This window comes from Streptomyces bullii (genome assembly GCF_042657145.1).
Lineage (GTDB): Bacteria > Actinomycetota > Actinomycetes > Streptomycetales > Streptomycetaceae > Streptomyces > Streptomyces bullii.
Window position 1 is genome coordinate 1 of record NZ_JBHSNY010000002.1, and the last position, 56,969, is coordinate 56,969.

49 protein-coding genes and 1 pseudogene (1 of these 50 running past the window's edge) are annotated in these 56,969 nt (G+C 73.0%); 37 read left to right on the forward strand and 13 right to left on the reverse strand.

Annotated elements, in window-relative coordinates; genetic code table 11:
- The 5 genes and pseudogenes from ACFPZJ_RS04185 to ACFPZJ_RS04205 form a co-directional block, all read left to right on the forward strand.
- Positions 1–467: pseudogene (locus ACFPZJ_RS04185) on the forward strand (DUF3459 domain-containing protein); the annotation flags it as partial.
- Entirely contained in the window at positions 464–2,182 is a 1,719-nt protein-coding gene (gene treS / locus ACFPZJ_RS04190; protein WP_381017353.1) for a maltose alpha-D-glucosyltransferase, read from the forward strand. The pseudogene ACFPZJ_RS04185 and the gene treS, both read left to right, overlap by 4 nt.
- Positions 2,183–2,210: 28 nt before the next feature.
- Positions 2,211–3,572: a maltokinase N-terminal cap-like domain-containing protein gene (locus ACFPZJ_RS04195; RefSeq protein ID WP_381017356.1), complete on the forward strand. Its 1,362-nt coding sequence runs from the start codon at positions 2,211–2,213 to the stop codon at positions 3,570–3,572.
- A 2-nt stretch (positions 3,573–3,574) separates the two neighbouring features.
- Entirely contained in the window at positions 3,575–5,791 is a 2,217-nt protein-coding gene (gene glgB / locus ACFPZJ_RS04200) for a 1,4-alpha-glucan branching enzyme (RefSeq protein WP_381017359.1), read from the forward strand.
- Between the two features lie 112 nt (positions 5,792–5,903).
- Complete coding sequence (locus ACFPZJ_RS04205; RefSeq protein WP_381017361.1) at positions 5,904–6,992, forward strand: glutamate--cysteine ligase 2; 1,089 nt, start codon at positions 5,904–5,906, stop codon at positions 6,990–6,992.
- Between the two features lie 39 nt (positions 6,993–7,031).
- Here ACFPZJ_RS04205 and ACFPZJ_RS04210 read toward each other — a convergent pair whose 3' ends face one another.
- Entirely contained in the window at positions 7,032–7,268 is a 237-nt protein-coding gene (locus ACFPZJ_RS04210) for a DUF6480 family protein (RefSeq protein ID WP_381017363.1), read from the reverse strand.
- Between the two features lie 153 nt (positions 7,269–7,421).
- On the opposite strand from ACFPZJ_RS04210, the gene ACFPZJ_RS04215 reads away from it, so the two are divergent.
- Together ACFPZJ_RS04215 and ACFPZJ_RS04220 are read left to right on the forward strand one after the other, a co-directional pair.
- Entirely contained in the window at positions 7,422–9,320 is a 1,899-nt protein-coding gene (locus ACFPZJ_RS04215) for an AMP-dependent synthetase/ligase (protein WP_381017367.1), read from the forward strand.
- A gap of 116 nt (positions 9,321–9,436) precedes the next feature.
- Entirely contained in the window at positions 9,437–9,871 is a 435-nt protein-coding gene (locus ACFPZJ_RS04220) for an ATP-binding protein (protein WP_381017370.1), read from the forward strand.
- 134 nt (positions 9,872–10,005) lie between these two features.
- Here the strand turns inward: ACFPZJ_RS04220 and ACFPZJ_RS04225 are convergent, their stop codons facing one another.
- Positions 10,006–10,377 (reverse strand): PRC-barrel domain containing protein, encoded by a 372-nt coding sequence (locus ACFPZJ_RS04225; protein ID WP_381017373.1) that lies wholly within the window; start codon positions 10,375–10,377, stop codon positions 10,006–10,008.
- A gap of 350 nt (positions 10,378–10,727) precedes the next feature.
- On the opposite strand from ACFPZJ_RS04225, the gene ACFPZJ_RS04230 reads away from it, so the two are divergent.
- The 8 genes from ACFPZJ_RS04230 (at position 10,728) to ACFPZJ_RS04265 (ending at position 20,116) form a co-directional block, all read left to right on the forward strand.
- Positions 10,728–11,129 carry an STAS domain-containing protein gene (locus ACFPZJ_RS04230; protein WP_381017376.1) on the forward strand — a complete coding sequence of 134 codons (402 nt, stop codon included), beginning with the start codon at positions 10,728–10,730 and terminating at the stop codon, positions 11,127–11,129.
- Between the two features lie 220 nt (positions 11,130–11,349).
- Positions 11,350–12,246 (forward strand): STAS domain-containing protein, encoded by an 897-nt coding sequence (locus ACFPZJ_RS04235; RefSeq protein ID WP_381017379.1) that lies wholly within the window; start codon positions 11,350–11,352, stop codon positions 12,244–12,246.
- Positions 12,243–12,662, forward strand: coding sequence for an STAS domain-containing protein (locus ACFPZJ_RS04240; protein WP_381017381.1), 420 nt, complete (start codon positions 12,243–12,245; stop codon positions 12,660–12,662). The genes ACFPZJ_RS04235 and ACFPZJ_RS04240 overlap by 4 nt, the downstream gene beginning before the upstream one ends.
- On the forward strand, positions 12,662–13,102 hold the full coding sequence (locus ACFPZJ_RS04245; RefSeq protein WP_381018951.1) for an anti-sigma regulatory factor: 441 nt from the start codon (positions 12,662–12,664) through the stop codon (positions 13,100–13,102). The genes ACFPZJ_RS04240 and ACFPZJ_RS04245 overlap by 1 nt, the downstream gene beginning before the upstream one ends.
- A complete protein-coding gene (locus ACFPZJ_RS04250; RefSeq protein ID WP_381017384.1) occupies positions 13,102–14,469 on the forward strand; it encodes a SpoIIE family protein phosphatase in 1,368 nt (455 codons plus the stop codon). Before ACFPZJ_RS04245 ends, ACFPZJ_RS04250 begins: the two co-directional genes overlap by 1 nt.
- Positions 14,466–16,205, forward strand: a complete 1,740-nt coding sequence (locus tag ACFPZJ_RS04255) for a PP2C family protein-serine/threonine phosphatase (protein ID WP_381017387.1) — start codon at positions 14,466–14,468, stop codon at positions 16,203–16,205. The genes ACFPZJ_RS04250 and ACFPZJ_RS04255 overlap by 4 nt, the downstream gene beginning before the upstream one ends.
- Before the next feature lie 218 nt (positions 16,206–16,423).
- On the forward strand, positions 16,424–17,797 hold the full coding sequence (locus ACFPZJ_RS04260; RefSeq protein WP_381017390.1) for an NAD(P)/FAD-dependent oxidoreductase: 1,374 nt from the start codon (positions 16,424–16,426) through the stop codon (positions 17,795–17,797).
- Positions 17,798–17,878: 81 nt separating this feature from the next.
- Positions 17,879–20,116, forward strand: a complete 2,238-nt coding sequence (locus ACFPZJ_RS04265) for an FUSC family protein (RefSeq protein ID WP_381017393.1) — start codon at positions 17,879–17,881, stop codon at positions 20,114–20,116.
- A gap of 21 nt (positions 20,117–20,137) precedes the next feature.
- On the opposite strand, the gene ACFPZJ_RS04270 is transcribed toward ACFPZJ_RS04265, so the two are convergent.
- The 5 genes from ACFPZJ_RS04270 to ACFPZJ_RS04290 all read right to left on the reverse strand — a co-directional run bounded on the left by ACFPZJ_RS04270 (position 20,138) and on the right by ACFPZJ_RS04290 (position 23,560).
- Positions 20,138–20,569, reverse strand: a complete 432-nt coding sequence (locus ACFPZJ_RS04270) for a hypothetical protein (protein ID WP_381017396.1) — start codon at positions 20,567–20,569, stop codon at positions 20,138–20,140.
- 28 nt (positions 20,570–20,597) lie between these two features.
- Positions 20,598–21,431, reverse strand: a complete 834-nt coding sequence (locus tag ACFPZJ_RS04275) for a DUF1206 domain-containing protein (RefSeq protein ID WP_381017398.1) — start codon at positions 21,429–21,431, stop codon at positions 20,598–20,600.
- Positions 21,432–21,798: 367 nt separating this feature from the next.
- Complete coding sequence (locus ACFPZJ_RS04280; protein ID WP_381017400.1) at positions 21,799–22,020, reverse strand: DUF5133 domain-containing protein; 222 nt, start codon at positions 22,018–22,020, stop codon at positions 21,799–21,801.
- Positions 22,021–22,055: 35 nt separating this feature from the next.
- Positions 22,056–22,913, reverse strand: a complete 858-nt coding sequence (locus tag ACFPZJ_RS04285) for an RNA polymerase sigma factor SigF (protein ID WP_381017404.1) — start codon at positions 22,911–22,913, stop codon at positions 22,056–22,058.
- 197 nt (positions 22,914–23,110) lie between these two features.
- On the reverse strand, positions 23,111–23,560 hold the full coding sequence (locus tag ACFPZJ_RS04290) for an ATP-binding protein (protein ID WP_381017406.1): 450 nt from the start codon (positions 23,558–23,560) through the stop codon (positions 23,111–23,113).
- 432 nt (positions 23,561–23,992) lie between these two features.
- Between ACFPZJ_RS04290 and ACFPZJ_RS04295 the strand changes: the two genes are divergently transcribed.
- The 3 genes from ACFPZJ_RS04295 to ACFPZJ_RS04305 all read left to right on the forward strand — a co-directional run bounded on the left by ACFPZJ_RS04295 (position 23,993) and on the right by ACFPZJ_RS04305 (position 26,543).
- Positions 23,993–24,214, forward strand: coding sequence for a hypothetical protein (locus tag ACFPZJ_RS04295; protein ID WP_381017409.1), 222 nt, complete (start codon positions 23,993–23,995; stop codon positions 24,212–24,214).
- A gap of 52 nt (positions 24,215–24,266) precedes the next feature.
- Positions 24,267–25,754, forward strand: coding sequence for an aminotransferase class I/II-fold pyridoxal phosphate-dependent enzyme (locus tag ACFPZJ_RS04300; protein ID WP_381017411.1), 1,488 nt, complete (start codon positions 24,267–24,269; stop codon positions 25,752–25,754).
- Between the two features lie 333 nt (positions 25,755–26,087).
- On the forward strand, positions 26,088–26,543 hold the full coding sequence (locus ACFPZJ_RS04305) for a cyclic nucleotide-binding domain-containing protein (protein ID WP_381017413.1): 456 nt from the start codon (positions 26,088–26,090) through the stop codon (positions 26,541–26,543).
- Between the two features lie 96 nt (positions 26,544–26,639).
- Here the strand turns inward: ACFPZJ_RS04305 and ACFPZJ_RS04310 are convergent, their stop codons facing one another.
- The gene (locus tag ACFPZJ_RS04310) at positions 26,640–27,254 is read right to left on the reverse strand and encodes a LysE/ArgO family amino acid transporter (RefSeq protein ID WP_381017416.1); all 615 of its coding nucleotides are present in this window, start codon (positions 27,252–27,254) and stop codon (positions 26,640–26,642) included.
- A gap of 69 nt (positions 27,255–27,323) precedes the next feature.
- Between ACFPZJ_RS04310 and ACFPZJ_RS04315 the strand changes: the two genes are divergently transcribed.
- Both ACFPZJ_RS04315 and ACFPZJ_RS04320 read left to right on the forward strand, forming a co-directional pair.
- Entirely contained in the window at positions 27,324–28,220 is an 897-nt protein-coding gene (locus tag ACFPZJ_RS04315) for a LysR family transcriptional regulator ArgP (protein WP_381018953.1), read from the forward strand.
- 156 nt (positions 28,221–28,376) lie between these two features.
- Positions 28,377–28,628 carry a WhiB family transcriptional regulator gene (locus ACFPZJ_RS04320; RefSeq protein ID WP_381017418.1) on the forward strand — a complete coding sequence of 84 codons (252 nt, stop codon included), beginning with the start codon at positions 28,377–28,379 and terminating at the stop codon, positions 28,626–28,628.
- A gap of 69 nt (positions 28,629–28,697) precedes the next feature.
- On the opposite strand, the gene ACFPZJ_RS04325 is transcribed toward ACFPZJ_RS04320, so the two are convergent.
- On the reverse strand, positions 28,698–29,147 hold the full coding sequence (locus ACFPZJ_RS04325) for a DUF6098 family protein (RefSeq protein ID WP_381017421.1): 450 nt from the start codon (positions 29,145–29,147) through the stop codon (positions 28,698–28,700).
- A gap of 151 nt (positions 29,148–29,298) precedes the next feature.
- Between ACFPZJ_RS04325 and ACFPZJ_RS04330 the strand changes: the two genes are divergently transcribed.
- Positions 29,299–29,652: a DUF488 domain-containing protein gene (locus tag ACFPZJ_RS04330; protein ID WP_381017424.1), complete on the forward strand. Its 354-nt coding sequence runs from the start codon at positions 29,299–29,301 to the stop codon at positions 29,650–29,652.
- Positions 29,653–29,659: 7 nt separating this feature from the next.
- Here ACFPZJ_RS04330 and ACFPZJ_RS04335 read toward each other — a convergent pair whose 3' ends face one another.
- Together ACFPZJ_RS04335 and ACFPZJ_RS04340 are read right to left on the reverse strand one after the other, a co-directional pair.
- On the reverse strand, positions 29,660–31,333 hold the full coding sequence (locus ACFPZJ_RS04335) for an FAD-binding dehydrogenase (RefSeq protein WP_381017426.1): 1,674 nt from the start codon (positions 31,331–31,333) through the stop codon (positions 29,660–29,662).
- Positions 31,334–31,359: 26 nt separating this feature from the next.
- The gene (locus ACFPZJ_RS04340) at positions 31,360–31,971 is read right to left on the reverse strand and encodes a TetR/AcrR family transcriptional regulator (RefSeq protein WP_381017429.1); all 612 of its coding nucleotides are present in this window, start codon (positions 31,969–31,971) and stop codon (positions 31,360–31,362) included.
- Between the two features lie 176 nt (positions 31,972–32,147).
- Between ACFPZJ_RS04340 and ACFPZJ_RS04345 the strand changes: the two genes are divergently transcribed.
- The 3 genes from ACFPZJ_RS04345 to ACFPZJ_RS04355 all read left to right on the forward strand — a co-directional run bounded on the left by ACFPZJ_RS04345 (position 32,148) and on the right by ACFPZJ_RS04355 (position 34,959).
- Positions 32,148–32,780 carry an alpha-ketoglutarate-dependent dioxygenase AlkB gene (locus ACFPZJ_RS04345; RefSeq protein ID WP_381017432.1) on the forward strand — a complete coding sequence of 211 codons (633 nt, stop codon included), beginning with the start codon at positions 32,148–32,150 and terminating at the stop codon, positions 32,778–32,780.
- Positions 32,781–32,898: 118 nt separating this feature from the next.
- Positions 32,899–33,645, forward strand: coding sequence for an MBL fold metallo-hydrolase (locus ACFPZJ_RS04350; protein ID WP_381017435.1), 747 nt, complete (start codon positions 32,899–32,901; stop codon positions 33,643–33,645).
- 39 nt (positions 33,646–33,684) lie between these two features.
- Positions 33,685–34,959 (forward strand): DUF4032 domain-containing protein, encoded by a 1,275-nt coding sequence (locus ACFPZJ_RS04355; protein WP_381017437.1) that lies wholly within the window; start codon positions 33,685–33,687, stop codon positions 34,957–34,959.
- A 1-nt stretch (position 34,960) separates the two neighbouring features.
- On the opposite strand, the gene ACFPZJ_RS04360 is transcribed toward ACFPZJ_RS04355, so the two are convergent.
- Complete coding sequence (locus ACFPZJ_RS04360; RefSeq protein WP_381017440.1) at positions 34,961–35,842, reverse strand: universal stress protein; 882 nt, start codon at positions 35,840–35,842, stop codon at positions 34,961–34,963.
- A 300-nt stretch (positions 35,843–36,142) separates the two neighbouring features.
- Between ACFPZJ_RS04360 and ACFPZJ_RS04365 the strand changes: the two genes are divergently transcribed.
- The 5 genes from ACFPZJ_RS04365 (at position 36,143) to ACFPZJ_RS04385 (ending at position 45,054) form a co-directional block, all read left to right on the forward strand.
- Entirely contained in the window at positions 36,143–37,819 is a 1,677-nt protein-coding gene (locus tag ACFPZJ_RS04365) for an NAD(P)/FAD-dependent oxidoreductase (protein ID WP_381017443.1), read from the forward strand.
- Positions 37,816–39,273: an ATP-binding protein gene (locus ACFPZJ_RS04370; RefSeq protein ID WP_381017445.1), complete on the forward strand. Its 1,458-nt coding sequence runs from the start codon at positions 37,816–37,818 to the stop codon at positions 39,271–39,273. The genes ACFPZJ_RS04365 and ACFPZJ_RS04370 overlap by 4 nt, the downstream gene beginning before the upstream one ends.
- Positions 39,270–39,617 carry a UBP-type zinc finger domain-containing protein gene (locus tag ACFPZJ_RS04375; protein WP_381017448.1) on the forward strand — a complete coding sequence of 116 codons (348 nt, stop codon included), beginning with the start codon at positions 39,270–39,272 and terminating at the stop codon, positions 39,615–39,617. The genes ACFPZJ_RS04370 and ACFPZJ_RS04375 overlap by 4 nt, the downstream gene beginning before the upstream one ends.
- Before the next feature lie 90 nt (positions 39,618–39,707).
- On the forward strand, positions 39,708–42,677 hold the full coding sequence (locus ACFPZJ_RS04380; RefSeq protein WP_381017450.1) for a helix-turn-helix transcriptional regulator: 2,970 nt from the start codon (positions 39,708–39,710) through the stop codon (positions 42,675–42,677).
- 145 nt (positions 42,678–42,822) lie between these two features.
- Complete coding sequence (locus ACFPZJ_RS04385) at positions 42,823–45,054, forward strand: RICIN domain-containing protein (RefSeq protein WP_381017452.1); 2,232 nt, start codon at positions 42,823–42,825, stop codon at positions 45,052–45,054.
- Between the two features lie 53 nt (positions 45,055–45,107).
- Here ACFPZJ_RS04385 and ACFPZJ_RS04390 read toward each other — a convergent pair whose 3' ends face one another.
- Positions 45,108–46,895 carry a M4 family metallopeptidase gene (locus tag ACFPZJ_RS04390; protein WP_381017455.1) on the reverse strand — a complete coding sequence of 596 codons (1,788 nt, stop codon included), beginning with the start codon at positions 46,893–46,895 and terminating at the stop codon, positions 45,108–45,110.
- Between the two features lie 323 nt (positions 46,896–47,218).
- On the opposite strand from ACFPZJ_RS04390, the gene ACFPZJ_RS04395 reads away from it, so the two are divergent.
- From ACFPZJ_RS04395 to ACFPZJ_RS04430, 8 genes are all read left to right on the forward strand, one after another.
- Positions 47,219–48,490 carry a serine hydrolase domain-containing protein gene (locus tag ACFPZJ_RS04395; RefSeq protein WP_381017457.1) on the forward strand — a complete coding sequence of 424 codons (1,272 nt, stop codon included), beginning with the start codon at positions 47,219–47,221 and terminating at the stop codon, positions 48,488–48,490.
- A gap of 117 nt (positions 48,491–48,607) precedes the next feature.
- On the forward strand, positions 48,608–50,035 hold the full coding sequence (locus ACFPZJ_RS04400) for a CAP domain-containing protein (RefSeq protein WP_381017460.1): 1,428 nt from the start codon (positions 48,608–48,610) through the stop codon (positions 50,033–50,035).
- Positions 50,036–50,124: 89 nt separating this feature from the next.
- On the forward strand, positions 50,125–50,802 hold the full coding sequence (locus ACFPZJ_RS04405; protein WP_381017463.1) for an AIM24 family protein: 678 nt from the start codon (positions 50,125–50,127) through the stop codon (positions 50,800–50,802).
- A 171-nt stretch (positions 50,803–50,973) separates the two neighbouring features.
- A complete protein-coding gene (locus tag ACFPZJ_RS04410; protein ID WP_381018955.1) occupies positions 50,974–52,029 on the forward strand; it encodes a tetratricopeptide repeat protein in 1,056 nt (351 codons plus the stop codon).
- The gene (locus tag ACFPZJ_RS04415) at positions 52,026–53,045 is read left to right on the forward strand and encodes a polyprenyl synthetase family protein (RefSeq protein WP_381017465.1); all 1,020 of its coding nucleotides are present in this window, start codon (positions 52,026–52,028) and stop codon (positions 53,043–53,045) included. Before ACFPZJ_RS04410 ends, ACFPZJ_RS04415 begins: the two co-directional genes overlap by 4 nt.
- A gap of 170 nt (positions 53,046–53,215) precedes the next feature.
- Entirely contained in the window at positions 53,216–54,175 is a 960-nt protein-coding gene (locus ACFPZJ_RS04420; protein WP_381017468.1) for a threonine/serine dehydratase, read from the forward strand.
- A gap of 345 nt (positions 54,176–54,520) precedes the next feature.
- Positions 54,521–56,161 (forward strand): serine/threonine-protein kinase, encoded by a 1,641-nt coding sequence (locus ACFPZJ_RS04425; protein WP_381017470.1) that lies wholly within the window; start codon positions 54,521–54,523, stop codon positions 56,159–56,161.
- A gap of 147 nt (positions 56,162–56,308) precedes the next feature.
- Positions 56,309–56,969: the 5' portion of an LLM class F420-dependent oxidoreductase gene (locus tag ACFPZJ_RS04430; RefSeq protein WP_381017472.1), read on the forward strand. The gene runs 311 nt beyond the window's last position; only the first 661 of its 972 coding nucleotides appear in the window; it begins with the start codon at positions 56,309–56,311; the stop codon falls past the right edge of the window.

A 56,969-nucleotide genomic window follows, 5' to 3' on the forward strand; every position in this document is an offset into this window, starting at 1 on the left:
TGCGCGAGGGCAGCGAGGAGTACCTCGACTCCGAGAAGTACCAGCTCCGCCCCCGCGACTGGGAGACAGCCGAACGCGAAGGCCGCACCATCACCCCCCTGATCACCAGGCTCAACACCATCCGGCGGGCCCACCCGGCCCTGCGACGGCTCAGGAACCTCCGCTTCCACGACACCGACAACGACGCGCTCATCGCCTACAGCAAGCGCACCGGGGACGACGTCGTGCTGGTGGTCGCCAACCTCGACCCGCACCACCCGCAGGAGGCGACGGTCTGCCTCGACATGCCGCAACTCGGCCTTGACTGGGGCGAGTTCACACCGGTGCGCGACGAGCTGACGGGCGAGACGTATCTCTGGGGCAGGTCCAACTACGTGCGCCTGGAGCCGGGGCGGGCTCCCGCACACGTCCTGCACGTCCAGTTGCCGCCCGCCGCGTCGCCGAACGGAGGGGCAGGAACGTCATGACCGTCAACGAGCCCGTACCGGACACCTTCGAGGACACACCCGCGAAAGACCGGGACCCTGAGTGGTTCAAACGCGCCGTGTTCTACGAGGTCCTCGTCCGCTCCTTCCAGGACAGCAACGGCGACGGCGTCGGCGACCTGCGCGGCCTGACCGCCAAACTCGACTATCTCCAGTGGCTGGGCGTCGACTGCCTGTGGCTGCCGCCCTTCTTCAAGTCGCCGCTGAGGGACGGCGGCTACGACGTCTCCGACTACACCGCCGTGCTGCCGGACTTCGGTGACCTGGCCGACTTCGTGGAGTTCGTCGACGCCGCCCACCAGCGCGGCATGCGCGTGATCATCGACTTCGTCATGAACCACACCAGCGACCAGCACCCGTGGTTTCAGGAGTCGAGGAAGGACCCCGACGGGCCGTACGGCGACTTCTACATGTGGGCCGACGACGACAAGGGCTACCCGGACGCCCGCATCATCTTCGTCGACACCGAGGTCTCCAACTGGACGTACGACCCGGTGCGCAAGCAGTACTACTTCCACCGCTTCTTCTCGCACCAGCCGGACCTCAACTACGAGAACCCGCGCGTCCAGGAGGAGATCCTGGCCGCCCTGCGCTTCTGGCTGGACCTGGGCATCGACGGCTTCCGGCTGGACGCGGTGCCGTACCTGTACGCGGCCGAGGGCACCAACTGCGAGAACCTGCCGGCCACCCATGAGTTCCTCAAGCGGGTGCGCCGCGAGATCGACGCCCAGTACCCCGACACCGTGCTGCTGGCGGAGGCCAACCAGTGGCCGGAGGACGTCGTCGACTACTTCGGCGACTACGAGCGGGGCGGTGACGAGTGCCACATGGCCTTCCACTTCCCGGTCATGCCGCGCATCTTCATGGCCGTACGGCGGGAATCCCGCTACCCGGTCTCCGAGATCCTCGCCAAGACCCCGGCCATCCCCTCGGGCTGCCAGTGGGGCATCTTCCTGCGCAACCACGACGAGCTGACCCTGGAGATGGTCACCGACGAAGAGCGCGACTACATGTGGGCCGAGTACGCCAAGGACCCCCGCATGCGCGCCAACATCGGCATCCGGCGCCGACTCGCCCCGCTGCTCGACAACGACCGCCACTCGATCGAACTCTTCACGGCCCTGCTGCTCTCCCTGCCGGGCTCGCCGATCATCTACTACGGCGACGAGATCGGCATGGGCGACAACATCTGGCTCGGCGACCGCGACGCGGTCCGCACGCCGATGCAGTGGACCCCGGACAGGAACGCGGGCTTCTCCACCTGCGACCCGGGCCGGCTCACCCTGCCCGTGATCATGGACCCGGTCTTCGGCCACCAGGTCACCAACGTCGAGGCCTCGATGGCCTCGCCGTCCAGCCTGCTGCACTGGACCCGCCGCATGATCGAGATCCGCAAGCAGAACATCGCCTTCGGACTCGGCTCCTACACCGAGCTGTCCTCCTCCAACCCCGCGGTCCTCGCCTTCCTGCGGGAGTACGAGGACGACCTGGTGCTCTGTGTGAACAACTTCGCGCGCTTCGCGCAGCCCACCGAACTCGACCTGCGCGAGTTCGCCGGCCGCCATCCGGTGGAGCTGTTCGGCGGGGTGCGCTTCCCGGCCATCGGCGAACTGCCGTACCTGCTGACCCTCGGGGGCCACGGCTTCTACTGGTTCCGGCTCACTCGAGTCGCATCCCGCATCGGCCGACGCCTGTGAGCATGCGCCGACGAAAGGAGGCGTGACCATGCCGAAGACCGCATCCCTCCGCCCGGACCGCACGCTCCTCGCCGAGCCCCTCGAATCGCTCGGCGAGCTGCTGCGCGAGTGGCTGCCACGGCAGCGCTGGTTCGCCGGCAAGGACCGGCCCGTCACCGAGCTCGGCGTGCTGTCCGTGACCGAGCTCTACCCGGGGTGTCTGCACCTGCTGGTCCACGCCGGGCACGGCGGCGTGCCCGCCCCGGGCGGCGCCCACCCGGCCGGTGACTGCTACCAGCTCCTGCTCGGCGTACGGGAGCACCCCTCGCCCCGGCTCGGCCGGGCGCTGATCGGGCGGGTGCAGGACGGGCCGCTGGCCGGTCTGACGGTCTACGACGCGCTCCACGACCCGCGTTCGGCCCAGCTGCTCCTGGAACGGCTGCGGCAGCCCGGCTGGGCGGGCCCGCTGCGCTTCGAGTGCGACCCGTCCCTGCCGGTGACCACCGGACTCGCGCCGCGTCTGCTGGACGCCGAGCAGTCCAACTCCTCGCTGGTGTACGGCGACGAGTACATCCTGAAGGTGTTCCGGCGCATCCAGCCCGGCGTCAACCCCGACTTGGAGGTGCCGGGCGCGCTGGCCCGCCAGGGCTGCCACCGCGTCCCCGCACCGGTGGCCTGGTTCCAGACCCGGCATCCGTTCCGGGCGACGCTCGGCGTGCTCCAGCCGTATCTGCGCGACGCCTCCGACGGCTGGACGCTGGCCCTGCACGCGCTCGCCGCCGGGGACGACTTCACGGTCCAGGCCCGCGCGCTCGGCGGGGCCACCGCGGAGGTCCACCTCGCGCTGGCCTCGGCCTTCCCCGTGGGCGCGCCGGGGGAGAACGCCCGGACGGCGGCGGCGATGCACGAGCGGCTGACCGCCGCCGCACACTGCGTCCCGGCCCTCCAGCCGTTCGTCCCCGGCCTGCGGGCCGCCTTCGCCGCGCTCACCACCTGCGACCCCGGGCCGCCCGCCCAGCGCATCCACGGCGACCTGCACCTCGGTCAGGTGCTGCGGGCCGGGCGCGAGTGGTTCGTCATCGACTTCGAGGGCGAGCCGTCCCGGCCGCTCTCCGAACGGCGCAGCGCCCACTCCCCCGTGCGGGACATCGCCGGCATGCTGCGCTCCTTCGACTACGCCGCCCGGCAGCGCCGCCCCTGGCGCCCGGAGTGGGCGCGCCGCTGCCGGGAGGCCTACTGCGCGGGCTACGCCGCCAGCGCCGGGTGGGACCCGCGCAAGAAGCACGGCCTGCTGCGCGCCTACGAGACGGACCGGGCCGTGTACGAGGTGCTGTACGAGGCCCGGCACCGCCCCGACTGGCTGCCCGTACCCATGGCGGCGATCGAACGCCTCGCCGTGAGAGGAGACTGACCGTGGCCCTGCGTGACACCTCACTCCCCGAGCCGTCCGGACCCGTCCCGTGCGGGACCGCCCCGCCCCTGAGCCCGGAGGACCGTGGGCGCCTGCTGGCGGGCGCCCACCACGATCCGCACGCACTGCTCGGCGCCCACCCGGTCGCCGACGGGATCGTCTTCCGGGCGCTGCGCCCCTTCGCCCGCTCCGTGAGCGTGGTGATCGACAGGATCCGCACCCGCCTCACCTCCGAGGGCGACGGCCTGTTCTCCGGCGTGCTGCCGCTGGACGAGATCCCCGTCTACACGCTGCTGGTGGCGTACGGGGACGGGGAGGCCGACGAGCAGGAGGTGCACGACCCGTACCGCTTCCTGCCCTCGCTCGGCGAGCTCGACCTGCACCTGATCCGCGAGGGCCGCCACGAGGAGCTGTGGAAGGCGCTCGGCGCGCACCCGATGACCCACCAGGGCGTGACCGGCACCCGCTTCACGGTGTGGGCACCGAACGCGCAGGGCGTCCGGGTCGCCGCGGACTTCACCTACTGGGACGGCACCCAGTTCCCGATGCGGTCGATGGGCGCCTCCGGGGTGTGGGAGCTGTTCCTGCCCGGCGTCGGCGAGGGCACCCCGTACAAGTTCGAGATCACCTCCCGGTACGGCCACCGGTTCCTCAAGGCGGACCCGATGGCACGCCGCACCGAGGAGCCGCCGAACACGGCGTCGATCGTGACGGCCTCCCACTACACGTGGGGCGACCAGGAGTGGATGGCGCAACGCGCGGACACCCCGGTGCACGAGGCGCCCTTCTCGGTGTACGAGGTGCACCTGCCGTCCTGGCGGCCCGGGCTGACCTACCGGGAGCTGGCCGAGGAACTCCCCGCGTACGTCAAGGACCTCGGCTTCACCCACGTCGAGCTGATGCCGGTCGCCGAGCACCCCTTCCACGGCTCCTGGGGCTACCAGGTCACCGGCTTCTACGCCCCCACGGCCCGCCTCGGCACCCCGGACGACTTCCGGTACTTCGTCGACGCCTGCCACCGGTCCGGCATCGGCGTGATCATGGACTGGGTGCCGGCGCACTTCCCGAAGGACGACTGGGCGCTGGCCCGGTTCGACGGGGACCCGCTGTACGAACCCGGGGACGCCCGGCGCGCGGAGCACCCGGACTGGGGCACGTACGAGTTCGACTTCGGGCGCACCGAGGTCCGCAACTTCCTGGTGGCCAACGCCGTGTACTGGTGCGAGGAGTTCCACATCGACGGGCTGCGCGTGGACGCGGTCGCCTCGATGCTGTACCTCGACTACTCCCGCGAGGACGGCCAGTGGGAGCCCAACGTCCACGGCGGCCGGGAGGACCTGGCGGCCATGGCGTTCCTGCAGGAGATGAACGCGACCGTGTACCGGCGGGCACCCGGCGTGGTCACCATCGCCGAGGAGTCCACCGCGTGGGGCGGGGTGACCCGGCCGACCGACACCGGCGGGCTCGGCTTCGGGCTGAAGTGGAACATGGGCTGGATGCACGACTCGCTGGAGTACATCTCCAAGGAGCCGGTGCACCGCAAGTACCACCACAACGAGATGACGTTCTCGATGGTGTACGCCTACAGCGAGAACTTCGTGCTGCCCATCTCCCACGACGAGGTCGTGCACGGCAAGCAGGCGCTGGTGTCGAAGATGCCCGGCGACTGGTGGCAGCGGCGCGCCAACGTCCGCGCCTACCTCGGCTACATGTGGGCCCACCCCGGCAAGCAGTTGCTGTTCATGGGGCAGGAGTTCGCCCAGGGAGCGGAGTGGTCGGTGGAGCGGGGGCCGGAGTGGTGGCTGCTCGACGAGGGCTACCACTCGGCGGGCGACCACCGGGGCGTGCGCGACCTGGTGCGGGACCTGAACACGGTCTACCGGGCGACGCCCGCCCTGTGGCAGTGCGACACCCGCCCGGAGGGCTTCCGGTGGGTGGCGGTGGACGCGGCCGACGACAACGTCTTCGCCTTCCTGCGGTTCGACGCCGAGGGCAACCCGCTGCTCGCGGTGTCGAACTTCTCCCCCGTCGTGCGGCACGACTACCGGCTCGGCGTGCCCGACGGCACCGCTGCCTGGGAGGAGATCCTCAACACCGACGCCGTCTGCTACGGCGGCAGCGGCGTCACCAACCCCGACCCCGTCAAGCCGGAGGACGGGTGCGTACGGATCACGCTTCCCCCGCTGGCCACGGTGTGGCTGACGCCGTTCGCTCTGTGAAGTCCTGAGGCGGCGGCAGGTTCCGACTGCTCCGAGCGGGGCATTCGGGGTCGTACGACCGAGGAACCCCCCTCGTCGTCGCCGCGTCAGGTCACAGAAAGGGCGGCATCACGTGCGCACTGTCGGAGTGGAGGAGGAGCTCCTCCTGGTCGATCCGGAGTCCGGCGAACCGCGGGCGCTGTCCGCCGCGGTACTCGCCCGCGCCGAGCAGGACGATGCGGACCAGGACGTCTTCGAGAAGGAACTCCACGAACAGATGCTGGAGTTCGCCACTCATCCGCAGTCGTCGATGGAGAGCCTGCGCGCGGAGATCGTGCGCTGCCGCAAGGAGGCCGCGCGGCACGCCGGCGAGATCGGCTGCACCGTCGCGGCGCTGGCGACCTCACCGCTGCCCGTGAGCCCCGCCGTGGGCGTCAACCGGCGCTACCAGTGGATGGCGCAGGAGTACGGCATCGCCACCCAGGAGCAACTGGTGCTGGGCTGTCACGTCCATGTGAACGTCGACTCCGACGAGGAGGGCGTCGCGGTCGTCGACCGGGTGCGGCCCTGGCTGTCCGTGCTGGCCGCGCTCAGCGCGAACTCGCCGTTCTGGCAGGGCAAGGACACCGGGTACAGCAGCTACCGCAGCCGGGTGTGGCAGCGCTGGCCGTCGGCCGGTCCGACCGAGATCTTCGGCTCCGTCGAGCGGTACCACCGGCGGGTCGCGGAGATGGTGGCCACCGGCACGATCCTCGACGACGCGATGATCTACTTCGACGCCCGGCTGTCCCGCCGCTATCCGACGGTGGAGATACGGGTCTCGGACGTCTGTCTGCACGCGGACACCGCCGTGCTGATCGCCACCCTGGCCCGCGGGCTCGTGGAGACCGCCGCACGCGAGTGGCGGGCGGGCACCGAGCCGGTCGACCACAGCGTGAGCCTGCTGCGGCTGGCCGACTGGCGGGCCGCCCGGTCCGGCCTCACGGGCGAACTGCTGCACCCCGCGACCATGCGGCGCATGCCGGCGGAGGCGGTCGTACGGTCCCTGTTGGACCATGTCGGCGAGGCACTGGAGGAGACAGGGGACCTGGAGCGGGCCCGGGAAACCTGCGCCGGGCTGCTGCGGGACGGCAACGGCGCGCAGGTGCAGCGCGCCCTGCTGGAGCGCACGGGAAGCCTGCGGGACGTCGTCACGGAGTGCGTGCGGCACACGCAGGCGTGAGGCGTTCCGTTCACCACCCACCGGGCGCCGGGGCGCGGCTCAGAGCAGCAGCACCAGGGCGTAGGCCAGGAAGAACGCCGCGACCAGCACGGTCACCACGAGGATCAGTGCCAGGGGTGCCTTGGCCCAGCCCTTGGGCGGGTTGTGCGTCTCACGGGGGCCCGCCTCGGGCATGCTGCTCTCCGCGGGCGGGGTCTCGCCGGGCGGTACGCCGCCGCCGGGTTCCAGGCCGGAGCTGCGTTCGGGTTCGGGATCGGGACTGACGTGTTGACTCATGCGGTCCGAGTCCCCCGAACCCGGCGAGATCATCAGGGGACGGCGCACTTGCGCATTCCCCACCCCGCGGGGCCTCGGCTCGGCTACATTCGAGCACCGCCGATGACGGTACTCGTCGGCAGAGTCACACCCCGTACACGTCAGGAGCAGTGCATGCGCGATCTCGCTCCGGCTCCCCCGGCCGCCGCGCCCCTGACCGGCGGGCTCGCCGACAGTCTCTTCGAGACGGCCGACCGCGAGCCCACGCTGCCGATGCTGGCCCGCCGCCCCGACCCGGCCTCCGCGACCTGGGAGGAGGTGACGGCCGTCGAGTTCCGCGACGAGGTGGTCGATCTGGCGAAGGGGCTGATCGCGTCGGGGATCTCGCCCGGGCGGCGCGTCGCGATCATGGCGCGCACCCGGTACGAGTGGACGGTGCTGGCCTACGCGCTCTGGTCGGTGGGCGCCGAGGTCGTGCCGATCTATCCGACCTCCTCCCGCGACCAGGTGGAGTGGATCCTGAGGGACGCCGGCTGTGTGGCCGTCGTCGTCGAGGACGAGCAGGGCGTGATGACGGTGGGCTCGGTGTGCGCCTCACTGCCGCAGCTGCGCCACGTCTGGCAGCTGGACGCGGGTGCGCTGGAGGAGCTGGTGGCGCGCGGCGAGTTCATCCCGCTGGCCACGGTCGAGTCGATGCGCCGCATCGTGCTGCCGGACTCCACGGCCGTCATCGCCTACACCTCCGGCACGACGGGCCGCGCCCTGGGATGCGCCCTGAGCCACCGCGGTCTGGCCAGCCCCTGCGACACGCTGCTGGCGGGCTGGAAGGAGACGACGGCGCCCCCGGGGGAGCAGGGCTCGGTCCTGGCGTACCTGCCCTTCTCCCACGTGTACGGCCTGATGATCCAGGGCATCTGCGTGCGCGGCGGCATGCTGATGGCGCACGAACCCGACCTGAGCGGGGACTCCCTCGCCTCGGCCCTGCGCTTGTTCCGCCCGACGTACTTCTACGGCGTCCCGTCGGTGTTCGAGAAGATCTACAAGAACATGCTGCGCACGGCCCAGCAGGCGGGCCGCGGCAGTCTCTTCGAGCGGGCCGCCGACACGGCACGGGACTTCGCAGCCGCCGTCGAACGGCAGCGGCTGGGCAGGGGGTCGGGGCCCGGCCTCGACCTGCGGCTGCAGCACGCCCTGTACGAACGCACGGTCTACCGCAGGCTGCGGGAGGCGCTCGGCGGCCGGGTGCGCCGGGCCACCTCCGGCGGCTCGCCGCTCACCCGCGACCTGTCCCTCTTCTACGAGGGCATCGGCATCTACGTGCACGACGGGTACGGCCTGACGGAGACCTGCGGCGGGGCGACGATGCAGCCGCTGGGGCGGGAGAAGTCCGGCACCGTCGGGCAGGCCCTGCCGGGCACGGAGATCCGGGTCGCCGAGGACGGGGAGATCCTGGTGCGCGGGCCGTCGGTGTTCCAGGGCTACGTGGGCGCCGAGGCCGCCACCCGGGCCGCGCTGCGCGGCGGCTGGCTGGCCACCGGGGACCTCGGGCAGCTGGACTCCGAGGGATATCTCACGATCACCGGCCGCAAGAAGGACGTCATCATCACCAGCAGCGGCAAGAGCGTGGCGCCGGCGTTCCTGGAGCAGCGGCTGCGGATGCACCCGCTGATCCACCAGGCGGTCGTCGTCGGCGACAACCGGCCCTGTGTGGGGGCGCTGATCACGCTGGACCCGGAGTTCCTCGCACACTGGCGGGCGGGGCTGGCGCTGCAGGGCGACGCGCGGGAGGCACGCGAGGAGAACGCGCTGCGCGAGGAGGTCGCCCGGGGTGTGGCCGCGGCCAACAGCGCCGTGTCGCGCCCGGAGTCGATCCGTGTGTTCCGCATCCTGCCGGAGCCGTTCGACGTGACGAACGGGTTGCTGACGCCGTCGATGAAGCTGCGCCGGGACGAGATCGTGCGGCACTACGCGGCCGAGATCGAGGCGATGTACCAGTCCCGGGCGCGCCCCGGCCGGCTGCACTCCTCCGAGGTGTTGTCCGCGTGGGACGACTCCGACAATGTGTTCCGCTGAGGGCTGAGGAACCGGACGAGTAGGCCCGGCCCCCACGGGAACACGCAACAGTGGCGACGCAAGAGACCACATGAGAAAGGCTGACAGGCCTGCTGACACCGGGCCCGAGAGGCGATATGTCAACCGAGCCGCGTGGGGACGACGCACTGACTGCCGAGGAGATTCCGAGCCGCACGAACAGCTTCGCGGGCGAGCCGCACGACGTGACGGGGGCGCGACTGGCCGCGGAGGGGTTCCTGCGCGACCTGGCGCGCTCCTCGCCACCCTCCGCCCCCGAGTACTGGGACGACATCCTGTTGGTGGTGACGGAACTGGCCGCCAACGCGGTGCAGTACGCTCCGGGCCCCTTCGCGCTGCGGATGCGCAGGACCTTCGACGGGGTGCACGTGGTGCTGCGCGACAGCAGTACGACCCCGCCGGCCCCGCGCCCCTTCGATCCGCGCAGCGGTGGCGGCGGCATCGGCTGGCACCTGATACACACGCTCTGCGACCAGGTCAGCGTGGTGACCGACGAGCGCGGCAAGGACGTGCACGTGTTCCTCCCCTGGTGACCCGGGTCACGTCCCGGTGAACCAGGTTCCTCCCTGGCGGACGGCCCGTCCCGGCGGACCGGCCCCCGGCCGGTGACCCGGGTTCCTCCCCCGGGTGGACGGGAGAGGTTCCCGGGCCCTGTGCGTAGACCGGCTCAGACCGAGGCCGTCTCGCGCGGCGGCAGCCGGTCGTAGTAGTCGCCGACGGTCCTCAGATAGCCCTGGTCCAGCGTCTCGCTGTCGGTGCGGAAGCGGGGGGCCTCCTTCGCCTCTCCCCCGGTGCAGGCCAGGGTGATCCGCCGGGCCTGCGGGTCGATGCCGGTGACGACGCCGGCCGGCACCAGGACACTCCTGCCGAACACCCACACGCCGGTGTCGACGACCAGGTGCCGCATGCCGTGCGGGGCGGCCTCCCGGTCCACGTGCCCGATGGTGCCGTCGGCCGCGGCGACCGTGAAGCCCGTCAGATCCTGCCCCTCGACGTGACCGCTGTCCGGCGCGTACGACCAGATTCTGTCGGTGGCCACGCTGCTCCTTCCCTCCCGAACGGTGTGCGGGTCGCGGAGCGCCCGGCGGACGGTTCGCGCGCCCGCCCCGGCTCCACAGCACCAAATACCCTTCTCCCGCAACCGCATTCGGCGTGTCGCGGGCCGTCGTACGACGCCGCCCGCCCGGCCGCGGATCAGGGCCGGGCCGGGAGGAATGGGGGGTGGATTCGGGGGTAATCGCGGGGGCGCGGTGAAACAGGGAACCCGGCAGGTGAAAGGAGGCACATGAGACGCGGTGTCCGAGCCCGGCACCCGACCGGCGTCGCCCCGCATCCCGGTCACCGGCCGCGGTGACCAGCCCAGGCCGTCAGCAATTGTTGGAGGAACTCGTGCCCCTTGCCCAGAACCCGCTGTCCGTGGAGGTCGAGCTGCCCCGTGAGGACGTGGCGTTGATCACTGTCGACGGCTACCTGGACGTCGACACCGCGACCGAGTTCCAGGCCCATCTGGCCAATCAGCTCCACCACGGCCGACGGCACTTCCTGCTGGACCTGTCGGCCGTGCCCTTCATGGATTCCTCGGGCATGAACATCATCCTGCGGATCTACCAGGAGACCCGTAAGGACGCCGGCAGTGTGCACGTCATCCGCCCGACTCCCGCGGTGCGCCGGATACTCGACCTGACGGGCGTCAGCATCACCGTGCCGGTCTCGGAGAGCGTCGAGAAGGCCCTCGACCGCGTCGACCAGGGGCCGGACGCCCCCGGGGAGCAGAGCGGTCGGGAGGCCTGACGGGGCCGCCCGGCCCCGCCCGGCCGAACGCCTGTTCGCCCTTGGCACGGGCGTCACGCCGGTCGCCGGCCGCCGTGCCACTGAACCGGCCCGCATGCTCCGGACCTGGTGTCGTACGAGGTCGGCGCGTGGTTAGAGTTGTCGCCCGGCAGAGTCATATCGCCGTCTCGTTGCCTCCAGCGGGCTCGGTGCGACGCAACGCGGATGAGGAGACAAGCAGGTGCCGGAGCACGAAGCGGACGGACAGTTCGGAACGCCGACGCACGAGGTGAGGGATTTTCTGGTCCGCCGTCGGGAGCAGATCGCCCAGCGGTGGGCGGACGAACCCCTGTTCCGCACCGTGTTCACCGTCTCGCGGGACGAGGCGGTGGAGGCGGGCAAGGTCGTCGTCGACGCGCTGGCCCAGGTCGCGGACACGGGCCGGGTCGACGACCCGGACGCCGCCGGGTTCAGTGAGGTGCGCGAGCAGCTGGCCCGGATGGGCGCGGCCCGGTCCCGCGCCGGGCTGTCCAACACGCAGGTCTCGAGCGAGCTGGCCGCTCTGCGCCCGCCCGTCGAGAACCTGCTCGTCGCGGACCTGGAGCAGTTGCCGCCCGAGCATCTGCGGGCTTGTTCGACCGCGTTGACGGTGCTGATGGGCACCCTGCGGCTGGTCGCCATGCAGACCGCGCTCAGCGAGGGGCAGGCGCTCATCGACCGGCAGCGGCTGCAGCTGATGGAGGTGGCCACGCCTGTCATCAGGCTGTGGGACGGCATCGTGGCCGTCCCGCTGATCGGGACCCTCGACAGCGCCCGCAGCCAGGTCGTGATGGAGACGCTGCTGAACGCGGTCGTCGACCAGCACGCCCGCTTCGCGATCCTCGACATCACCGGTGTGCCCACGGTCGACTCGCTGGTGGCGCAGCACCTGATGAAGACGGTGGCCGCGGCCCGCCTGATGGGCGCGCAGTGCATCGTCTCCGGCATCCGCCCGGCGATCGCGCAGACCATCGTCCACCTCGGTCTGGACCTGGACGTGGTCACCCGTGCGAGCCTCGCCGACGCGCTGGCGTACGCCCTGCACAAGCTCGGCGCCGACATCATCAACGCGACGCCGGGCGGTGCGGGGCAGCGGTGAGCGAAGCGTTCTCCTACCCCGCCGCGGGACACGTCCCGGTCCTCAGGCTGGGCGACGTCCTGCTGGTGACGCTGCAGGGCGACCTGCACGACAGCTCGGCGCAGCAGCTGCAGCAGGACCTCGCCGAGACCATCTCCCGTACCGGGGTCCGCGGTGTCCTCATCGACATCTCCGGCGTGGAGATCGTCGACTCCTTCCTCGGCCGGGTCCTGGCCGAGATCGCGGCGCAGGCGAAGCTGCTGGCCGCACGCACGGTGGTGGCCGGCATGCGTCCGGCCGTCGCCATCACCCTGGTCGAACTGGGCCTGACGCTCCCGGGGTTGAGCACCGCGCTCAGCACCGAGGCGGCCATGGAACTGCTCGGGCAAACCACCTCGACGTCCCGCCCCGGCGGCCGGCGCCAGGAGAGTCCGTGATGCACACTGCCGCGGGCGTCGAGGCCTGCCTGCCCATCCGGTCGGACATGGACCTGGTGTGGGTGCGCCAGCATGTGCGGCAGGCCGCCGCCCAGCTCGGCTTCGGCCTGGTGGACCAGACGAAGCTGGTCACCGCGGCCAGTGAGCTGGCCCGCAACACCCTCGTGCACGGCGGGGGCGGACAGATGGAGACGACGCACGTCACCAGCGGGGGCGCGCACGGGCTCCGGCTGACCTTCACGGACGAGGGGCCGGGCATCTCCGATCTCGACCAGGCGCTCAGCGACGGCTACACCTCCGGCGACGGGCTGGGAATGGGGCTGGGCGGCGCGCGGCGCCTGGTGCACGATTTCTCGATAGAGAGCACCCCGGGAGCCGGGACCACGGTGCGGGTGACCTCGTGGGTGGCCGCTCCGCCGCGTCCGCGCGAGGAGGCGTGATGCCGCGTGTGTGGGACGTCCCGGTTCACGACTCGACCCGGGTCCGTGACGTCCGGGTGGCCGCGGAGGAGGCGGCCGCCGCGGCCGGGCTCGACGATCGGCGGACCGCGGCCGCCGCGCTGGTCGCGACGGAACTGGCCACCAATCTGCTGAAGCACGCGGAGGGCGGTGAGGTGCTCATCGACGTCGTGGCCCCGTCCGTCCTGCGGGGCGGCCCGGTGGACCACCGGGTGGTGCAGATCGCCGCGCTCGACCACGGCCCCGGGATCCGCGACGTGCCGGCGGCCATGCGCGACGGTGTCTCGGCGACCGGCTCGCTGGGCGCGGGCCTGGGCACGTGTCTGCGGCTCTCCGACGACTTCGACGTGCACAGTGTGCCCGGCCGGGGCACGGTCGCCGTCGCCCGCGTCGGCCGGGTGCCGCGCCGTCGCGGACTGGTGCGCGCCGGGTCGGCCCTCGCGGGCCGGATCAGCTGGACGCACGGCGGCGTGCCGCGGGCCGGCGGAGCCCCGGGAGCCGGGTCGTACGACGCCGCGGGCCACGGCGGCCGACCGTCCTCCGACGGCGGTCCCGGTGCCGGCGCGCCCGCGGCGCACCGGGGCTACGGACCGGCCGAGGGGGCAGCGCCCGCCGACGGGGCCTGGTACGGCGTGCCGGGCGGCACGCAGGACGGCGGCGGTGCTTCGGGCCAGGGGGCGCCGGGCGGCTCGCCTGCCCCACACGGCGACGGGCGGGGCGCCGAGCGGCCGTCCGTCTGCGGCGTCCGCGCCGGTGGCGTCAACGTGCCGTTCGCCGGGGCCGCGTACTCGGGGGACGCCTGGGCGTGGGTCCGGGACGAGGACCGGGTGACGCTGATGATGGCCGACGGGCTCGGGCACGGCCCCGAGGCGGCGCGCGCCTCGACCGCGGCCGTGGAGGCGCTGCACCGCTCGGCGCACCTGACACCCGCCGAGTCGCTGCGGCAGCTCCACTCGGCGCTGGGCGGCACCCGGGGTGCGGCCGTCGCCGTCGCCCAGCTCGACACCCGTGCCCGGCGGCTGCGGTTCGCCGGCGTCGGGAACATCGGGGCGCGGCTGCGGCAGGACGGCACCTGGCGTTCGCTGCTGTCCCGGCCCGGCATCGTCGGCGTCCACCGGCCCACCACCCTGCGCGAGGAGGAGGTCGCCTGGGCGGACGACCGGATGCTGATCCTGCACACCGACGGGCTGCCCAGCCGCTGGACGCCGCCCTCGGACCCGGCTCTGCCGGCGGCCGACCCGGCCGTGACGGCCGCGGTGACGATACGCGACGCCAGCAGTTCCGCCCGACCGGTGCGGGACGACACCGCCGTGGCCGTGCTGACTCCGACCCCGCCGGACCGCCCATGATGCGTACTTGGCAGATCACCACCGTCACCGATGCGGCGCGGGCCCGCATCGCTCTGGCGCGCCTGGCCGCCGCGTACGGTGTGCCCACCGTCGACCGTTCCCGCCTGGCCGCATCGGTCAGCGCCCATCTGCGGCAGTGCCTGACCAAGGGCGGCACCTGGCGGCTCACCCTGGAGGCGGTCGGCGCCCCGGGCGGGGAGCGCCGACTGCACGCCGTGGTGACGCCGACGCAGGACGCGTGCGCGGCCGGGGAGACGCCGTGGGAGGTGACGGTCGCCTGCCCCGAGGCGGCGGAGGTGTCCGGCGCCGCGGCCGTGGACGGCGGTGCCGACGCCCTGGCGGAGGCGCTGCTGGGCGCCGACGAGGACACGGCCGTGGTGCTGGACAAGCTCGCCGAGCAGGAGGAGTTGGTCGCCTTCCACCGGGAGGAGCTGCACCAGACCAACCAGGGCGTCCTGGCGCTGCACGCCGAGCTGGACGCGGCGGGACGGGCCCAGCGGGAGGCGTTCGCGGCGGAACGCCGGGCGCGCACCGAGGCGGAGAACGCGCGCCGCAGGCTGACGTTCCTCGCGGACGCGAGCGCCGTGCTGACGGCGTCGCTCAACCACGACGAGATCGTCAGCCGGCTGCCGGACCTGCTGGTGCCGGAGTACGCCCGCAGTGTCGACGTGTGGCTGTTCGACAACGACACCAACGGCGACCGGCACCGGTCGGCGCCCCACGCGGCCGCCGCCGTGATCGCGGCCCGCACCGGTCGGCCGCAGTACGCCGCCGACCACCCCGGCCATCTGCCCGGTGTCGACGACCAGCCGCCGTCGGCACTGGATCCCACCCGGCCGCTGCTGTGCATCCCGCTGCCGACGCGGCGGGCGCCGCTGGGCGTGCTGACGCTGTCGCCGCCCGGTGAGCGCTGGGACCCGGACGACGCGGTGATGCTGATCGAGCTCACCCGGCGGGCCAGCATCGCCATCGACAACGCCCGGCGCTTCGAGCACAACCGCGACATCGCCGAGACGCTGCAGCGCGCCCTGCTCACGGAGCTGCCGACCACACCGGGCCTCAGCCTGGCCGCGCGCTATCTGCCGGCCACGCACGGGCTGAACATCGGCGGTGACTGGTACGACGCCTTCCGGCAGCCGGACGGCGGTCTCATCACCGTCGTCGGCGACGTGACCGGGCACGGACTGCACGCGGCCGTGATGATGAGCCAGCTGCGCACCGCGCTGCGCGCGTACGCCGTCGACGGCGGCAGCCCGGGCCGGCTGCTGACCAGGCTGCACATGTTCCTGCACCATCTGCAGCCGGATCTGTACGCCACCGCGGTCATCGCGCGGTTCCATCCCGAGGAGCCCACCGTGACGTGGGCCGCCGCGGGCCATCCGCCGCCGGTGCTGCGCACCCCCGACGGGCGGGTGCACATCCTGGACGCCAAACCGGGCGCCATGCTCGGCATTCCGCTGACGCAGGAGATCGACGACCACGCCGTGCGGCTGTCGCCCGGCTCGACGCTGGCCCTGTACACGGACGGACTGGTCGAGCGGCGGGCTCTGGGGATAGACCCGGGCATCGAGCGGCTGGCGACGGCACTGGCCGGATTCGGCTCCTCGGAGCTGGACGCGGACCTGGAGGGCGCGGCGGACGGCATCCTGCGTCCCCTGCTCAGCGACTCCGAACGGGACGACGACGTCTGTCTGTTGCTGTGCCACCTGCAGGGCGGGGCGGGGCAGCCGGCCTGAGCCGAGGGTCCCGCCGGGCCCGGGTGTGCACGCGTTCTTCACTCCCGCCTGGTGCGTTTCGGCCACGGGAGGGGCATGGTGGTGATCGACACGTTCGTCTGCCTGCCCCGTCCGGCTCGCGCGCCCACCGTGGACGCGGTGGGATCGAGGGGTGCGAAGCCACGATCCAGGGGCAGGCGAAAGGCGTTGAGGCAGACCGCCTGGAGCCGCAGAAAGGGATGAACACCGTGACACGACCCAGGATCCTGGTGGTTGGCGCAGGCTTCGCCGGCGTGGAGTGCGTCCGCCGCCTGGAGCGCAAACTCTCCCCCGACGAGGCCGACGTCACGCTGGTGACGCCGTTCGCCTACCAGCTCTACCTGCCGCTGCTGCCCCAGGTCGCCTCCGGCGTGCTGACGCCACAGTCGATCGCCGTCTCCCTGCGCCGCAGCAAGAAGTACCGCACCCGGATCATCCCGGGCGGAGCGATCGGCGTGGACCTGAAGTCCAAGGTCTGCGTCATCCGCACCATCACCGACAAGATCGTCAACGAGCCGTACGACTACATCGTGCTGGCTCCCGGCAGCGTCACCCGCACCTTCGACATCCCGGGGCTGACGGACCACGCCTTCGGCATGAAGACACTCGCCGAGGCCGCCTACATCCGTGACCACGTCATCTCGCAGCTGGACCTGGCCGACGCGAGCCAGGACCCGGCCGAGCGGGCCGCGCGCCTGCAGTTCGTGGTGGTCGGCGGGGGCTACGCCGGCACCGAGACGGCGGCCTGCCTGCAGCGCCTGACGCACGCCGCCGTCAAGCGCTACCCGCGCATCGACCCGGGCCTGATCAAGTGGCATCTGATCGACATCGCGCCGAAGCTGATGCCCGAGCTGGGCGACAAGCTCGGGCGCAGCGCGCAGGAGATCCTCCGCCGGCGCGGCATCGAGATCTCGCTGGGCGTCTCCATCGAGAAGGCCGGCCCCGAGGAGGTCACCTTCACCGACGGCCGGGTGATCCCCACCCGTACGCTCATCTGGACCGCCGGGGTCGTCGCCAGCCCGCTGATGGCGACGCTGGGCGCGGAGACGGTGCGGGGGCGGCTCGCGGTCACCGCCGAGATGTGCCTGCCGGGCCACGACGGGGTGTTCGCGCTCGGTGACGCCGCCGCCGTGCCCGATCTGGCCAAGGGCGAGGAGAGCGCCGTCTGCCCGCCCACCGCGCAGCACGCCATGCGGCAGGGCAAGCACGTCGCCGACAATGTCATCGCCACCCTGCGCAACCGGCCGATGCAGCCGTACACGCACAAGGACCTCGGCTTGGTGGTGGACCTCGGCGGCAAGGACGCGGTGTCCAAGCCGCTGGGTGTCGAACTGCGGGGCCTGCCCGCCCAGGCCGTCGCGCGCGGCTACCACTGGTCGGCACTGCGCACCAATGTCGCCAAGACCCGGGTGATGACGAACTGGCTGCTCAACGCGGTCGCCGGCGACGACTTCGTACGGACCGGTTTCCAGGCCCGCAAGCCGGCCAAGCTGAAGGACTTCGAGTACACCGACATGTATCTGACGCCGGAGCAGGTGCGGGCCCACGTCGAGGGCACCGCACGGCAGGACTGAGAGGACACGGGCCCGGGATCCGGTCCGCGGCATGCCGGCCGACGGCCGGGTTCCGGCATGAAGGGGAGAGAGTACGGCGGCGTGAGGACAGCGGGACGCTCGGTGCGGGCACGGCTGAAGGACCGCGTCGCGGCGTCCGATCCCGGGCTGCTGCGGCTGACGGCCGGGCTGCGGACGGTGGGCGCCATCGCGCTGACGCTGGCCGTGCTCACCGTGCTGCGGTCCGACGTGACGCATCTGGTGGCCGGGGCGATGGCGGCGATGGCCGCCACGTTCGCCATCCGGGAGAAGCAGCCCGCCGCGCAGGCCGTCACGCTCGCGCTGGGGCTGCCGGTGGCGCTGGCGTCCGTGTCCCTGGCCGCGGTGCTGCACACGCGGGTCGTCGTCGGGGACGTCTTCTTCGTCGTGCTGATCTTCTGCGCGGTCTACGGCCGCCGGTTCGGCGACCGCGGCACCGCGCTCGGGCTGATCGCGTTCCAGGTCTACTTCCTGTCCCTCTTCGTCGGCGCCGGCCCTTCGGCGCTGCCGGAGCTGTGCGGGGCCGTCGCGGTGGCGTTCGTCTGCAGTGCCGTGGTGCGTTTCGCCGTGGTGCCCGCGACGCCCGCCCGTGTTCTGCTGGGGCTGCGCCGGGCGTTCCGGGCGCGCCTGGCCCAGCTGGTGACGGCGCAGATCGACCTGCTGGACGCCGGGCCGGACGAGGTCGACAAGGCGCTGGAGGCGGTGCGCGACGGCACCGCCCGGCTGCACGAGACGGCAATGATGATCCAGGGCCGTCTGGAGGAGGGAACGCCGGACGAATCCGTGGCCCGGCTGGTGCAACGGCGGATCGCGGACGCGGAGATCGCCGCCGAGCGGCTGGGCCTGCTCGTGCTGTCGGCGCGCAGCGCCGAGGGGGCCGACACGCTGACCCTGCACCTGCCGGGCGCGCCGGCCCCGTCGGTGGGCCGGCTGCCCGGGCCGGACCAGGCCACCGGCACGCTGCGCCGCGATCTCATGGCGCTGCGCATGCTGGTGGAACGGGCCGGGGACGCCGGGACCGGGCTGTCCCAGGTGCGCAACCGGCTGCTCGGCTACCGCGAGGAGGAGAACCTGCCGCCCGCCGCCCGGCCCGTGCAGGACGTGTTCCGGGGCGTCGGCGAGGCCGCCCGCGCGGTGTTGGGGCTGCGGATCGCCCTGGACGGGCCGCAGGACGAGTCGGACGACACGCCCGCCACGGCCCGCTCCCGGGAGGAGCTGGACGCCGAGGACGCCGCGATCGACGCCGAGGAGAGCGAGCCGGAGGAGGAGCGGACGGGGCTGCGCAGGCCCACCACGCGCGCCGCCGTCCAGGTCTCCGTGGGGTCGACGCTCGCCATCGTGGGCGGCGAGCTGCTGTCCGCGCAGCGCTGGTACTGGGCGGTGCTCACCTGCTGGATCGTGTTCCTCAATACCGCCTCCACCGGGGAGATCCTGGTCAAGGGCTATCGGCGGCTGCTGGGCACGGTGTTCGGCGTCGTGGCGGGCATCGTCCTGGCCGGTCTGGTCGGCCGGCACACTTGGACGGCGTTCGCGCTGGTGCTGCTGCTGATCTTCGCGATGTTCTACACGGCGCCGCTGTCCTACACGCTGATGTCGTTCTTCGTCACCGCGATGCTGGGGCTGCTCTACACGCTCCTGCACACCTACAGCCTGGATGTGCTCGTGCTGCGCGTGGAGGAGACGGCGCTGGGCGCGGCCTGCGGAGTCGTCGCGGCGGCCCTGGTGCTGCCGGTGAACACCGACCGCCGTACCAACGAGCTCCTCGGCACCGTCCTGGAGCGGCTCGCCGACGTCACCGACGCCGCCGTCGGCCAGCTCAGCGGCGGACCCGCCGACGACCTGCTGGACAGGGCGCGGGATCTGGACCAGGCGCTGGCCGACCTGCGCGCCGCCACCCAGCCGCTCACGCACCCGGTGACGCCGCTGCGGGCCCGCCGCAGCACGGCGCGGTACGTGGTCGCGCTGCTGGAGACCTGCGCGTACCACGCGCGGTCGCTGGCGGCGACGGCGGAGCTGCTGCCCACGCATCCCTCGATCGCGGCGGACCCGCGGCTGCGCGGGGCGACGCGGCGCACCGTGCGCAACATCCGCACGATCGCGGAGCGGGTCGCGGACGAGGACGCCGCCGCCGTGGTCACGACCGGCCCCAGCATCGCCTCGCTCCTGGAGTCCGACGCCTCCGGCACCTCTCGGTACGGCAGGATCACCGACCGGGTGCTGCGGCATCTGGAGCGCCTGGACGAGGCGGTGGTGGGTCTGGCCCGGCCGCTGAAGGTGCCGGTGGCGGCGCCCCGGGGCTGAGCCCCGGCGGGCGCGGGCCGGTCAGAAGTCGGTGGGCAGGCCACTGACCTCGGCTATGCCCCGCAGCTCCTCGTTCTGGCGGTGCCTCTCCCGGATGTAGTCGGCGATCTCGCCGAGCCGGACCGGGTCGGACGCGGTGGCCGCGTCGGTGACCACCCGCACGGGGCCGGTCTCGTCGACGTGAAGCTCGATCACCTCGTTGTCGAGGCGGCCGGTGACGGCGGTGGCGATGACCAGGGCGGCCTCGTCGCGGATCTCCTGCGGCAGCGCGTCGGTCTCCCCGCCGTCCAGTGCGAGGTCGAGGGTGGACAGACGCTGCTCGTCGATCGCGCGCAGCACCGGCTCCACCACACGCAGCAGGAGCCGGTAGTCCTCCGTGTCCATCCGGATGCGCAGGAGGTCCAGGTAGACGTCCACGGGCCGGCCGTCCGGCGGGATCTCGGAATCGCTCATGCGCTTCGTGTTCCCCGCACGCCGCCGCTCAGACCCGGCGCCATCGGGCCATCGCGAAGGAGAACACGCCGAACAGCACCAGACCGGCAGCGACACAGACCAGCAGCCACGGGCCGAGCGGGGTGTCGGCGAACGTGCGGAGGGTGTCGTCGAGGCCCTTGGCGCGGTGGGGTTCGGCGTCGACCGCGGCGCGCACGGCGAAGGCACCGGCCACCGCGAACACCAGGCCGCGAGCCGCTCCTCCGCCCACGCCGGTGACGTCCACCAGGCGCCGGATCCCGGGGCTCATCCGCCCGAGCTTCAGCTTGTCGTGGTACTTGCGGAGGACCGCCCGTACGCCCATGCCGACGCCCACGACGACGATCGCCGCGCCGGCCGCGCCCACCAGCCACTGCCCGGCGGGTGCCTCCAGCAGCCGGGCGGTGACGTCCCGGGACTGCTGGTCGCTGGATCCGCCGGAGTTGTTCCGGCTGGCCGCGAACGACAGCACGGAGTAAGCGACGAAGGTGTAGAACGCGCAGCGGGCCGTCGCCAGCAGCCGCTTCTTCGGCTTGCGGCCGTCCTTCCCGGCGGCGCCGAACAGCGCCTCCGACAGCCGCCACAGGGCCATCCCGACCAGCCCGATGCCCAGCGCCCACAGCAGCACGGCGCCGAACGGCTTGTCGGCGAGCTCGGCGAGCGCGCCGCCGCGGTCCGCCTGCCGCTCGCCGTCGCCGAAGGCGATCTGCAGTGCGAGGACGCCGACCAGCAGATAGATCACGCCTCGCGCGGTGAGGCCGGCCCGTGCGGCCCCCTCCGTCACCGAGCCGTTCGCCCGCCGGGCCTCGGCCCGCCCCGCCCGTGCCAGCACACGCGTGTTCATCTCGACCTCCCGGGATCCGGATGCCCCGGCTCGGCCCGCACACACGCGCGGCCGACGAGGCTCACAGCGGTCTGACCGGCGGCGCACTGTTCGCGGCCGGTCGGTGGGGCCGTATCCGGCGTGAGGCCGGTTGCCCACGGCCGACGCACGCGAGCGGGAGACCACAGGGCCTCCCGCTCGTGTGCGGGCAGGTACGGCTCTCCGCCCTCGCCGTCGTCGGCCACCGTTGTGCGGTCAGCCACGAGCGAGGGACTTGCTCGTCTTCTTGAGGGTTCTCAGCGCCCGGTCACCGGCGGCCGGTGCGCGGCGGCAGGCCCCGCACCGGCACGGGCAGGAGCACCCCTCCCCCGGGCAGGCGTGCCGGTGCTCACTCGGCCATCGACGCGGGGCGGGGCGTGGCCGCGAGCCAGCGGCGTGCCGCGTCGAGCGCCTGTCTCACGTCCCGCGTGCCGGTGGACACGCACAGCGTGTACGCCAGGTCGCGGGCCCGCGCGCTCGGCTCGGCCGAGCCGAGCGCTCCGTCGGCGGCCGACAGGGCCTCGTAGTCGTCGACCAGCCTGCGCAGCACGGCGGGGTCGGGCCTCAGCATGTGTCTCACTCACTCCTCGTCGGGTCGGGGGGCGGTCACGCCGTCGTGTGGCCGCCGGAGCCCCGGTTGCCCGGCCGCTGCCCCATCACCTCGTCGCGCACGCGGGCGCAGCTGCGGCTGATCAGGCGCGAGACGTGCATCTGGGAGATGCCCAGCCGGTCCGCGATGCGGCTCTGTGTCATGTCCTCGAAAAAGCGCATGTAGAGGATGGCCCGCTCGCGTTCCGGCAGGCGGCGCAGCCCTTCCTTGGCGGACTCGCGGTCGACCACCACGTCGTAGGAGGAGTCCGCCGCGCCGAGGGTGTCGGCGAGGCTGTAGCCGTCGTCGTCGGCCGACAGCTCGGCGTCCAGCGACAGCGTGCTGAAGCTGTCCAGGGCCTCCAGCCCGGCGCTGACCTCTTCCTCGGTCAGGCCCGTGTGGGCGGCGATGTCGGCGACGGAGGGCTCGGGGCTGCCCGGGTTCTGCGTCAGTTCACGGCGGGCCACCCGCACCTTGTTGCGCAGTTCCTGCACCCGGCGGGGCACCCGCAGGGCCCACATACGGTCCCGGAAGTGCCGCTTGACCTCGCCCGTGATGGTCGGCACGGCGTAGCTCTCGAAGGCGCCGCGGCTCGGGTCGAACCGGTCGATCGCCTTCACCAGCCCCAGGGCGGCCACCTGCCGCAGGTCCTCGAGCGACTCGCCGCGGTCGCGGAAGCGGCCGGCGATCCGATGGGCCATGGGCAGCCAGAGCGTGACGAGCTCGTCGCGGACGGCGTCACGCTCCGGCCCGTCCTCCAGTTCCGCCATTCGGGCGAAGAGTTCGGCGGTGTCGGGCGCGTCGTCGTGGCGCCGCCGGGGGGCGGTCTTCGTTTCGGGCGTGCCGGGACGGTTGGTCGGCGTATCGATCAGCATGCGGATTCGCTCCTGAACGGTCGTTTCAGGGACTTACCGCGGGAAGGCGCTGCCCGGATCACCAGGACGGCCCGGAGCAGCCATACCGCTCCCGCGAGGCGCGCCTCCGGTCCGAAGCACGAAACTGCGTCTGCCCCACCACCGGGGGAGCAAACTCCGCTTCGCCGCACAATCTTCTCGACTCCGCCGTTGCATGGTCAGTACAGGGGAACGACGGCGGTGATGCACTTGCCCCCCGAGGGCAGGTCCGACACCCGGACGTCGCGGGAGAGCCGGCACACGATCGGCCAGCCGTGGCCGCCGAGCCGTCGGCGGCCCTGGCGGTCGGTGGGCGGCTTGGTCACCGGCAGTTCGTCGCTGCGGTCGCTCACCGAGACCCGGACGCCGGGCCCGACGACGTCGACGCGGAAGTCCGTGACACCCCCGCCGTGCAGCATGGCGTTGGTCGTCAGCTCGGAGGCGACGAGCAGGGCGTCCGACAGGGCGGCGGCGTCGCACGGCCTGTGCGTGGTGCGGCAGCGTTCGGCCACGGCCCGTTCGACGGCCCGGCGCGCCTCAGCGGGTTTGCACGGTCGCCGCGGCCACCCGGCCCGCCGGTCGGCGCCCGGCGGCTCGAAGACTGATTCGGTCATGCGCTCCTCGCACATCCTGCAGCTCCCCGGTCAATGGAGTCAGAGGTCGTTGAAGTCGGAGATCGTCGAGGACTGAGGCCGGCTCCCCGGTCGGTGAGGACAGGCCGGGGAACCGGACGCGCCCGCGGCAATCCGCACGGGCGCCGCGCCTGGCCCGGACGCGGTTCCCCGGCCCTGCCCTGGCGGTCGGGACGCGTCTGTGAGCCCGGCGGGCCCTATAGACCGGCTGACCTTTCCCGGTACGGACAAACCTCCGGCATCCGCCAGATGCCTCTGATTCCGGCCAGCACGCGCCCGGGCCGACCGCGCTCACCGGCTGTTCCCCGCGGACCCGGGTACGCGCGCTGACCGCCCGCGCCCCGCAGAGCCCGCCGCGCGCCGTGCCCGATCTCTGCGCCGCGCGCCCATCCGCGCGATGACGGCCCGTTACGGGGGTACGCGAACGTCATGACCGATGTAGTGGACTCGGATGAACTGCTGCGACGTATCCAGCGCGCGAGGGCCTGCGCGGTGCAGGAGGAGCGGACGTGGCGCAGGAGGACCGACGAGTTGGGGGGATCAGACCCGGACGGGGCACGCGACGCCGCCGTTCGGACGATAGCCTACGAGGCCGTGCTGCGGGTGCTGGACGAGATCCTGACCCCGGGCAAGCACGCCGGGCAGGGCTGACCGGACCCCGCGGGCAGGGCATGCCGGAGCGCGCGCCGGGCACCTGGTGCCCATGACAGTCGACCACACCCGGGCACCGGTTCTGGAAGCGCTGGAGGACTACCGCCGCAAGGGACGGCTGTCGTTCACGCCGCCCGGACACAAACAGGCGCGCGGCGCCGACCCCGCGGTGCGGGACGTGCTCGGCGACGCGGTGTTCCTCGGCGACGTCCTGGCCTCGGGCGGTCTGGACGACCGGCTCACCCGGGGCCGGGTGCTGCAGCGGGCGCAGAGGCTGATGGCCGACGCGGTGCACGCCGAGCACACCTTCTTCAGCACGTGCGGGAGTTCCCTGTCGGTGAAGGCGGCGATGCTGTCGGTCGCGGGCCCTCACGAGAAACTTCTCATCGGCCGGGACGCCCACAAGTCCGTGGTCTCGGGCCTGGTCCTGTCCGGTATCGAGCCGGTGTGGGTCGAGCCCCGGTGGGACGCCGAGCGGCATCTGGCCCATCCCCCGTCCGCCGCGGACTTCGAGAAGGCGTTCGAGGCGCATCCCGACGCGCGCGGTGCCCTGGTCACCAGTCCCACCCCGTACGGCACGTGCGCCGATCTGCGGGCGATCGCCGAGGTGTGCCACCGGCGTTCGCTGCCGCTGATCGTGGACGAGGCCTGGGGCGCGCATCTGCCGTTCCATCCCGACCTGCCCTCCTGGGCGATGGACGCGGGCGCCGACATCTGTGTGACCAGCATCCACAAGATGGGCAGCGGCCTGGAGCAGGGTTCGGTCTTCCATCTGCAGGGCCGGCTCGTCCCTCCCGCGCTGCTCGGGCAGCGCGCGGACCTGCTCGGCACCACCAGCCCCTCGGCGCTGATCTTCGCCGGGCTGGACGGCTGGCGCCGGCAGATGGCGCTGCGGGGCAAGGACCTCATGGGTGCCACCCTGGAGCTGGCGGCCGAAGTCCGGGCCGCCATCGAGGAGATCGACGGGATGCACGTCAACGACCGGGACGACTTCTGCGGCCCGGGACTGGCCGACGACTTCGATCCGCTGCCCGTCGTCATCGATCTCGACGGGCTCGGGATCACCGGATTCCAAGCCGCGGACTGGCTGCGCGAGCACAGGGGCGTCGACGCGCATCTCGTCGACCACCGCCGCATCGGCGCGCAACTCACCCACGGCGACGACCGGGAGACGACCGGCGAACTGCTCGTCGCACTGCGGGACCTGGCACGGGCCGCGCCCGGCCTGGAGCGGGCCCCGCGTGTCGAGGTGCCGCCGCCCGACGAGCTGCGGATGGCACAGGCCCTGCTTCCCCGGGACGCGTTCTTCGGCCCGGCCCAGGACGTGCCGGTGACCGAGGCCGCGGGCCGGGTCGCGGCGGAGATGATCACGCCGTATCCGCCCGGCATCCCGGCCGTCCTGCCGGGTGAGCGGCTCACCGGGCCCGTGCTGCGGTACCTGCGCACCGGGCTGGCCGCGGGCATGCACCTGCCCGACCCGAGCGACCCCGAGCTGGAGACGATCCGGGTCGTCGCCCGGGACGCGGAGGGCGGCGTGTGACGACGAAGTGAAACAGGTCACTTGACCCGGTTCCGGTTGGGCGAATTCCCCCCGGGTGGTTTACCGTTCATCCATACGTGGTGACGGAGTCGACCTCAAGTCCTCCAACTACCACCTCTTACGGCCCTGGCTGGTGTCCCCCGTCCAGCCAGGGCTTTTTCATGCTCTTGCGCGGGCTGCCGAGGCCCGTGCGCACCGGGAGGCGGCGGGGACGGCGCGGCGCCCGGCGGCGCGAGGTCGTGCCGTACGCCGAGGTGCCCTGGGCGGCGGCAGCGGCTGAAATGGGCAGAGGGAAAGCCCCGGAACCGAAGGCCCGGCGAGGAGCCCCGCACCATGACCAAAGCGATCAAGCTTCTGACCGCCCTCCCCCCGCCCCAGCGACAGCGCTTGATGGAGCTCGCCCGGGAGGTGTCCTTCCCGGAGGACACCCGCATCTTCGAGGCGGGAGGCACGGCCGACCGCTTCTGGGTCATCCGCTCCGGCGCGGTCTCCCTGGACCAGCGGGTGAACTCCCTGCAACGGGCTACGGTGGCCAGCCTCGGCGCGGGCGATCTGCTCGGCTGGTCCTGGCTGTTCCCCCCGCACCAGTGGGACTTCGGCGCCGGGGCCTTCAGCCCCGTACGGGCCTACGAGTTCGACGCGGCCGCGGTGCTCAAGCTGTGCGACGACGATCCGCGGCTCGGGTTCGTGCTGGTGCGCTGCGTCGCGGAGATCCTCGCGCACCGGCTGGAGATGACCCGCGGCAAGCTCATGGAGCAGTACGCGATGCACCGGCGCGGCGCTCTGTAGACGCCCGCCGACACGGGCGCCGGGCCGGTCCCGCGCACCCGCACCGGCACCGGCACCGGCACCGGCACCGGCCGAGCGTGCCCGGTGCGGGCTCCCTCAGGTCCCGGCGATGAGCACGACGCCGAGGACGAGCATGGTCGCGGCGACCAGGCCGTCCAGGACGCGCCAGGCGGCGGGCCGGGCGAGGAACCGGCTCAGCAGCCGGGCGCCGAAGCCCAGCGCGGCGAACCAGCACACACTGGCCACGACGGCGCCCAGGCCGAAGGTCCAGCGCAGCGGGCCGTGGTCGGCGGCGACCGACCCGAGCAGGAAGACGGTGTCGAGGTAGACGTGCGGGTTCAGCCATGTCATCGCCAGGCAGGTGAGCACCGCCCGCCGCCGCGAGCCCGCGGCCTCACCGTCGGCCACCAGGGCGGCGCCCGGGCGGAACACCCGGCGGGCGGCCAGGGCCCCGTAGCAGAGCAGGAACGCCCCGCCGATCCAGCCGACCGCCGTGAGGGCACCCGGCCACGCCACGACCACCGCGCCGACCCCGCCGACGCCCAAGGCGATGAGGGTGGCGTCGGACAGGGCGCAGATGCCGACGACGGCGAGGACGGCGTCGCGGCGGATGCCCTGGCGCAGGACGAAGGCGTTCTGGGCACCGATGGCGACGATGAGGGAGAGGCCGGTGCCGAATCCCGCTGCCGCGGCGGTGAGAGAGCTGGTCATGGCCCCGACGCTACGGAAGCGATCACTCGGCGTACAGCTAAGGATTCTTACGTATCATTAGCCGTCGTGATGACCGACCTTCCGCTCGACCAGGTGCGGACCCTTCTCGCGGTGGTGGACGAGGGCACGTTCGACGCGGCCGCGGCGGCCCCGCACCTGACGCCGTCGGCGGTCAGCCAGCGGATCAAGGCGCTGGAGCAGCGCACGGGGCGGGTGCTGCTGCTGCGCACCAAGCCGGTCCGGCCCACCGAGTCCGGTGAAGTGCTGGTGCGGCTCGCCCGTCAGATGGCCCGGCTGGAACGCGACGCCTTCACCGAGCTCGGACTGAGCGGCGCCGGGGAGCCGACACGGGTGTCGGTGGCGGTGAACGCGGACTCGCTGGCGACCTGGTTCCTCGGTGCCCTCCGCCGGGTGCCGCAGGAGCCGCGGCTCAGTTTCGAGCTGCACCGCGAGGACGAGGACCACACGGCGGCGCTCCTGCGGGAGGGGCTGGTGATGGCCGCGGTGACCTCGTCCCCGGACGCGGTGCCCGGCTGCTCCGTGCGGGCGCTGGGACGGATGCGGTACCTGCCCGTGGCCAACCCGGACTTCGCGGCCCGCCACCTCGGCGGACCGCTGCGGGAGGTGCTGGTCGAGGCACCGGTGGTGTTCTTCGACCGGCGCGACGACTTCCAGGACGGTTTCGTGCGCGGGCTCACGGGCGGGCGCCACGAGGCAAGTGCGCGGCGGCACTACGTGCCGACGTCGGAGGGCTTCGCCGAGGCCGTCGCCGCCGGAATGGGCTGGGGAATGCTCCCGGAGGCACAGGCGGAACCCCTGCTGCGCGCCGGGCGGCTCGTCGAACTCGCCCCGGAACGGGCGGTCGACGTCCCGCTGTACTGGCAGCAGTGGAAACTCGACTCACCCGCACTGGCGGCCGTCGCCGAAGCAGTGACGACGGCGGCGCAGGAGGCGCTGCGCGGATAGGCGGAGGGCCGCCCGCGGCGGTGGACGCGGCCCTGCCCCCGCCCCCGGCGGCCGACCAGTGGTGCCCGTCGCTGTTTTGGCACGCGTCGACAGGTGACCCGAAAGGAGAAGACATTTGAAAGGGACGTATCTACTCCGATCGCAGGTGACTTTTCCATGGACAACTGGCGCAACCACGCCGCCTGCCGGCACGAGGACCCCGACCTCTTCTTCCCGATCGGCACCTCCGGCCCGGCCCTGTTGCAGACCCAACAGGCCAAGGCGGTGTGCCGACGTTGCCCGGTGCGTGAGGAGTGCCTGGAGTGGGCGCTCGACACGGGGCAGACCATCGGGGTGTGGGGCGGCACGAGCGAGACGGAACGGTGGGCGCTCAAGCGCCGCGCGGCGTCCCGCCGCGGTGCGGCCTGACCGGCACGGACGGGCCGCGGGCGGAGGCATGATGCCTCCGCCCGCGGCCCGCGGTCTCGCCCACTGGTTTCAGGGGCCGCCGCGGCGCAGCGGCCCCCACGGGTTCTCCTGCCGGTCCACCTCGGTCCGCGCCTCCTCGATCACCTGCCGGTCGATCCAGCACATCGGCCTGGCGTCGGTGACCAGCGGCTCGTTGTCCGGGCCGCGTGCCGTCTCCTTGCCCGTCAGGACCCAGGGCCGGACTCCCGGCCCCTTCTCGTGCGGCAGGTGGGCGTAGTCGTGCAGGCGGCGGGCCACCCACAGCCGTACCGGCCGGCCCTCCCACCACCCCTCCACGTCGAGAGGGTTGGCGGACAGGCCCGGCATGGGGACGCCGGTGAGGTCGTCGTTGCTGGACGGATCGGGAAGATCGGTCTCCGGACCCCGGGACCAGCGGACGTACAGGCCCTGGTGCCGTTCGACCAGGTCGGTGAGTTCGGTGAGTGTCCGCACGACCGGCAGGCCGTCCGATGTGTTCATGTCGTGACCTCCCTCGACGCCGTCAGGCGGACGGAGTACCCGCACGCGGCGAACGGAATCGGCTGGTCCACCCGGCGGTGCGCCGGGCGCCGGCCCCGCACCGCCGCAGTACGCTCACGGCACGCCCGCCTCCAGCCAGGAAGGCCCGACCGTGACCGTTCGTGTGCGCCGAGTCCAGGAACCGCCCGAGCCGGACGACGGCGTGCGGGTGCTGGTGGACCGGCTGTGGCCGCGCGGCGTGTCGAAGGACGCCGCCCGGGTGGACGAGTGGCCGAAGGCTCTCACCCCGTCGTCCGAGCTGCGCCGCTGGTACCACGCCGGTGAGGGGTCGTACGAGGAGTTCCGCGAGCGGTACGAGGCGGAGCTCGCCGCCCCGGAGGCGGCCGAGCTCCTGGACCACGTCCGCGAGCTGGCCCGCAAGGGCCCCGTGACGCTGCTGACCGCCGTGAAGACACCGCAGAGCAGCCACGCGGCGGTGCTCGCCCGTCTGCTCGGCGGGCCCTAGTTCTTCCCTAGGCCGTCTGCTCGGCCGCCGCCCGGCCCGCCGCCCGGCCCGAGAAGAGGCAGCCGCCGAGGAAGGTGCCCTCCAGCGCGTTGTAGCCGTGCACGCCGCCACCGCCGAAGCCGGCGACCTCGCCCGCCGCGTACAGACCGTCGATCGGGGTGCCGTCGGCCCCGAGGGCGCGGGAGTCCAGGTCGGTCTGGATGCCGCCGAGGGTCTTCCGGGTCAGGATGTGCAGCTTGACGCCGATCAGCGGGCCTGCCGCCGGGTCGAGGACGCGGTGCGGGGTGGCCACGCGGCCAAGGCGGTCGCCGATGTAGCGGCGGGCGTTGCGGATGCCCTGGATCTGGGCGTCCTTGGCGTACGCGTGGGCGATCTGCAGGTCCCGCGCCTCGATCTGGCGGCGGATCTCGGCTGCGTCGAGGAGGGGCTTGTCGGTCAGGCCGTTCATCTTCTCGACGAGCTGTTCGACCGTGGGGGCGGTCACGAAGTCCGCGCCCTTGCGCAGGAACGCGTCCACCGGTCCGGGCGCGCCCTTGCCCAGGATGCGTTCGCGCAGGAACCCGGCGCGGTCCTTGGCGGTGATGTCGGGGTTCTGCTCGGAGCCCGACAGCGCGAACTCCTTCTCGATGATCTTCTGGGTGAGGATGAACCAGGAGTGGTCGTAGCCCGCCGTGTCCTCCGTGGTGCGCAGGTGCCTGAGCGTGCTGAGGGTGTCGTAGCCGGGCAGGCACGGCGCGGGCAGACGGCGGCCGAGGGCGTCGAACCACAGGGAGGACGGCCCGGGCAGGATGCGGATGCCGTGGCCGGGCCAGATCGGGTCCCAGTTCCGCAGGCCCTCGGTGTAGTGCCACATGCGGTCGCGGTTGACCAGCCGTACCCCCGCCGCGGCGCTGATGTCGAGCATCCGCCCGTCGACGTACGCGGGGACGCCGGTGACCATCTCCTTCGGCGGGGTGCCAAGCCGTTCGGGCCAGTAGCGGCGCACCATGTCGTGGTTGGCGCCTATGCCGCCGGTGGTGACGATCACGGCTTGGGCGGTGAGTGCGAAGTCGCCGACCGGGTCGCGGTTGGAGGCGACGCCGCGGGGCGAGGTGTCCTCGGCCAGGACCGTGCCGCGCACCCCCCGCGCGGCGCCGCCGTCGAGGACCAGTTCGTCGACGCGGTGGCGGTGGTGGAAGGTGAGGAGCCCGTCGCGCGCGGCCTGCCGGGCGTAGCGGACGAACGGCTCGACGACGCCCGTGCCGGTGCCCCAGGCGATGTGGAAGCGCGGTACGGAGTTGCCGTGCCCGTGCGCCGTCAGGTCGCCGCGCTCGGCCCAGCCGACGGTGGGCAGGAACGTGATGCCGTGCCCGTCCAGCCAGGACCGCTTCTCCCCCGCCGCGAACTCGACGTATGCCCGGGCCCAGCGCACCGCCCAGGAGTCCTCGTCCGCCAGCCGGTCGAACTGCGCGCTGCCCCGCCAGTCGTTCCAGGCGAGGTCGAAGGAGTCCTTGATGCCGAGGCGCCGCTGCTCCGGCGAGCCGACGAGGAACAGCCCTCCGAAGGACCAGAAGGCCTGGCCGCCGAGGTTGGCGGCGTTCTCCTGGTCGACGAGGGCGACCCTGCGGCCCCGGCTGGTCAGTTCGTGCGCGGCGACCAGGCCGGCGAGGCCCGCTCCGACGACGATGACGTCGGCATCCATGGCGACCGTTCCCTTCCTTCGGTTCCTCAGTCCCGGTGGTGTCCGGGGATGCCGCTGCCGTCGGTCAGCAGGGCGGTGAGCAGTTGCTTGAGCCAGGCGCGGGCGTGTTCGACGTCGCGGTCCAGCAGCAGTTGGGTGGTGACGCCGTCGTAGGCGGCGACCACCGCGTGGGCGGCGCCGTCGGCGTCACCGAGGACGGCGGGCAGGGGGGTGTGTCCGCGGGCGCGGGCGAGGCGGTCGGCGATGGCCTGCCGCAGCCGCGCCCGGTGTTCGAGCAGCGTCCGGGCCACGTCGGGGTCGCGGGCGGCGTGCACGAGGAAGTCGGTCTTCACCAGCAGCCAGTCCCGGTCGAGGAGCAGCACCTCCGTGACGCGGTCCACGGCGGCGGGCACGTCGAGGTCGGGGCCGTCGACGGCGAGGGCGCCGGAGACCTGCTCCGCGATGAGGTCGGCCCGCTCCCGGTACAGGGCGAAGAACAGCTCGTCGAGGCTGCCGAAGTTGGAGTAGAAGGCGCCCCGGCTGTAGCCGGCCGCCTCGCAGACCTCCTCGATCGAGACGTGTCCGAACCCCTTGTCCGCGAAGACGGAGAACGCGGCGGCGAGCAGGTTCCCCCGCGTGCGGACGCGCCGCCTGGTCACCCGCCCGGTTGTCGTGCCCTCCGCCACCGCGCCCACCTCCGTTCAATACGGAAACGTATCCGATACAGCGGTGTATCGAAAGCCTGCGCCAGGACATGCGCCGGGCGAGCCCGCCCTTGGCCGGACGAGCCCTCCTTGATCGAACAAGTTCTCGAATCGACGGCTACGCTGGACGCATGGCCACGCACCACCTCCAGGGCTCCCTTTTCGATCAGACCGACGAGGTACGGCTGGGGCCTCTCGGCGGGATCAGCCGGACCGACCTCGGTTCCGGCGCCTGGATCGACGTCCTGCCCGGCTGGCTCAGCGGCTCGGACGCACTGTTCGAACAGCTGGCCTCCGACGTGCCGTGGCGGGCGGAGCGGCGTCACATGTACGACCACGTCGTCGACGTGCCCCGGCTGCTCGCGTTCTACGGCGCGCAGGACCCGCTGCCGCATCCCGTGCTGGCCGAGGCGCGCGACGCGCTGAGCGAGCACTACGCCGACGAACTCGGCGAACCGTTCACCACGGCCGGGCTGTGCTACTACCGCGACGGCCGGGACAGCGTCGCCTGGCACGGCGACCGGATCGGGCGGGGCGCGCGCGAGGACACGATGGTCGCGATCCTGTCCGTGGGCACGCCCCGCGACCTGCTGCTGCGCCCCATGGGCGGCGGCCGGGCGGCGGTGCGCCGTCCGCTGGGCCACGGCGACCTCATCGTGATGGGCGGCTCCTGTCAGCGCACCTGGGAGCACTCGATCCCCAAGAGCACGCGTGTCACGGGACCGCGTATCAGCATCCAGTTCCGCCCGCACGGCGTCGGCTGAGGCTCCGCCCAACCCCCGCGCGCAGCGGGGGGGTTGAGGCGCCCCACCGCTCCCCCGCCGGAGGTGATCTGCTTTGCTGGGTCCCGTCGGACAAGGACCTCACCACGCGGGGACGGCCATGCGGGCGGATGTGCACCAAGTCGCGGACGGCACCTACCTGGTGCACGGCTCCAACACCAACTGGGTGATCCTCAAGGAGGAGGACGCGGTCACCCTGGTCGACACCGGCTACCCCGGCGACCGTGCGCAGCTCCTCGCCTCGCTGGCGGCGGTGGGGAGTTCACCGGAGTCCGTCACGGCCGTACTGATCACCCACGCCCACAACGACCATCTGGGCTCCGCCGAGTACCTGAGCGCCACCTACGGCACACCCGTCCACCTCCACGAGGCGGAAGTGCCGCACGCGCGACGGGACTTCCTGCACCAGGTCTCCGTCGGCACGGTGCTGAAGAACGGCTGGCGGCCCGGTGTGCTGCCGTGGGCGGTGCACGCGCTCCGCTCCGGCGGCACGGCCCACATCCCGGTCGCCGCGCCCCGCCCCTTCCCCACCGAGGGCAAGCTCGACCTGCCCGGCCGTCCCGTGCCGGTCCACACCCCCGGCCACACCGACGGCCACTGCGCCTACCACCTGCCGGACGCGGGCGTACTGATCTCCGGCGACGCCCTGGTGAGCGGCCATCCCACGTCCCGGGTGAAGGGGCCGCACCTGCTGCCCGACATGTTCCACCACGAGCGCCCCCGGGCCGTGGCGTCCCTCGACGTGCTGGCCGGTCTGGAGGGCGATCTGCTGCTGCCCGGGCACGGGCCCGTCCACCGGGGCTCCGTGCGGGACGCGGCCCTCCTGGCCCGGGAGCGCGCCCTCTAAGGTGGTGCCGATCACCGGCGAGGCAAGGACACCCGACCCATGGCACTGCAGATCAGCGCGACGAACCCGGAGCACCCCGCGCTCCTGTTGGAGCTGCCGTGGCACCTTCCCCTGGAGGAGTGGCCGGAGGAGTACCTCGTACCGCTGCCGCGCGGCATCTCCCGCCACGTCGTGCGCTACGCCCGCGCCGGCGACGAGGTCATCGCCGTCAAGGAGCTCGCCGAGCGGCCCGCGCTGCGCGAGTACGAGCTGCTGCGCGACCTGGACCGGATCGGCATCCCGGCGGTCGACCCGCTCGCCGTGGTCACCGGCCGCACCGACCCCGGCGGAGCCCCGCTGGAGAGCGTCCTGATCACGCGCCACCTGCGCGGCTCGATGCCGTACCGGTCGATGTTCGAGACGACGATGCGGCCGGCGACCATGCACCGGCTGATGGACGCCCTCGCCGTGCTCCTGGTGCGGCTGCACCTGGCCGGGTTCGCCTGGGGCGACTGCTCCCTGTCCAACACCCTCTTCCGCCGCGACGCGGGCGCGTACGCCGCCTACCTGGTGGACGCCGAGACCGGCGACCTGCACCCGCAGCTGAGCAACGGGCAGCGCGAGTACGACCTCGACCTGGCCCGCGTCAACATCAGCGGCGAGCTGCTCGACCTGGAGGCCTCCGGGGCGCTGCACCCCTCCGTCGACCCGATCGAGTTCGGCATGGAGATCTGCGCCCGCTACCGCAGTCTGTGGGAGGAGCTGACCCGCACCTCCGTGTACCCGGCGGGCAAGTACCACTACATCGAGCGCCGGATACGCCGTCTGAACGAGCTCGGCTTCGACGTGGCCGAGATGCAGATCGAGCACGCCGCCAACGGCGACACCGTCACGTTCGTCCCCAAGGTCGTCGACGCCGGCCACCACCAGCGCCAGCTGCTGCGGCTGACCGGCCTGGACACCGAGGAGAACCAGGCGCGGCGGCTGCTGAACGATCTGGAGAGCTGGATGGCCACCCAGGACGACTACGCCCCCGGTGACCCCCTCGGCGCCCGCCCGGAGGTCCTCGCCCACCGCTGGGTGCGCGAGGTGTTCCGGCCGACCGTGCGGGCAGTGCCCTTCGAGCTCCGCGGCGACATGGACCCCGCCGAGCTGTACCACCAGCTGCTGGAGCACCGCTGGTACCTGTCCGAACGGGCCCAGCACGACATCGGGCTGGACGTGGCGGTGCGGGACTACATCGAGACCGTCCTCCCCAAGGCCCGGGAGACGCTGGAGCCGACGCCCGACGCCCTGGAGTCGCCGGCCGGCCCGCTGGAGCCGGCGGCGGAGTGACTCAGGTGTGCGGGACCACCGCCACCGGGCACTCCGCGTGGTGCAGCATTCCGTGCGCGACCGACCCGATGCGGGCGCCCACGGCCGTGCGGTGGGCGCGGCGGCCGACGACCATCAGCTGGGCCGTACCCGCCACCGACAGCAGCACCTGTCCGGCGCTGCCCATCTCGACGTGCTCCACCACATGCACGCCGGGGAAGCGCTCCCGCCACGGCTGGAGCGCCGTGGCCAGCGCCTTCTTCTCGTACGGCTCCAGTCCCCCGGCCTCGTCGAGGAGCTTGAGCGAGCCGGGGCTGTAGGCGAACACCGGCGGCAGGGTCCAGGCCCGCACCGCGCGGACGGTGGCGCCGCGCGCCGCCGCCGTCTCGAAGGCGAAGCCCAGCGCTGCGGCGCTGTCCTCCGGCGCGCCCTGCTGGCCGACAACAATCTCGTGCCCGGCGACCTCGTCCGACGGCCGGTCGCCGGCCCGGACGAGCACGACGGGCCGGGCGGCCTCCACGAGCACCTGCTGGCCGACGGAGCCCAGCAGGAAACCCATCACGCGGCCGTGGCCGCGGGTACCGAGCACCAGCATCTCGGCGTCGGCGGCCGCTGCGACCAGACTCTCGACGGTGTCGCCGCCCAGGACGTCGGTGGTCACGTCGAGGCCCGGGTGCCGTTCAGCGGCACCGCGGGCGGCCTCGGCGACCGCGTCCCGCGCCCAACGGGCCTGGGCGTCGGCGTCCCCGGCGTTGACCGCGTCGAGCGCCTCGTGCGGCTGGAACCGCCAGGCGTGCACCACCCGCAGCGCCACTCCGCGGCGGACGGCCTCCCGGGCCGCCCACGCCAGCGCGGCGAGGCTCTCCTCCGATCCGTCGACCCCTGCCGTGATCGGGCGTGTCATCCGAGCTGCCTCCCTGTGTCGCGGACACTGCGTGTGCCCCGGTGTCGGGGCCCAGTCTTCCCCACCCCTCCCCCACGACCGCTCGGCGGGAGCGGAGTGGCGAGCCGTGCTCCTCGCCGGCCGCGGGGGCGGCGAGCGCCGCGTCCTTGGGGTCGCGGCGCGGACGGGGGGCCGAGCGCCCCCGCGTATCGCGGGCGAAGCGGAACGCCCGACCATACGATGGGCGAAGGTCGGCGCGGGGCCGCGGTGGCACCAGGGCTCGCCGTGCCGTGAATCCGACCGGCTCGACGTGGGGGACGTATGGCACAGGCCGCCGACGCAGCGCGCACCGTCATCATGACCGTGGACGACGACCCGGGAGTCTCCCGCGCCGTGGCCCGGGATCTGCGACGGCGCTACGGGGCGTCGTACCGGATCGTGCGGGCCGAGTCGGGCGAGTCCGCCCTGCAGGCGCTGCGGGAGCTGAAGCTGCGCGGCGATCTCGTGGCCGTGATCCTGGCCGACTACCGGATGCCGCGGATGAACGGCATCGAGTTCCTGGAGCACGCGCTGGACGTGTACCCGGGCGCGCGACGGGTGCTGCTGACCGCGTACGCGGACACCGACGCGGCGATCGACGCGATCAACGTCGTCGACCTCGACCACTACCTGCTCAAGCCGTGGGACCCGCCCGAGGAGAAGCTCTACCCGGTGCTGGACGACCTGCTGCGGGCCTGGCGGAGCAGCGACCACCGGCCCGTGCCCGCCACCAAGGTCGTCGGGCACCGCTGGTCGGCGCGCTCCTCGGACATCCGGGAGTTCCTCGCCCGCAACCAGGTGCCCTACCGCTGGTACTCGTCCGACGAGCCGGAGGGGCGGCGGCTGCTGGCCGCCGCCGGCGAGGACGGAATGCGGCTGCCGGTGGTCGTCACCCCGGACGGCACGCCCCTGGTCGAACCGGAGGCCGTCGACCTCGCCGCCCGGGTCGGACTCGCGACGACGCCGACGGCCGACTTCTACGACCTCGTCGTCGTCGGCGGCGGCCCGGCCGGGCTCGGCGCGGCCGTGTACGGGGCCTCGGAGGGGCTGCGGACGGTGCTGGTGGAGCGGTCGGCGACCGGCGGGCAGGCCGGGCAGAGCTCCCGCATCGAGAACTACCTCGGCTTCCCGGACGGCGTGTCGGGCGCGCAGCTCACCGACCGGGCGCGGCGCCAGGCGGCCAAGTTCGGCGCCGAGATCCTCACCGCGCGCGAGGTGACCGGACTTGAGGTGAGCGGCGCCGCCCGGATCGTACGGTTCTCCGACGGCTCGGCGGTCGCCGCACACAGCGTGATCCTGGCGACCGGCGTGTCCTACCGGCAGCTCCAGGCGCCCGGCTGTGAGGAGCTGACCGGCTGCGGCGTGTTCTACGGGTCGGCGCTGACGGAGGCGCCCTCCTGCCACGGGCAGGACGTGTACATCGTGGGCGGCGCCAACTCCGCCGGTCAGGCGGCGATGTACCTGTCCCGGGGCGCCAAGTCGGTGACGCTGCTGGTGCGCGGGGAGTCCCTGGCGGCGTCGATGTCGCACTACCTGATCCAGCAGATCGAGGAGGCGCCGAACATCCTCGTGCGCACGGGGACGGCCGTCGAGGCCGCGCACGGCGACGGCCACCTGGAACGGCTGACCCTGCGCGACGTGGCGAGCGGAGCGACCGAACACGTCGACGCCCAGTGGCTGTTCGTGTTCATCGGGGCGGCCCCGCTGACCGGCTGGCTGGACGGCACGGTGCTGCGGGACGAGCGCGGGTTCATCCTCGCCGGGCCCGATCTGACGCCCGACGGGCGGCCGCCGGCGGGCTGGGAGCTGGACCGGCCGCCGTACCACCTGGAGACCAACGTCCCCGGCGTGTTCGTGGCGGGCGACGCCCGCGCCGAGTCCGCCAAGCGGGTCGCGTCCGCCGTCGGAGAGGGAGCCATGGCCGTCATGCTCGTCCACCGGTATCTGGAGCAGTCGTGAGCGGGCGGCCGGTGCCGTGCAGCCCGCAGGAGATCGGCTCCCTGTTCCTGTTCGAGAAGCTGACGCCCGAGCAGCTGGGCCGGCTGTGCGCCGAGGGACGGGTGGAGAGGTTCGAGCCCGGGCCGGTGTACGCCGAGGGTGACCCCGCGACCTGCTTCTACGTGATGATCGAGGGCACGGTGGTGCTGTCCCGCCGGGTCGGCGGGGACGACGTGGAGGTGACCCGGACCTCGCAGCGCGGGGTGTACGCGGGCGCGATGCAGGCCTACCTCGGGGACCGGGTGCGGCAGGTCTACACCAACTCGATGCGGGTGACCGAGCCGACGCGGTTCTTCGTGCTGCCGGCCGACACCTTCGCGAGCGTCATGCAGGAGTGGTTCCCGATGGCGGTCCACCTCCTGGAGGGGCTGTTCTTCGGCTCGAAGAACACCCAGCGGATGATCGGGCAGCGCGAACGGCTGCTGGCGCTGGGCTCGTTGTCGGCCGGACTGACCCACGAGCTGAACAACCCGGCCGCGGCGGCCGTACGGGCCACGGCGACGCTGCGCGAGCGGGTCGCGAAGATGCGGCACAAGCTGCGGGTGATCTCCGCCGGGACCTATTCCCGCGAGACGCTGGCCAACCTCATCGACATCCAGGAGCGCACCGCCGAACGCGTCGCCAAGGCGACCGCGCTCAGCCCGCTGGAGGCCGCGGACCGCGAGGACGAACTCACCGACTGGCTCGACGACCACGGCATCCCGGAGGGCTGGCGGATCGCGCCCACCTTCGTCCAGGCGGGCCTGGACGTCGACTGGCTGGACCAGGTCGCGGCGGCGGTGGACGAGGAGCTCCTGCCGGGCGCGGTCGGGTGGCTCAGCTACACGGTCGAGACCGAGCTGTTGATGGACGAGATCGAGGACTCCACCAGCCGCATCTCGCACCTGGTCGACGCCGCCAAGCAGTACTCGCAGCTGGACCGCGCGCCCTACCGGGTCGTGGACGTCCACGAACTGCTCGACAGCACGCTGGTGATGCTCTCGGGCAAGATCGGGGAGCGGATCAAGGTCGTGAAGGACTACGACCGTACGCTGCCGGGCGTCCCGGCGTACCCGGCGGAGCTCAACCAGGTGTGGACGAACCTGATCGACAACGCGGTCTCGGCGATCAACAGCGCGGGCGGGGAAGGGACGCTGACCGTGCGGACGGGGCGGGAGCACGACCGGCTGCTGGTGGAGTTCCGCGACACGGGGACCGGGATCGCGCCGGAGATCCGCGGGCGCGTCTTCGATCCCTTCTTCACGACCAAGCCGGTGGGTGAGGGCACCGGGCTGGGACTCGACATCTCCTGGCGGATCGTGGTCGACAAACATCACGGCGGGATCCAGGTGGAGTCCGAACCCGGGGACACGCGGTTCCAGGTGCTCCTTCCGCTCACCGCCCCAGAACCCGACACGTCGGAGGAGCCGGTATGACCAGCGGAATCGACCCCAGTGCCCCGCCGAGCGGCACGGGGTGCGTCGAATGCGAGGCCGACGGCGGATGGTGGTTCCATCTGCGGCGGTGCGCCCAGTGCGGGCACGTCGGGTGCTGCGACAGTTCGCCCGCGAAGCACGCGACGGCTCACTACCGGGACACCGGGCACCCCCTGGTCCAGAGCTTCGAGCCCGGTGAGGACTGGTTCTGGGACTACGCGTCGAACGCGCTGTACGAGTCCGGGCCCGATCTGGCGCCGCCCGTGAGTCACCCCGCGGACCAGCCGGCTCCGGGGCCGGCGGGGCGGGTGCCGGTGGACTGGGCGAGGACGTTGCGCGCCTAGGACGGGATCTTTCGTGCGGCGGCGGCCGCGGGTCGTTCGGGGCGGTCGCGCGGTTCCCCGCACCCCTGCCGTCATGCGTGACATGACAGGATGGACGGTGTGTCGCCGACCTCCTTCCCCACGCCGCTCGTCGGGCGGGACGACGAACTCGCCCGGCTCACCGAGGTGCTGGAGCGCGCCCGTGGGGGTGAGGCCCGGGCCGTGCTGATCGCGGGGGACGCCGGGGTCGGCAAGACGCGGCTGCTGGACGAGGTGACCGGGCGGGCCGCCGGGGCGGGGACGACGGTGGTCACCGGGCACTGCGTCGACCTCGGGGACGTCGGACTGCCGTACCTGCCGTTCACGGAGGTGCTGGGGCGGCTCGCGGGCGACGAGCGGTTCGCGGGCGTCCTGGCCGCGCATCCCGTGGTCGACCGGCTGCTGGGCGCGGGGACCGACGCCGCGCGGGATGTGGACGGGCGACTGCGGCTGTTCGAAGGGATGGCGGGGCTGCTGGCCCGGGTGGCGGACGTGGCGCCGCTGCTCCTCGTGCTGGAGGACCTGCACTGGGCCGACCAGTCCTCCCGCGACCTGCTGCGGTTCCTGCTCGGACGCGGCACCTTCCAGCGGTCCGCGGCCGGCGCCCCCGCCCACCGGATCACGGTGCTCGCCTCCTACCGTTCGGACGACCTGCACCGCCGTCACCCGCTGCGCCCGCTCCTGGCCGAACTGGTGCGGCTGCCCGCCGTCGAACGGCTGGAGCTGCGGCCGCTGCCGGACGGCGACGTGGCCAGGCTGGTGCGCGCCCTGGGGCCCCGCCCGCTGCCTGACCCCACGGTCCGCCGGATCGTCGAACGCGCCGAGGGCAACGCCTTCTACGCGCAGGAACTGCTCGCCGCGACCGACGCGGAGGCGGGCGGCGTGCCCAGCGGTCTGGCCGACGTGCTCCTCATCCGGTTCGAGCAGCTCCCCGAGACCGCGCAGCACGTGGTGCGCACGGCCGCCGTCGCCGGGCGCCGGGTCGAACACGACCTGCTGAGGGAGGCGGTCGGGCTGCCCGAGGAGGAGCTGGAGGCGGCGCTGCGCGAGGCCGTCGGGCGGCAGCTGCTCGTCGCGGGCGACGACGACACCTACTCCTTCCGCCACGCCCTGGCCCGCGAGGCGGTCTACGCCGATCTGCTCCCGGGGGAACGGGCCCGGCTGCACGGCGCGTTCGCCCGGCTGCTCGCCCGCCGCGGACACCGCGGCGAGAGCGCGGCGGAGCGTGCCCACCACTACCGGGAGAGCCACGACCTGGCCGAGGCACTGGCCGCCTCACTGGAAGCCGCCGACCACGCCCAGCGGGTCGGTGCGCCCGCCGAGGAGCTGCGGCACCTGGAAGCGGCCCTGGACCTGTGGCCGGCGGTGGATCCCGCCGCGCGTCCCTCGGGCGGCGGCGTCGGCCCCGTCACGCTCACGCTGCGCGCCTCGGCCGCGGCGGCCCACGCCGGCGAACTGCACCGCGCGGTGGCCCTCACCCGGTCCGCGCTGGCCGACCTCGGCCAGGACGCCGATTCCGACCTGGCCGCCCGGGTCCGTTACACCCTCGCCGGGAACCTGCTGAACGTCGACAGCCTCACGGCGGCCTACACCCACAGCAGCGAGGCGCTGGCCATGATCCCCGACGAGCCGGCGTCCGCGACATGGGTGTGGGCGGCGGCCACGCACGTCATCGCGGCGCGCCAGGTCGGCGCGACCGGCACCGCCGTGCCCGTCGCGCGCCGGGCCCTGGGCGCCGCCGAGCGCCTGGGCCTGACCGACGCCCAAGCCGACCTCCTGGTCTCCCTGGCCACTGTGGAGGACGGCGGCCGTGGCACGCCCGGGGGACGTGAGCGGCTGCTGCGGGCCCGGGAGTTGGCGCGTGCCTCGGGCAACGCGCCGGTCGAGCTGCGCGCGCTGTTCCACCTTGCGATGGGCCACTACGAGTCCGGTGACCTGGAGGAATGCCTGCCCTGGCTGACGGAGGGACTGGAGCGGGCACGCCGCGCGGGGCTGCTGTCCTCGCCGTATCCGCAGGAGATGCGGTACCTGCGGCTGCTGGTGCTGTACACGCTGGGCCGGTGGGACGAGTGCGGCCGGGCGGCGGCGGCCGACGCCGAGGTGCTGCCCGTGACCGCCGGGTACACGGTCGGGCCCGCGCTGTACGTGGCCCTCGCGCGGGGCGACTTCGGGGCCGCCGACCGGGCCCGTGCCCTGCTGGAGGGGCCGTTCGACTGGTTGGCGACGCTGGTGGCGGGCATCGTGCTGACCGACGCGGCCGCGCTGCGGGGCGATCCGGACGAGGCCGTCGGCCGGCTGCGGTCCACGGTCACGGCCCTCACCGACGCCGCGGGCACCCGCCCCGACGTCACGGTCCGGCTCGCCGCGCTGGCGCTGTCGGCGGTCGCCGACGCGGCGGCCCGACTGCGCTCGTCCGGCGACGAGGCCGGGGCCCGGCGCTGGGCGGACACCGCCGACGAACTCGTGGACCTGGCCCGCGCCACGGCCGGCCAGGGCGAGGACGGCAGGCCGCAGGGGCCGGAGGGGCAGGCGTGGCTGGCCCGTAGCGAGGCGGAGTGGGCGCGGGCCGTGTCCGGGCCGGACGTGGCGGCCTGGGCGAAGGCGGTGGAGGCGTTCGGCTTCGGCGACGTCTACGAACGGGCGCGCTGCCGTCTGCGGTACGCCGAGGCGCTGCTCACCGCCGAGCGCCGCGCGGAGGCCGCCGTGGAGGCCCGTGCGGTCCGGGAGAGCGCCGACCGGCTCGGCGCCACCCCGCTGCGGGAGCGGGTGGACGCCCTGGTCCGCCGCGGCCGTCTGTGGGACACGCCGCCCGGTGCGGGACACCGGGCGGTGCTCACCGCGCGTGAGCAGGACGTGCTGCGGCTGCTCGCGCTCGGCCGCAGCAACCGGCAGATCGGCGAGGAGCTGTTCATCAGCGGCAAGACGGCGAGCGTGCACGTCTCCAACATCCTGGCCAAACTGGGCGCGTCCAGCCGCACGGAGGCCGTGGCGATCGCCTACCGGGAGGCCCTGATCACTCCGGCACCGACCACCTCGGGCTGACCGGTCGGCGGGCCGGGCCGCGTGCGCCCACTTCTTTCAGACCTTGTCTTACGCCTTGACGTATCTGGTACGGACCTTTAGGTTCACCGGTCACCACCGTCGCGCACAGCACCACCCCAACCCCCCACACCCCTGGGAGAGTTCCGTGCCCGAGACAGCTCGCAGACTTCGAACGTCCTCCTCCGGCCGAGGCCGGCCACGACCGCTGCTCGCCGCCTTCCTCCTCGCGGTCACCTGCTCCGGCGCCACCGTCGCCCTGCCCCACGCCGCGCAGGGCGCCGAAGCGGCTGCACTGCCCACCGGTTGGGCCACCGTCGTCAACAAGGCCAGCGGCAAGTGCGTCGACGCCCGCGCCGCCGGGACCGCCGACGGCACCGCCGTCCAGCAGTACGCCTGCAACGGCACCCAGGCCCAGCAGTGGCAGTTCCAGGACGCGGGATCCGGGGACGTACGGGTAGGCAACCGGGGCGACGCGGCCAAGGTCTGGGACGTCACCGGCGTCTCCGCCGCCGACGGGGCGCTGGTGCAGTTGTGGACGTACGGCGGCGGCGCCAACCAGCGGTGGCAGGCCGTCGCCGAACCCGACGGCGCCTTCCGCTTCGTCAACCGCCACAGCGGCAAGTGCCTCGACGTGCCGGCCGCCTCGACGGCGGACGGCGTGCAGCTCCAGCAGTACACCTGCAACGGCTCCGCGGCTCAGTCGTTCCACGTCGCTCCGGTCGACGCGCCGCGACCGCCGGGCACACCGGACCTGGGCCCCAACGTCACCGTGTTCGACCCCTCGACGCCGGCCGCCACCATCCAGAGCAGCCTCGACGCGGCCTTCGCGCAGCAGGAGACCAACCAGTTCGGCAGCGCCCGCAAGGCCTTCCTGTTCAAGCCCGGCACCTACACGGCGGACGCCAACGTCGGCTTCTACACCCAGGTCGCCGGTCTCGGTCTCTCCCCCGACGACGTGACGATCCGGGGCTCGGTGCACGCGGAGGCGGACTGGTTCCAGGGCAACGCCACGCAGAACTTCTGGCGGGCGGCGGAGAACCTGTCGGTGACGCCCACGTCCGGCACCGACCGCTGGGCGGTGTCGCAGGCCGCTCCGTACCGGCGCATGCATCTGCGCGGCAATCTCCAGCTGGACGACGGCGGCTGGTCCAGCGGCGGCTATCTGGCCGACTCCAAGGTCGACGGCCAGGTCCGCTCGGGCTCCCAGCAGCAGTGGCTGACCCGCAACTCGCAGCTCGGCAGCTGGACGGGCTCGAACTGGAACATGGTCTTCGTCGGCAGTCAGGGCGTACCCGCGACCAGCTTCCCCAGTCCGCCGTACACGACCGTGGCGCAGAGCCCGGTGACCCGTGAGAAGCCGTTCCTGTACGTCGACTCCGCCGGCGCCTGGAAAGTGTTCGTGCCCGCCCTGCGCACCAACTCCTCGGGCGTGGCCTGGGCTTCGGGCACACCGGCGGGTTCCTCGCTGCCGCTGTCGGACTTCTTCGTCGTCAAGCCGGGCGCCACGGCCGCGCAGATGAACGAGGCGCTCGCCGCCGGCAAGCACCTGCTGGTCACCCCCGGGGTGTACCACCTGAACCAGACGCTCAGGGTGACCCGCCCCGGCACGGTCGTCCTCGGCCTCGGCCTGGCGACACTGATCCCCGACAACGGCATCACCGCGATGACGGTCACCGACGTGGACGGCGTCAAGCTGGCCGGACTGCTCTTCGACGCCGGCACCACCAACTCGGCCCAGCTGCTGGAGATGGGCCCGAGCGGCTCGTCCGCCGACCACGGCGCCGACCCCAGCTCACTGCACGACGTGTTCCTGCGCGTCGGCGGCCCCGCCGTCGGCAAGGCCACCACGAGCCTGACGATCAACAGCGACGACGTCATCGGCGACCACCTGTGGATCTGGCGCGCCGACCACGGCGACGGCGTCGGCTGGACCGTCAACACGGCGGACACCGGGCTGGTCGTCAACGGCGACGACGTCACGATGTACGGGCTGTTCGTCGAGCACTACCAGAAGCACCAGACCGTCTGGAACGGCAACGGCGGCCGCACGTACTTCTACCAGAACGAGATGCCGTACGACCCGCCGAACCAGGCGGCCTGGATGAACGGCTCCACACAGGGGTACGCCGCCTACAAGGTCGCAAACTCCGTCACCAGCCACCAGGCCTACGGGCTCGGCAGCTACTGCTACTTCAACGTCAACCCGAGCGTGACGGCCGAGCGCGCCATCGAGGCCCCGAACCACCCGAACGTCCGCTTCCGCAGCATGGTGACCGTGTCCCTGGGCGGTACGGGCACCATCCGGCACGTCGTCAACGACCGGGGCGGCCCGTCCAACTCCGCGACGAACGTGGCCAACCTGGTCAGTCATCCCTGAGGGCGGTGAGCCGGGCGGGCTCGCCGCCCGGCTCACGCGCTGGGTGGCCGCGGTCAGGACCGCGTGGCCGGCGTGTTGGCGGCGGTGACGCCCACGGCGGCCCAGGACCGGTTCACCGCCTTGTACTCCGTGCTGCCGGACCCGTACAGGTCCTTGGCCGCCTTCAGCGTCGCCACGCGCGCGTCGTGGAAGTCGGTGCTGGAGACCATGTAACGGGTCAGTGCCCGGTAGTAGACCGCCGTGGCCTTGGCGCGTCCGATGCCCTTGACCGGCCGGCCGTCGTGGGTCGGCGAGTCGTAGGTGACAGCGCCGATCCTCTTTCGGCCGCTGCCTTCGGCGAGCAGGTAGTACGCGTGCGAGGAGACGCCGGAGCCGGCGTGCACCTCGGCGTGGCGTACCGCCGGTGACCAGTAGTCGACGGCGCCTTCGAGCCGATCGAGGGAGGGACGGTCCAGGCGGCGCAGGAACTTCTGGGCCAGGCCCAGCTTCTCGCCCACCAGGTAGTTGGGCGGGTTCTTCGGGTTGTCGGCCGAGAACTCGACGGCCGAGCCGAAGATGTCCGCGAGGGACTCGTTCAGTGCGCCCGGCTCGCCGTACTGGTTGCCGTCCTCGTCGACGTACGTCGGCTCGAGACGGGCGGTCGCGTCGACGACGCCGTGGGTCAGCTCGTGGCCGGTGACGTCCAGGACGACGAGGGGCTTGGTGAACATCCGCCCGTCGCCGTCACCGTAGAGCATGCAGGCGCAGGCGGGGTCCCAGAAGGCGTTGGCGACCTTCTTGCCGAAGTGGACCATCGCGCGGGCGCCCTTGCCGTTGTTCTCGACGCCCTTGCGGCCGAAGGTCTTCCTGTAGAAGTCCAGGGTCTTGGTGATGCCGTACTGGGCGTCGACGGCGGCGCTGACGCGGCTGGAGACGGCGCCGTTGCCCCACTTGTTGGTGGTGGACGTGAACTTCCTGCCCCGGGCGAAGTTGCCCGGCTCCAGGTTCTTGGCGTCCCGTGTCTCGGTGCCCCAGCGGTTCGGGTCCTTCAGGACGTAGCTGGTGCGGGCCGTCCGGGTGGTGGTGAGCGGGACCTTGCCGGCGAACAGGGAGCTGCCGGTGCCGGTCGCGGGCGCCGGGTAACGGGCGCCCGCGGCCGGGGTGGCGGTGAGCCCGGTGGGCCGCGGGGCGGTGCCGGTGGCGGGGTCGAGCCGCTCGCCGCGCTCGCGCAGGGTGTCGAGGAGCCCGGGTGACAGGAAGCCGTCGCTGTCGGGCGTGTTGCTGCGCACCTTTCCGGTGCGGGCGTCGACGACGACCGTCCGCGAACCGCCGGCCTCGGCCGTGGCGCTGCCGCTCACCCGCACCCGGTAGGCCACGGCGGAAGCCCCACCGCGGGCGTCGACGACCGGTTGGGCGTCGCCGGCGGTCCCCCCGGCGACGGCGGAGGCACGCTGTTCGGCCTGGCGGGCCGTCAGGCGGGCCCGGACCGTGGTGGGCCGGACGGTGTGGTCGGCGGCGCGGGTGACGCCCGCGTACGCCAGCCGCTTCGTGAGGTGGACGACGAGGTCGCCGCCGAGCACGGGCATGCCCCGCTGGGCCCGTACGAACCGGACGTGGCGTGCGCCCTCCGGGTCGATCATCACGTCCTGGGCCCGCAGGTCGTCCTCTGGGCTGACCCCGGTGGCCGAGGCGTGGGCGAAGGCGGCGGCGCGGGCCGCGTCCACGACGGAGTCGGCGGAGGAGGGGGCCCTACCGCGGTCCGCCCTCATGGCCGGATCCGCCACGGCCGTTCCCGCCAGGCCCGTGGCGGCCGTCGTCACGGCGACGGCGACGGCCAAGCTGCGTATGTGTGCTCTGCGCACTGCTGGGAGGTCCTTCGTTCGCAGGCGGCCGGATCCCCAACCGCCGTCTTGCGTAGCGCTGTTGGGCGCCACAGGGGCTGGTCGGGCCCCGAAGGAAGACCCTGGTAGATACGACATGTCCATGTAAAGCCGACATGCTCGCTTTATGCGCATCTGACGGCGATACTGCGCGCATCCGCACCGCTCGCGGACCGGAGACCGGAGACCGGAGACCGGCCAACGGCGCGTCGGCTGTGGAGATGTGACGGGATGCGAGCAGGTTGCCTCGCGCGTGTGTGATCGATCTCGCATCAGAGCACGAGCAGAAACGGGAGAAGAGCCGGATGGTCTCAGCAGCAACGGTGCGCGGGAGCACGGCGGCAGTGGCAGCGGCGGTCACACTGTCGCTCCTGGCGGTCCCCGCGCAGGCCGTGCCCCACGTACCTGTCCCCAAGAGATCCGGTGCGGGGTGGGCCGGTGCGGCGCCGGCGCCCGATCTGACGGGCCTTCGGAGCGTGTTGCGTACGGCCCGGTCGCAGGGCGCGCCGGGGGCGCTGGCCCGGATCGACGATCACGGCACGGTCCTGAAGACGGTCACCGGTGTCGCCGACCGGAGGACCGGGCGGGCCCTGCGCACCACCGACCGCTTCCGCATCGGCAGCGTCACCAAGACCTTCTCCGCCGTGGTGCTGCTGCAACTGGCCGACGAGGGCAAGCTGAACCTGGACGCCTCGGTGAACCGCCATCTGCCCGGCCTCCTGCCGGACGACCGCATCACCGTACGTCACGTGCTGAGCCACCGCAGCGGCCTGTACGACTACACGAACGCCATGTTCTCCCGTACGGTTCCCGGCTTCGAGGCGGTCCGCAGCAAGGTCTTCACCCTGCGCCACCTGGTGGGCCGCTCCCTGAAGCACCCCAGGACCACCCCGCCCGGCGGCGTCTACTCGTACTCGAACACCAACTTCGTCGTCGCCGGGATGCTCATCAGGAAACTGACCGGGAATTCGCTGGCGACCGAGTACCGGAACCGGATCATCGCGCCGCTGCAGCTGACCGACACCTTCTACGTGCATCCCCGCACCACGATCCCCGGCCGCCACACCCGCGGCTACCTCACCCCGGACGCGGCCGGCGCCGCCCTGGTCGACGCCACCGAGCAGACGGTGTCCTGGGCGCAGAGCGCGGGGGCGGTCATCTCCAGCGCACGCGACCTGAACACCTTCCTGACGGCACTGCTCGGCGGCCGGCTGACCTCCGCCGAGGGTCTGGAGCAGATGCGCCGGTGGGTGCCCGCGGGCACCGGCCAGGCGTACGGGCTCGGGCTGCGACGGCGCGACCTGTCCTGCGGGGTGTCGGTGTACGGGCACACCGGCGCCGTGCAGGGCTACTACACCTACGCGTTCGCGTCGAAGGACGGGCGGCGCAGCCTCACCGCGCTCGCCAACACCTCCAACAACGCCAGGGTGATGACCACCATGCTGCGCACCCTGGACTCCGCGTTCTGCGGCAAGCGGACGACGACGTGGCGCGACGCCACGCCGGGTGCGCACGTGCCCACGTCGGAGGACGCCGAGCGGTACGCGGACGCTGCTCCGGGGAGCGCCCGGGACTGACCGGGCCGCCGGGCGGGGAACCCTCACGTCGCGGTGCGCGTTGCCCGGACATCACCCATCGGTCCGGCATGACGACGACGGCTGCGTCGACGGTCACGACTACAGCAGGGCGGCGCGATGAGCGAGTTGGTCCCCGGAGGCAATCTGCCCCTTCCGGGCGGCGTCGTGACCGTCCGGGTGCCCGGCCCCTTCGACGTGTCCGCGCTCGTCACGGACGACGGCGGCAAGGTCCGGGACGACGGCGACTTCGTGTTCTACAACCAGCCGGACGCCCCGGGTGCCCGGCTGCGGGGCGACACGCTGACCGTCGACCCACCGCGGTTGCGCGCCGGCGCCACCCGGGTCACGGTGGCCGTCAGCCCCGCCGAGCCCGGCACCCCCCTCGGCCGCCTGCCCTCCCCCGTGCTCCAGGTGGCCGACGCCGGCGGCCGCGTCGTCGCCCGGTTCGCCCCGCCTCGCCCCCGCCAGGAAGCAGTCCTGCTGCTCGCGGAGATCTACCGGCGCGGCGACCGCTGGAAGCTGCGCGCCCTGGGACAGGGGTACGCCGAGGGGCTGGCGGCCCTCGCACGGGACTTCGGCGTGGAGATCCTGGACGCCGAGCCCGCGGCTCAGGCACCGCCGACCACCCCGGGGCGACGGCCAGTGCAGGCACCCCCGACCAGCGCGGCACCGGCGACCGCCCCGATACCGCCAACCAGTGCGGTACGACCCACCGGACCGCCCCCGCCGGCCAGCCCGGCACTGCCCACCGCCCCGCCACCGCCGACCGTCCCCGACGACTTCCTCGGTCCGGTCAACGCGGCCCGGCAAACGGTCGGTTCACCGCCGATCGCTCTCGACGTCCGCCTGGTTGCCGCCGCCCGGGAGCATGCCGCCGCGCTGGCCGCCGCCGGGCGCCTCGGCGTCGAGAGCCGGGACGGGGTCTCCGTGTACCAGCGGGTGATCGCCGCCGGGTTCCCGTATCTCACGGTCGGCGAGCACCTGGTCTCCGGCCCGCGCACGCCCGCCGAGTTCGTCGCCCACTGCCTGCGCACCGAGGCCCCGAGCCGCACCCTGCGCGAACCGGCCTTCACCCACGCCGGTCTGGCGTGCGCCCGCGGCGGCCCCTCCGGCGACATGTACTGGGTGGCGCTGTGGGCCAGGCCTCTCACGCCGGAGGGCCTGGCCGGCGCGGCCGTCCGTGTCGTCGAGCTGACCAACCGGGAACGCGCGAGGGCCGGACTGCGCCCGCTGGCCCCTGACCCGCGTCTCACCACGGCCGCGCAGGCGCACAGCGCGGACATGGTGGCGCGCGACTTCTACTCCCACACCTCCCCCGACGGCCACCGCCCCTGGGACCGGGCCGCCGCCGCCGGCTTCACCCGGCGTTCGATCGGCGAGAACATCGCCTGCGGCCAGCGCTCCCCCGCCGATGTGGTGGAGGGCTGGATGAACAGCCCGGGTCACCGTGTCAACATCCTCAAGCCGGACTTCACCCACATCGGGATCGGTTTCGCCGGCGGCGGCCGGGCGGGCACGTACTGGACGCAGCTGTTCGGCGGCTGACCGCGCACCGACGGCGCCCCCGCGCAGCGCCGGGGTGTCACCCGTCCGCGAGCTAGGCGGAAGCGATCCGTCCGGGTGAGGATGCCCGTATGAAGGGTGACCTCTTTTCCAGTGAGCACATGGTGCAGCCCGCCACAGCGCCGGGCATGACGATCGAGAACGCCAAGTGCATCCGGTACGCGGTGAACGGCGAGATGCTGGCCCGGCAGGGCGCGATGGTCGCCTACCGCGGCAACCTCCAGTTCGAGCGCAAAGGCCAGGGTGTCGGCGGCATGCTCAAACGCGCGGTCACCGGGGAGGGACTGCCGCTGATGGCGGTGCGCGGGCAGGGCGAGGCCTGGTTCGCGCACGAGGCGCAGAACGTCTTCGTCGTCGAGGTCGACCCGGGCGACGAGTTCACCGTCAACGGCCGCAACGTGCTGTGCTTCGACGCCTCGCTGTCGTACCGCATCGCGACCGTGAAGGGCGCCGGCATCACCGGCGGCGGCCTGTTCAACAGCGTCTTCACCGGCCACGGCCGGCTCGGCCTGGTGTGCGAGGGCAATCCCCTGGTCATCCCGGTCTCACCGCAGTACCCGGTGTATGTCGACACCGACGCGGTGGTCGGCTGGACCGCGGGCCTGGCGACCTCGCTGCACCGCTCGCAGTCCCTCGGTTCGATGCTGCGCGGCGGCTCCGGCGAGGCGGTGCAGCTGATGCTGCAGGGCCAGGGCTACGTCGTCGTACGGCCGAGCGAGGCGACCCCGCAGAAGGTGCAGCAGCACTGATACGCCGTCAGGTGATCTACGCCTCACAGGCAACCCGGTCCGCTCCGCCGACGTCTTGACCGACGACAGACGACGCCCTGGCCCCTGGGCCAGGGTTGATCCCCGACGCTCTATACGCACTCTGTATACACACGGTGTATACAGAGTATCGACGTGGACCGAAAGGCATCGATGTACGGCAAGGCATTCGCCCCCGAGTACCAGGGCGCCCTCACCACCCTGTCCGTCAACTCCTCCCTGACCGAGGTGCTGGCCGCCGGAACCGAGCAGCTGAGGGCGGCCGAGCGCGCCGGCCGGCCCGCCGAGGCGGCGCGCTCGGGACTCGCGGTGGCCGAGGCGCACCGCCGCCTGGGACGCGTCGAGGAAGCGGACCGGGCGTGGAAGGCGAGTTACCGCGCGGCCCGCGAGGCCGGGGACGTCGCGGCGATGGCCTGGGCGCTGTGGAGCGGCGGCACCCTCGCCCGGCAGCGCGGCGCCTTCGCCCTGGCCCGGCGGCTGCTGCAGCTCGCGGCCGACCTCGGGGAGCGCGGCGGGGACATCGTCGTGCGCGGCTACTCGCTCGCCGGGCTGGCCGAGACCGGCCGGATCCAGGGCGACTACGAGGCCGTCGGACGGCTGCACGAACGGTTGCTGGCCGAGGCCCGGCGGCGCGGCGAGGCGCGGCACACGGTGTGGGCGCTGGAGGGCATCGCGCAGATGCACCGCAACACGGGCGCCTACGACACCGCCTACGCCCTCTTCGAGGAGGCGGCCGGGATCGCCGCGCGGGCCGACGACCGGCGCGGGCACGCCTGGGCGCTGCGCGGACTCGCCGACGTGATCTCGGTACGGGACGGCGACACCGAGCGGGCGCTGGCCATGCTGTCGGAGGCGGAGGCGACATGCCGCGCGATGAAGCTGTCCAGCGCGCTGGCCTACAACCACAAGATGCGCGGCAACGTTCTCTACCGCGCAGGGCGTTACGCCGAGGCCCGTGACCTGTACGAGCAGGCGCTGGCGGAGTTCCGCGCCATGCGGGAGCCGCGCGGGGAGGCGCTGGCGCGGCTCGGGCTGGCCAAGTCACTGGCGAAGCTGGGCCGCGACCGGGAGGAGACGGCCACGGAGCTGGCCGACCTTGCCCGGACGTTGGACCGGATCGGACTCAGGCACGCGCGGGAGATGGTGGCGCGCGCCCAGGAGGAGTTCGGCACACCGGCCGGCGCGGCGGAGACGGAGGCCGTACGGTGACGGCGCTTCCCTCCGCCGCACCGGTCCACGCGCCCGAAGTCCTGGACCGGTGCCGCACGTTGGTGCGGCCCGCGCTGGCCGAGGCCGTCGGGCGGCTGCATCCCTGGGTCGGGGAGATGGCCGCGTACTCCTTCGGCTGGTGCGAGGTGGGCGGCGCGCCCGCCGACGCCTCGGGCGGCAAGGGCGTACGGCAGGCGCTGGCCGTACTCGGCGCCGAGGCGGCCGGTGCGCCCCGGCGCGCCGGGGTGGCCGCGGCCGTCGCGGTGGAGCTGGTGCACGCCTTCTCCCTGCTGCACGACGACATCATGGACGGCGACGCGGCCCGGCGCCGCCGCCCCACCGTGTGGAAGGCGTACGGCACCGGCCCGGCGGTCCTCGCGGGGGACGCGCTGTTCGCGCTGGCCGTAGAGACGCTCGCCGCTCAGCCGGGCGGCGCGGCGGCCGTGCGGACGCTGTCCGTGGCGCTGGGCGACCTGGTGCGCGGGCAGGCCGACGACCTGCTGTTCGCCGCACGCCCCTGGACGGGTCCGCAGCGGGTGCGTCCCGCGGAGTACCGGGCCATGGCCGAGCACAAGACGGGCGCCCTGCTGGGCTGCGCGGCGGCGCTGGGCGCCGTGCTCGGCGGCGTGGCCCCCGAGACGGCCGCCGCGCTGGACCGGGCCGGCCGGCACCTCGGGATCGCCTTCCAGATCGTCGACGACGTGCTGGGGATCTGGGGCGATCCCACGGTCACCGGCAAGCCCGTGCACGGCGATCTGCGGGAGCGGAAGAAGACGTTCCCCGTGCTGGTCGCGCTCGACTCCCCCAAGGCCGGGCAGGTCGCCGCCCTCCTGGAGACCGATGTCGAGGCGGCCGCCGCGCTGATCGAGGAGGCGGGCGGCCGGTCGGCCGCACTGGCCGAGGCACGGCGTCACCTCAGCGCCGTGGAGGCGGCACTGTCGGGCGTACCCCTCGACGCGGGCGCGGCCGGCGAACTGCGGGCGCTGCTCGGCTTCCTGGTACGCCGGGATCTCTGAGTCGGGCATCACGGTCGACCGGTCCCGCACCGGATCAGGGGGTGACCCGTCCCCGGCCGGGATCACGGTCGACCCGCCCCGGACCGGATCACGGTTGACCCGTCCCTGACCGGCGCGCAAGGGTTCGGTACGGCGCGCACCACGACCGACGCGCCGGAGAGGGGACTGCCGTGATCGGCATCCGTGAGATCCAGGACGCGGCCGGGCGGATCGCCGGGCACGTCGTGCGCACCCCCACCGTGCCGAGCACGGGACTGTCGGCCCTGCTCGGCGTCCCGGTCACCGCGAAGCTGGAACTGTTGCAGCGCACCGGCTCGTTCAAGGCGCGCGGGGCGACGGCGAAGCTGCTGTCGCTGAGCGAGGCCGAGCGGGCGGCCGGGGTCGTGGCGGTCAGCGGCGGCAACCACGGGATCGCCCTCGCGGTCATGGCCGCCGCCCTCCACGTGAAGGCCACGGTGGTCATGCCGCGCTCGGCACCCGCCCGTGCCGTCGAGATCGCGGAGGCCGCCGGTGCGTCGGTCCGGCTGACGGACGACATGCCGGGCGCCTTCTCCCTGGTGACGCGGCTTCAGCAGGAGGGGCTGACCCTGGTGCATCCCTTCGACGACCCGGTGGTGATCGCGGGGCAGGGCACCGTGGGGCTGGAGTTCGCCGAGGACGCCGGGGAGCTGACCGACGTGCTCGTCAGCATCGGGGGCGGCGGGCTGATCGCCGGTGTCGCGGCGGCGCTGCGGGCCCGCCGCCCCGACGTACGGCTCTGGGGCGTGGAGACCGAGGGCGCCCAGGCCATGTCCGAGGCGCTGGCGGCGGGCGGACCGGTGCCGGTCGAGCTGTCGTCGATCGTGTCGACGCTCAGCGCCCCGTCCGTGTCGCGACTGACGTACGACCATGTCTCGGCGCTGGTCACCGAGGTGCTCGTGGTGCCGGACCGGGAGGCCGTGCGAGGTTCGCTCGACCTCGCCGACCACGCCAAGGTGTGGACGGAGCCGGCCGCCGGGTGCCTGCTGCCCGCCGCCCGTCAGGTCCTTCAGCGGGTCGGTGACGGCGCGCGGCTCGGGCTGGTGGTGTGCGGGGGCAACGCGACCACCGGCGAAATGATCGCCTGGGCGGCTCGGTTCGGGCTGCGCTGAGAGGGCCGGACAGCGCTCGGGATTCCGGGGCCGAATTCCCGCCGGGAAGGGCGATTTCCGCGTGGTGGCCATCTTCTCTTTACCCGTGGTTACCGCCAGGTCGGCCAAGGGGCATTGGTTTCCGTAGCTGCCCGGGAATCAGAATTCCCTGCGGCCCCGTACGACCGCGCCGCCCGAGGTGGGGCCCGGTCCCGTCCGTCATGGCTCTTTTCCCTCGCACACACGCCCGCTTTTTCTTGAACAAAAGACAAGAAGGTGCGGAGTTCCAAGGTCGTTGAACGCACCCCGCCCCGCTTCCCGTACCCCTGGGAAAGGTGAGAGCCACGGGTTCAGCGAGGGATGACCATGGGCAGGCCGCACGTCTCCACACACCAGTTGGTCGCCGGACGGTACCGGTTGCTCGACATCATCCATCGCGAGACCAACCGCATCTGCTGGTACGGGGAGGACATCGGGATCGGCGAGACGTCCCGCCCGTGCCTCGTCACACAGATCGGGCTGCCGCAGGACCCGCACGAGACCGAGCGCCGGGCCCGGGCGCGCGTCATCCGCACGTTTGAGACGATGGCGCTGCTGTGCCCCGGGCGGATCGCGCCGGTGATCGACGCCGTCGAGGAGGCGGGTGTGCTGTGGACCGTCACCGAGTGGGTCGACGGCACACCGCTCGGCGAACTCCTCACCGAGCAGGGCACGTTCACCTACGTGCGGGCCGCGCGCATCGGTCTGGAGCTGCTCGACGTGCTGGAGGCCGCGCACGCCGAGGGCATCACGCACGGCGAGCTCAGCCCGGGCCAGGTGTTCGTGCGCGAGGGGGGTTCCGTCGTCGTCACGGGCTACGGGCTCGCCGGCGCGACCCTCGCGCCCCGGCTCACGGCACCGTCGTACGCCTCTCCGGAGCAGGCCCGCGACGAGCGCGTCGGGCCAGCCGCCGACCTGTGGGCGCTGGGCGCGATCCTCTACACGATGGTCGAGGGGCGCCCGCCCTTCCGTGACCGGGGCCGGCCCGAGACCACGCTGAAGGGGGTGGACCGGCTGCCGCTGCGCACGCCGGTGCGCGCCGGGCCGTTGACCAAGGTGGTGCAGGGGCTGCTGCGCAAGGACTCGCGGGAGCGGCTGACGCGCCCGGTGGTCCGTGAGGCCCTGACCCGCGCGGTGAGCGAGGAACCCGAGGCCGCCCTGGGCGCGGTGCCCGTTCCCCGCCTGCGCGGCACCTACGCCGCCGCCCGCGTCGCGGGCCGGGAGTGGAGCAGGCGGACGATGGTCGCCGGAACCGCCCTGGCCGTCGTCACCGTGGCGGTGGCCGTGCTCGCCGTGACGCACGGACTGCCCGGCACCGGCACCTCCGCCGCCGACGCGCCGTCCCGTCCGCCGGCCTCCGCCACGGACGACGGCACAGGCGGGGGTCCGGGCGGTGGTACGACCGCGCCGTCCCGGGAGGCCACGCCGACGCGGTCGCCCTCCGCCCCGCCCACGGCGTCGTCCCCGGCCCAGCCCTCCGCGTCGGCGCCGGCCGACGCCCTGCCGCCGGGGTTCGACCGCTACCGGGCACCAGAGGGCTTCTCCGTCGCGCTGCCCGAGGGCTGGAAGCGGCTGGACAACTCGCGCCAGGCCGACCTGGCGTACCGCGTCGTCTTCGGCGCCGAGGGCGACCACCGCACGCTCGCGGTCACCTACAGCGAGCGCGTCGGCCCGGACCCCGTGGCCGTCTGGCGCGACGACGTCGAACCGACCCTGGAGCGGACCGGGGGCTACCGGCGGATCGGCGAGATCCGGGCGACGACCCACCAGGGGCGTGAGGCCGCCGACATGGAGTGGTACGCCGAGGTCGACGGTGATCGCCTACGCACCTTCGGGCGCGGTTTCCTGCTCGGCGGCGGGCGGGGGTTCTCGCTGCGCTGGACGACACCCGCCGCCGAGTGGGAGGACAAGGCGAACCAGGAGGCGCTGAGCACCTTTCTGCGCACCTTCCGCCCAGGCGCAGACTGAGGCGCGGCCCGCGCTGGTCGTGCGGCGAGCCTTCGTGCTGCGGCCGTGCGCGTCGGCGCGCCGTGAACGTCCGGTCCGTCAGCAAGCAGGTGACGGGACGGGCGATCGAGCCGTTTCCGTCACCGGCCGGCCGGGGACCCGGCGACCATGGTGCGAATCGGATACACGATGATGACCGAGCAGGCCGGTCCTCGTGAGCTCGTCGACCACGTGGTGCGGGCCGAGGAGGCGGGCTTCGACTTCTCGGTGACCTCGGACCACTACTTCCCGTGGCTGCGCTCGCAGGGTCACTCGCCGTACGCGTGGAGTGTGCTGGGCGCGGCCGCCCAGGCCACGTCGCGCATCCCGTTGATGACGTACGTGACGTGTCCGACGTTCCGCTACCACCCGGCGGTGGTGGCGCAGAAGGCGGCGACCCTGCAGCTGCTGTCCGAGGGCCGCTTCCGGCTGGGGCTGGGCTCGGGCGAGAACCTCAACGAGCACGTGGTGGGCGGCGGCTGGCCGTCCGTGGACGTGCGGCACGAGATGCTCGAGGAGGCGGTGGAGATCATCCGCGCCCTGTTCGAGGGCGGTCATGTCAACCACCGCGGCACGCACTTCGACGTGGAGTCGGCCCGGCTGTGGGACCTGCCGGACGAGCCTCCGCCCATCGGCATCGCCGTCTCCGGCGAGCAGTCCTGCGAGCTCGCGGGCCGGCTCGCCGACCTGGTGATCGCCACGGAGCCCAAGGCCGGGTTGCTGGAGGCGTTCGACCGGCACGGCGGCGAGGGCAAGCCGCGGGTGGGCCAGCTGCCGGTGTGCTACGACC

Coding starts and splice junctions, on each gene's coding strand:
- ACFPZJ_RS04295 (WP_381017409.1), top strand. CDS start 23,993: ATGACCGATGTAGTGGACTCGGATGAACTGCTGCGACGTATCCAGCGC.
- ACFPZJ_RS04300 (WP_381017411.1), top strand. CDS start 24,267: ATGACAGTCGACCACACCCGGGCACCGGTTCTGGAAGCGCTGGAGGAC.
- ACFPZJ_RS04365 (WP_381017443.1), top strand. CDS start 36,143: ATGGCACAGGCCGCCGACGCAGCGCGCACCGTCATCATGACCGTGGAC.
- ACFPZJ_RS04325 (WP_381017421.1), bottom strand. CDS start 29,147: ATGAACACATCGGACGGCCTGCCGGTCGTGCGGACACTCACCGAACTC.
- ACFPZJ_RS04425 (WP_381017470.1), top strand. CDS start 54,521: ATGGGCAGGCCGCACGTCTCCACACACCAGTTGGTCGCCGGACGGTAC.
- ACFPZJ_RS04345 (WP_381017432.1), top strand. CDS start 32,148: ATGGCCACGCACCACCTCCAGGGCTCCCTTTTCGATCAGACCGACGAG.
- ACFPZJ_RS04310 (WP_381017416.1), bottom strand. CDS start 27,254: ATGACCAGCTCTCTCACCGCCGCGGCAGCGGGATTCGGCACCGGCCTC.
- treS (WP_381017353.1), top strand. CDS start 464: ATGACCGTCAACGAGCCCGTACCGGACACCTTCGAGGACACACCCGCG.
- ACFPZJ_RS04375 (WP_381017448.1), top strand. CDS start 39,270: ATGACCAGCGGAATCGACCCCAGTGCCCCGCCGAGCGGCACGGGGTGC.
- ACFPZJ_RS04270 (WP_381017396.1), bottom strand. CDS start 20,569: ATGAGCGATTCCGAGATCCCGCCGGACGGCCGGCCCGTGGACGTCTAC.
- ACFPZJ_RS04410 (WP_381018955.1), top strand. CDS start 50,974: ATGTACGGCAAGGCATTCGCCCCCGAGTACCAGGGCGCCCTCACCACC.
- ACFPZJ_RS04360 (WP_381017440.1), bottom strand. CDS start 35,842: ATGACACGCCCGATCACGGCAGGGGTCGACGGATCGGAGGAGAGCCTC.
- ACFPZJ_RS04380 (WP_381017450.1), top strand. CDS start 39,708: ATGGACGGTGTGTCGCCGACCTCCTTCCCCACGCCGCTCGTCGGGCGG.
- ACFPZJ_RS04405 (WP_381017463.1), top strand. CDS start 50,125: ATGAAGGGTGACCTCTTTTCCAGTGAGCACATGGTGCAGCCCGCCACA.
- ACFPZJ_RS04285 (WP_381017404.1), bottom strand. CDS start 22,913: ATGCTGATCGATACGCCGACCAACCGTCCCGGCACGCCCGAAACGAAG.
- ACFPZJ_RS04280 (WP_381017400.1), bottom strand. CDS start 22,020: ATGCTGAGGCCCGACCCCGCCGTGCTGCGCAGGCTGGTCGACGACTAC.
- ACFPZJ_RS04220 (WP_381017370.1), top strand. CDS start 9,437: ATGTCAACCGAGCCGCGTGGGGACGACGCACTGACTGCCGAGGAGATT.
- ACFPZJ_RS04275 (WP_381017398.1), bottom strand. CDS start 21,431: ATGAACACGCGTGTGCTGGCACGGGCGGGGCGGGCCGAGGCCCGGCGG.
- ACFPZJ_RS04210 (WP_381017363.1), bottom strand. CDS start 7,268: ATGAGTCAACACGTCAGTCCCGATCCCGAACCCGAACGCAGCTCCGGC.
- ACFPZJ_RS04260 (WP_381017390.1), top strand. CDS start 16,424: ATGAACACCGTGACACGACCCAGGATCCTGGTGGTTGGCGCAGGCTTC.
- ACFPZJ_RS04395 (WP_381017457.1), top strand. CDS start 47,219: ATGGTCTCAGCAGCAACGGTGCGCGGGAGCACGGCGGCAGTGGCAGCG.
- ACFPZJ_RS04215 (WP_381017367.1), top strand. CDS start 7,422: ATGCGCGATCTCGCTCCGGCTCCCCCGGCCGCCGCGCCCCTGACCGGC.
- ACFPZJ_RS04195 (WP_381017356.1), top strand. CDS start 2,211: ATGCCGAAGACCGCATCCCTCCGCCCGGACCGCACGCTCCTCGCCGAG.
- ACFPZJ_RS04355 (WP_381017437.1), top strand. CDS start 33,685: ATGGCACTGCAGATCAGCGCGACGAACCCGGAGCACCCCGCGCTCCTG.
- ACFPZJ_RS04315 (WP_381018953.1), top strand. CDS start 27,324: ATGACCGACCTTCCGCTCGACCAGGTGCGGACCCTTCTCGCGGTGGTG.
- ACFPZJ_RS04290 (WP_381017406.1), bottom strand. CDS start 23,560: ATGTGCGAGGAGCGCATGACCGAATCAGTCTTCGAGCCGCCGGGCGCC.
- ACFPZJ_RS04350 (WP_381017435.1), top strand. CDS start 32,899: ATGCGGGCGGATGTGCACCAAGTCGCGGACGGCACCTACCTGGTGCAC.
- ACFPZJ_RS04305 (WP_381017413.1), top strand. CDS start 26,088: ATGACCAAAGCGATCAAGCTTCTGACCGCCCTCCCCCCGCCCCAGCGA.
- ACFPZJ_RS04320 (WP_381017418.1), top strand. CDS start 28,377: ATGGACAACTGGCGCAACCACGCCGCCTGCCGGCACGAGGACCCCGAC.
- ACFPZJ_RS04335 (WP_381017426.1), bottom strand. CDS start 31,333: ATGGATGCCGACGTCATCGTCGTCGGAGCGGGCCTCGCCGGCCTGGTC.
- ACFPZJ_RS04255 (WP_381017387.1), top strand. CDS start 14,466: ATGATGCGTACTTGGCAGATCACCACCGTCACCGATGCGGCGCGGGCC.
- ACFPZJ_RS04245 (WP_381018951.1), top strand. CDS start 12,662: ATGCACACTGCCGCGGGCGTCGAGGCCTGCCTGCCCATCCGGTCGGAC.
- ACFPZJ_RS04400 (WP_381017460.1), top strand. CDS start 48,608: ATGAGCGAGTTGGTCCCCGGAGGCAATCTGCCCCTTCCGGGCGGCGTC.
- ACFPZJ_RS04250 (WP_381017384.1), top strand. CDS start 13,102: ATGCCGCGTGTGTGGGACGTCCCGGTTCACGACTCGACCCGGGTCCGT.